The sequence below is a fragment of the Mycobacterium colombiense genome (genome assembly GCF_001953985.1).
Lineage (GTDB): Bacteria > Actinomycetota > Actinomycetes > Mycobacteriales > Mycobacteriaceae > Mycobacterium > Mycobacterium colombiense_B.
This window is the reverse complement of sequence record NZ_MBEI01000066.1, coordinates 115,343-173,013: the sequence shown is the minus strand read 5'-3', so window position 1 is coordinate 173,013 and position 57,671 is coordinate 115,343. Positions and strand designations below refer to the sequence as shown.

Below are 57,671 nucleotides of genomic sequence, written 5' to 3'. Positions count from 1 at the left end.
CTTTCTCCGCGACCAGCAGGTCGTGCAGATCCGCCGGCGAGGACGCGACAGATTCGGGCACGACCAGCAGCCGCCTACCGCGCAGCAGGGCGCCGAAGATCTCCCAGACCGAGAAGTCGAAGGCCGAGGAGTGGCATTGCGTCCACACGTTCCCCTCGGGCAGACCGGCGTCGAGCGACTCCATCAGCCACACGACGTTGAATTGAGGAATCGCAACGCCTTTGGGGGTTCCGGTGGTTCCGGAGGTGTAGATGATGTACGCGGTGTTCTCGGGAGCCGGCAGCGGCAGGGCGGTGTTGGGCTGGCTGTCGATGACCGGGTCGTGCACATCGATGACGAGGACGTCGTGGTCGTCCAGCCGAGAGCGCAGCTCCGCGGTGGTGATCACCGCACTGGGTGCCGCGTCTTCGAGCACGAAATCCATCCGCGACGACGCGTGCGCCGGATCGATCGGCACGTACGCCGCCCCGGTCTTGAGCACCGCCATCATCGAAACGATGGCGTCGGCGCACCTGGGGAACAGCACCGCCACGCAGTCCCCCGGGCCGACCCCGCGGTCGGCGAGCAGATGGCCCAACCGGTTGGAGGCCTCGTCGAGTTCCGCGTATGTCATGGAGCGGCCGTCGAATGTCACCGCGACCGCGTCGGGCGTGCTCTGCACGTGCTCGGCGAACGCCTGGGGAATCGACACGGGGGCGGGCACGGGCTCGTGCAGTGCCGGCCGGTTGCTCCACTCGTCCAGGAGGGCGGGCTCGTCGGGGGTCAGAAGTTCGATCGACGACAGCGGCCGCTCCGGGTCAGCGGTCATCTCTTCAAGGATCTGCTGCAACCGGCCCGCCAGGTCGGCGACGCCGAAGCTGGCGAACGGCTGGCCCGGGCCCGCGGTGCTGAGGTGCAGCTGGTCACCGGCGCCGAGGAAGAACAGGCCGAAGTGCCCGACCGGGCCGTGGTTCGTGTACGACGCGGTCGCCGGAGCGCCGGCGAGGTCCAGCGTCAGCCGGGACGGAATGAAGTTGATCCCGACGCGATTCGGCGCTTGCCGCAGCCCGTCGCCCTCGAGGGTGTGCACCGGAAAGCGCTGGTGGTGCAGGAGTTCACGGATCCGGATGTCGACGTGCTTGCAGAAATCGGCGACGGTCGATTGCGGCTCCGTCGCCAGGACCAGCGGCACGACGCCGGCGAGCATCGCGGGAAGCGTTTTCGACTCCGGACTCACCCGCCGGCTGACCGGGAAGTCGAGCGCCACCTCCGAGCCGCTACCGGACCAGCCGCGCACCAGCAGGGCGCACGCGGCGGTGGTGACCGAAAAACGGCGGATGGCAAGCTTTTTCGACAGCTCCTTGATCCGGTTGGCAACCGAGGGGTCCAACTGCACGGACGCGGAGGGCGAGTAATGGTCGCGCTCGCCGGCGGCGTCGGGCAGGCGATCAACCGGTCCGCTCTCCGGCGGCAGGTGCTCGCTCCAATAGGCCTTGTCTTCGGCGTAGTCCTCGGAGGCTTCGTACCCCGACTCCAGGTCCACCAAGTCCTGCGTCGAACCGAAGTAGGCGTCGGGAATCGGCTTTCCGGCCACCATCGCGGAGTAAATGGTTGCAACCCGTCGGCAAACAAGGGCCATGCCCAGACCGTCGATGGCGATGTGGTGGCAGCACCCAAACAAATAGAATTCCTCGTGCCCCGTTTGAAAAAGCACGAATTTGAACAGCTGGCCGTTCAACGCCATTGGCGTGCGCTGAATGGACGAAGCCCGTTCGCGGGCTTCCTGCACCGGGTCGGCGGCGCTCCTCAGGTCGTCGAACGTCAGCTCGACGAGCGGGTAGTCGACCGGCTTCTGCACGACCTGGCCGTCGACTTCGAAGAAGGAGACCCTGCCCGGCTCGGCCTCGGCGACCGCCTGGGTAATCGCCTGTTCGAGCGCATCACGATGGACGATGCCGTCGATTTTGACCAGGAGACCGAGCTGCCATTGCGTGCCGGCGAATCCGGCTTCTTGGGACAACCAAATGTCAAGCTGCCCGCGCGTTAGCGGAAGTGCCCGATCTTCCCTCTCCATCGACTCCCCCAAGTCTCCACCGCCACCCGCCCCGTACCCCGACTCGTTATTGGTCAAAACCCCGACCCGTTGCGAGCTTGTCGCGCAGGCTCTTCGGCCGAATGTCAGGCCAATGCTGCTCGATGTACTCCAAACACGCAGCTCGGTCGGCTTCCCCGTGGACCACTCGCCAGCCAGCTGGAACATCGGCGAAGGCTGGCCACAAGCTGTGTTGCTCCTCGTCGTTCACCAGGACGAAAAAGCTGCCGTTGTCGTCGTCGAATGGGTTGATGCTCACAATTCTCCAGGATGCATAGTGGACATGAGTGGAACAGGTCCAAACCATAGTTGAGCCCTAGATCGCTCGCCCGCGGTTTGGACAAAGTTCCTGGTGTGACCTAGAAGGCGTTGACGCCATCCCGTGATTGGTGTGCGACGGGCCCCGATGCCCCGAAATTCGCTGCAGTGACCTGCATCAATGGCGTTGACTGCGAAATATCGCTATTGGAGCAGGCACGTCCTTCAGGCCGATGAAGTTATTGTGCTTGTCGGCACACAGCCTAGCCGAAGCCATGGGGCCCGGGAAAATCACCCGGAGGCGAACCTGGCAGGCGAAACCTGGCCGGGTGCGGGCAAGACGGCGCGGGCTCGCCCACCCGGTGACACCGTGCACCCGCTGTGCTTAGGTGAGTAGGCGGCTTGCGAAGAAGAGAAGCGAACGAAGAACGTTCGGACGCTCAGCAAAACGCCGTTTATGCACGCGAGGGGCATTACGATCCCGTATCGCGTTGCCAAAGCACTGATACGGAAGCGACTGGCGTGGTTTACTCAACAAGACCTGGTCGCGCTCCCAGGGGGCGGAGCTCGCATGAGGTGTCCGAGGCACGACTGGTCTGCCACGTGCACCACATTCGCAGCGCCGCAGTCTGGCGTGTCGCGACAAGTGTGTAGTTGCATGTTCGAGCGGCGAGAACCGGCCGGGCATGAACAGGGCTGAAGGGGGTGCAGTGGTCGAATCGGATGTCCGGGCCCGGCCCGACAACACCATCGCGGAAGGACGAGACATTAGCCAACGTCGGTTCCTAGGCTTTGGTCGTCGATCTTCAACGGAACCCGTGCAGCAAAGCGGCCCCCGGACGACTCGCACCAAGAGGGGACCTGGGATTTTTGGCTTCCTGGGCAGGTTGTGGATTCCGCTGGTCATCGTGGCCGTCGTCGTCGCTGGAGGCATGACGGTCTCGCGGCTGCACGGTGTCTTCGGCTCCGAGAAGCGCCCGACCTATGCCGAATCCAGGCAACAGGACACCAAACCGTTCAACCCCAAGCACGTGAAGTATGAGGTCTTCGGCCCCGCCGGGTCGATGGCCGACATCAGCTACTTTGACGCCAACGGCGAGCCGAACCACATCAACGGTATCGAGCTGCCGTGGACGTTCGACATCTCGACGACGCTGCCATCGATCGTGGGAAATGTGGTCGCGCAGGGCAATAGCGATAGCCTCGGCTGCCGCATCGTGGTCGACGGTGTCGTCAAAGCCGAGAGGATCTCGCACGAAATGAACGCGTTCACCTACTGCGTGTTGACGGCCACATGAGTGCGCCGCCGCAACTGGAGACCATCCAGCCGGCCGCGCGACCACGTATCGCGCGGATCATCCATCGCCTGGCGGTTCCCATCATTTTGGGCTGGCTCGGGATCGCCGTCGTGCTCAGCGTCGCCGTCCCCTCGCTGGACAAGGTCGAGGCGGAGAATGCGGTCTCGCTGAGCCCGTTGGGCGCACCGTCCTTCAAGGCCATGGAGCGGCTTGGCCAGGACTTCCACGAGACCAACTCCGGCGCGTTGGCGATGATCCTGCTGGAGGGCCAGCAGCAACTCGGCGATGAGGCGCACAGGTATTACGACCGCTTGGTCCAGCGGCTGGAAGACGACCACGCGCACGTGCAGCACGTCCAGAACTTCTGGGGCGACCCGCTGACCCGCGGCGCCGCACAGAGCCAGGACGGTAAGGCCGCATATGTACAGGTGAACCTGAACGGTAACCAGGGCGCGGCCGCGGGTGACGCGTCCGTCGCGGCCGTTCGAAAGATCGTGCAGGAGGCCTCGCCCCCAGCGGGATTAAAGGTCTACGTGACCGGGCCCGCACCCATCATCGCGGACATGAACATCGCCGGTCAGCAGAGCATCATGCTGGTTACGCTGGTCAGCCTTGGCGTGATTTTCCTGACGTTGCTGCTCGTCTACCGGTCGATTGTCACGGTCATTCTTTTGTTGCTGATCGTCGGCCTTGAATTGCAGATCGCGCGCGGAATGGTCGCGCTGATCGGCCATCTCGGGTTGGTCGGCCTTACCACTTTTGCCGTCAACCTGTTGGTCGCCGCTGTTATCGCGACGGGCACCGACTACGGCATCTTCTTCGTCGGCCGATATCAAGAGGCGCGGTACGCGGGCGAAAGCCGAGAAGAGGCCTTTTACACCACGTTCAACGGCGTAGCCAAGGTTGTACTTGCATCGGGTCTGACGATCGCCGGTGCGGTGCTCTGCCTCAGTTTCACCCGACTTCCTTTTTTCCAGCCACTGGGTATCCCCTGCGCCGTCGGTATCTCCATCGCAGTCCTGGTCGCGATAACGCTGGGCCCGGCTCTTCTGGCCGCCGGAGCCCGGTTCGGTCTGTTCGACCCACGGCGCGCACTCTCGACCCGCAGGTGGCGACGGATCGGTACGGCCATCGTGCGGTGGCCGGCACCCATCCTCATCGCCTCGTTGGCCGTCTCGCTGATCGGGCTGTTGACGCTGCCGAATTACAAACCCAGTTACGACGACCAGAAATTCATTCCGGCGCGCATTCCCGCCAACGTCGGGTATGCCGCCGCGGCCCGGCACTTCCCCGGCCAGCGGATGTCGATGCCGGAAATTCTGTTGATCGAGACCGATCATGACTTGCGTAATCCGACGGACATGCTCGTCATCAATAAACTCGCCAAGGGCGTTCTGGCGGTGCCCGGAATCGCGACGGTGCAGACCGTAACCCGACCTGAGGGTACGCCGCTGCAGCACACGACAATTCCCTGGATCATCAGCATGGGTCAGGCCAGCCAGATGCAGAACATGGCTTTCCAAAAAGACCGCATGAACGACATGCTCACCCAAGCCAACGAGCTGGGGAAGATGATCGGCCTCATGCAGCACATGCTGGACCTGATGCGGGAACTCGTCGCCACCACGCACCACATGGTCGGGACAACGCATGAAATGCAGGACATCACTTCGGATTTGCGAGACAAGGTCTCGGATTTCGAGGACTTCTGGCGCCCGATCCGCAGCTACTTCTACTGGGAAAAGCACTGCTACGACATCCCGATCTGCTTCTCCCTGCGATCGATTTTCGACGCGATCGACGGCGTTGACGAGGTCACCGACAAATTGGGCGACCTGGTGAAGGACCTGGACCAGCTGGATGCGATCCTGCCGCAGCTGGTCATGCAGATCCCGCCCATGATCGAAACCATGTCGGGCATGCGCACCATGATGCTGACCATGCACAGCACCATGTCCGGCGTCATGGGCCAAATGGATTCGAGCGCAAAGGACCCCAGTGCGATGGGGCAGGCGTTCGATGCCTCCAAGAATGACGATTCCTTCTACCTGCCGCCCGGGATCATCAACGGGTCCGAGTCGTTCAAGCGGATCGAGAAGGTGTTCATGTCGCCGGACGGCAAGGACGTCCGTCTGCTGATCTCCCAGCGGGGCGACCCGTCGACGCCCGAAGGCCTCGCCCGGGTCGAACAGATCAAGACGGCGGCCGAGGAATCGCTCAAGGGCACTCCCCTGGAAAACGCCAAGATCTATTTGACGGGTACCGCGGCGATTACCAAAGATCTGGTGGACGGGTCCATGTTCGACCTTTTGATCGCCGGCGTATCCGCGATCTGCCTCATTTTCATCATCATGCTGATCATGACCCGAAGTTTCATTGCCGCCATGGTCATCGTCGGCACGGTTCTGCTTTCACTCGGCGCGTCCTTCGGGTTATCCGTGCTGGTCTGGCAGTACTTGCTGCACATGCAACTGCACTGGAGTGTGCTTTCCACCTCCGTGATCGTGCTGTTGGCGGTGGGCTCCGACTACAACTTGCTATTGGTCTCCCGAATGAAGGAGGAGTTGGCTGCCGGGATCCACACGGGCATCATCCGCGCCATGGCCGGTACCGGAAAGGTCGTGACGAACGCCGGCCTGGTGTTCGCCTTCACCATGGCCTCGATGGGGGTCAGCGAGCTGCGCAGCATCGGCCAGGTGGGAACGACGATCGGCATCGGCTTGATCTTCGACACGCTGATCGTGCGGGCGTTCATGACGCCGTCCGTCGCCGCATTGCTGGGACGCTGGTTCTGGTGGCCACAGTTGGTGCGCCCCCGTCCGGCCAGCACGATGCTGCGGCACACCGGCCCCCGTCCGTTGGTCCGTTCACTGCTCCTGAAGCAGCCGCAGTAAGTGGCGGCTTTCCGCTTCAAAATGGGGACAGCGACCTTGGGAAACACTGTGACACAGGGCAATAGCGTCGTCGGCCTGTCGAGGGCTTTATGACCACGCACGCACACCGACCGTCGCGCGTCGCGCGGTCCATCCGCCACCTTGCGGTGTTCATCATCATCGGGTGGGTGGCGCTGACCCTGCTGGTGACGTTTGGCGTGCCACGGCTCGAGATTGTGGGCCAACAGCATTCGGTGCCGCTCGCCCCTCAAGACGCACCTGCGGTGCAGGCCATGCAGCGCATGGGCCGGGACTTCAAGGAATCCGATTCGGACAGCTTCGCGATGCTGGTCATCGAGGGGCAGCAGCCGCTTGGCGACCAGGCACATGCTTACTACGACAAACTGGTTGCTGAATTAAAAAGCGACACAAAGCATATCGAGCATGTGCAGGACCTGTGGGGTGATCGCCTTACCGCGGCGGGCGCCCAGAGCCCGGACGGCAAGGCCGTCTATGTGCAGTTGAATCTGGCGGGCAACCAAGGCACGACCCTGGGCCAGGAATCCGTGGCCTCGGTCCGCGACGTGATCGCGCGGACACCACCGCCCGCCGGAGTCAAGGCCTACGTCACCGGTCCGTCGGCGTTGTTCTCCGACATGCAACTCGCCGGCGACCGATCCATTCTGAAAATGACGATGATCGGCGCCTTGATCATCTTCGTCGTGCTGCTCCTGGTGTACCGCTCGATCACGACCGTCATCTTGTTGTTGATCACCGTCGGGATCGAGGTCTTCGCCGCTCGCGGTGTCATCGCCTTTATCGCCAACAACAATTGGATGGCACTCTCCACGTTTGCCGTCAACCTGCTGGTGGCCCTGGCAATGGCCGCCGGCACGGACTACGCGATCTTCTTCTTCGGCCGCTATCAGGAGGCGCGCCAGGCCGGCGAAGACCGGCAAACGGCGTATTTCACCACCTATCGCAGCGTCGCCCCCGTTGTCTTGGGTTCCGGTCTGACGATCGCCGGCGCGATGTTGTGCCTGAGCTTTACCCGCATGCCCATCTTCCAGACCATGGGCATGCCCTGCTCCGTGGGCATGCTCATCTCCGTGCTGATCGCCCTGACGCTGGTTCCGGCGGTGCTGACCGTCGGGAGCGGCTTCGGGTTGTTCGATCCGAAGCGCGCGATCGGGTTCGGCCGGTGGCGGCGGATCGGTACGGCGATCGTTCGTTGGCCCGCGCCAATCCTGTGCGCGACGATCGCCATCGCCCTGGTGGGCCTGGTGACCTTGCCTGGCTACCAGACGAGCTACAACAACCGGCTCTACATGCCCGACAATGTTCCCGCCAACATCGGTTACGCGGCAGCAGACCGCCACTTCAATCAATCGCGCATGATGCCCGAGATTTTGATGATCGAATCCGATCACGACATGCGGAACTCGGCGGACTTTCTGTTGCTGCACCGACTTGCGAAGGCGATCTTCCAAGTTCACGGGATCTCTCGCGTGCAGGGCATAACGCGACCCGAGGGAACACCGATCCAGCACACCTCGATTCCCTTTCTGCTCAGCATGCAACAGTCGATAATGGGTCAAGACCTGAAGTACATGCGGGCGCGCATGGACGACATGCTTGTCCAAGCCGACATGATGGCCAAGCAGATCGAGATCATGAAGAACATCTACTCGCTGCAAAAGCGAATGACCGACATCACGCACGACTCAATCACGAAGACCAAAGAAATGGCCGTCGTCCTCGCTGAATTAAATGGCAAGATGGCCGATTTCGAGGATTTCTTTCGGCCGCTGCGCAGCTATTTCTACTGGGAAAAGCACTGCTACGACATCCCGATCTGCTGGTCATTGCGCAATATCTTTGAGACGCTCGACGGCGTCGATACGCTCAGCGACAAACTGACGGAACTGCTCAAAGATCTCGATCACATGGACAAGCTGATGCCCCAGCTGCTCGAGCAGTATCCGCCGATGATCGCGATGTCCGAGGACATGCGGAACATGATGCTGACGAACCACAGCACCATGGCCGGCATCTTCGGCCAGATGGACAGCAACAACAAGGACGCCACCGCCATGGGGCAGGCGTTCGACGATTCGAAGAACGACGACTCGTTCTATTTGCCGCCCGAGATTTTCGAAAACCCGGACTTCAAGAAAGCGATGGCCCAGTTCTTGTCGCCGGACGGGAAGGCCGCTCGCTTCATCATTTCGCACCGAGGCGACCCCGCGACGTCTGAAAGCGTCAACCGCATCGACAAGATCAGGCAGGCGGCCGAAGAGTCGCTCAAGAACACCCCGTTGGAAAACGCCAAGATTTACATCGCGGGTACCGCGTCGACGTTCAAGGACTTCCGGGACGGCTCCACGTACGACCTCTTCATCGCCGGCATTGGTGCGCTGTGCCTGATTTTCATCATCATGCTGATCCTGACCCGAAGTTTTGTGGCCGCCCTGGTCATCGTCGGCACGGTGACACTCTCGTTGGGCGCATCGTTCGGGATCTCGGTGCTGATCTGGCAGTACATCTTTGGCATCAAGTTGTACTGGATGGTGCTGCCGATGTCGGTGATCGTCTTGTTGGCAGTCGGTTCTGACTACAACCTGCTGCTGGTATCTCGAATGAAAGAGGAACTAGCCGGCGGGATCAATACGGGCATCATTCGCGCGATGGGCGGCACCGGTAAGGTCGTGACGAATGCCGGCCTGGTGTTCGCGTTCACCATGGCATCGATGGTGGTCAGCGACCTGCGGATCATCGGTCAGGTCGGTACCACGATCGGCTTGGGCCTGATGTTCGACACCTTGATTGTGCGCTCGTTCATGACGCCTACCATCGCTGCGCTGCTCGGGCGGTGGTTCTGGTGGCCGCAATTGGTTCGGCCAAGGCCGGCCAGTCTGCTGCTTCGCTCCGTGGGAACGCGTCACTCGGTACGCACCTTGCTGCACCACGACGAGGTCGACATGGACGCCCCCACCGCCGAGATCCCGATCGCCAGGCCGACCGTCTAGGTGGTTCTTGTCGTTTCGTTGCCCGGATAGCGAGGCGCTCAACGCCCTCCGTGACAAGCGCGACGAGAAAGATTGGACGCCAATGATTTTGCCCGGCACACTCGGAACTCCCCCGCCGCGAACAGGTTTGGCTCGCGTCAGTGAGGTCTGCGGCCACCGTCGAGGAAAGGCCCGGGCCATCTCCCCCATTGCTATCTACCTATACCGCCAGCACGCCACACCGCACCGTGAAATACTCCTACCGTGAGTCCACTTGCGATCGAGGTTGTAGGCCTCACAAAGACATTCGGGCGAAACACCCTCGCGTTGAACGGCATCGACTTCTCGGTTCCGGCCGGAACGGTGTGCGGGGTACTCGGCCATAACGGAGCCGGCAAGACCACCACGATCAACATTCTTTCCACGCTGATTCGCCCCAGCTCGGGACGCGCCAGCGTCGCCGGGTATGACATCATTCGCCAGCCGTCCGAGGTGCGTTCCAGCATCGGGATGGCCGGACAGTTCACCGGGATGGATCCCATGCTGACCGGCCGGGAGAACCTGGTCCTGTTCGGCAGGCTGCGCGGATTGAATCGCAAGCGCGCAAAGGCCCGCGCCGATGAACTGCTCGAACAGTTCGATCTCGTCGCCGCCGCCGATCGGCGGCTGTCGACCTATTCCGGAGGCATGTTCCGGCGCGTCGACTTGGCCAGCGCCCTGGTGGTGCCGCCGCAGGTGCTCTTCCTCGACGAGCCGACCACCGGGCTAGACCCACGCAGCCGCCGCGACGTGTGGGCCCTGGTGAGTTCGCTGACCGTGCAGGGCATCACCGTGCTGCTGACCACGCAGTACCTCGAAGAGGCCGACGTGCTCAGCGATTCGATCGTCGTCATCGATCACGGGCAGGTAATCGCCAGCGGCACTTCCGAGGAGCTCAAGCGCGCGGTGGGTACCAGCTACTGCCAGGTGACCCCCGCCAATCCCGCCGACCTTGCTCAGGTCGCGGCGGCGCTGAACGGACTCGAGGGCGTCGACATCGACGGCGACACCAATTCGGTGTCCGTCTTCGCACCCGATGGAGTGGCCACGCTCGTCGAGGTATTCCGGCGGGTCGACGCGCTCGGACTCGAGCTCGCCGACATCTCGCTGCGTAAGCCCTCGCTCGACGAGGCTTTCCTGCATCTGACCGAACGGACCGCCGCCCGGTCATGAGCGCCCTGTCCGCCCTCACCGAACGTTCGCTGATGTCGGCAGCCCGCGACGGCGAGATGATCTTTGAGATCCTTTCGCCCGCAGCCTATTTGGCGGGATTCAGTGTGGCTCTGCACGGCCTGATCGACACCGGCCACATCAGCTACACGCAATACTTCCTGCCCGCGGTGGTCGCGCAATCGATGATTTTCGTCGGACTGCTCACCGCAGACCGGGCGGCGCGTGACCACGTGTCCGGCTTCGGCGAGCGGATGCGAACGCTGCCCGTCGCCGCGGCAGCCACCGTGACCGCCCGCACGACAGCCACCCAGATGCGCGCGGTGCTCTCCCTGGTGGTCGCGCTGATTGCCGGATACGCCTTCGGTTTCCGGATCACCGGCGGACTGGGCTACGCGGCGGCCTTCTTGCTCATCTCCCTGCTCCTGTGCCTGGCCGTGGGGCTGGGCGCCGACGCGCTGGGATCGAGCGCCAAGACCGTTCAGGGCGCCAGCCACCTCTTGTTCGTCCCCCAGCTGCTGCTGTTCATGCTGTCCACCGGAATTGCGCCAGAAAAAACCTTCCCGGAGTGGTTGCGCCCGTACGTCCGCAACCAACCGGTGTCACAATTCGCCGAGACCCTGCGCGGGCTGGCCACCGGGCACGTGATCCTCAGCAATTTGGTGGCCACCCTGACTTGGTGCCTGGGCATGGTCCTGGTGTTCGGGGCAATCACGCTGCGGATGCAGAGGCGCGGCTAGTGACGCATCGCCTCGAGCCACAAAATTCGCTGTGGACCCAAAGCTGGGTGCAGGCCGGCCGCCTCCTGCTCCGCTGGCGGCGCGACCAAGCGGTGCTGATGGGGTCGCTGCTGCTACCCGTCTGCCTGCTGTTCATCTACAAAATCGTGCTGGGCGAGCAGGTGCAAAAGGTCACGGGTGTGGACAGCATCTACGGCATCGTTCCCATGTGCGCAGTAATCTCCGGACTGTTTGGGTCCCTGGGCAATTCGGTCGGCATCACCATGGACCGCGAGTCGCGCGTACTCAGCCGGATGTGGGTGCTACCGATTCACCGGGCGAGCGCGATCACCGGCTGGATCATTGCCGAGGTGGTGCGCACATTCCTCGGCACCATCCTGATCACCGCCCTGGGGCTGGCAATGGGGCTGCGATTCCATCAGGGTTGGCCCGCGGCACTGCTTTTCCTGCTGATTCCGTCGATCGTGGTCACCGGCTTCACCGCTCTGGTGATGGCGATGGCCATCCGCAACAACGGCCGCACCGCGATGACCTGGGTACTGGGCGTCACCTTTGCGCTCGCCTTCGTCAATCCCGGCGCCACTCCGATCAAGCTGTTCCCGGATTGGGCTCAGCCATTGATCCGCATACAACCGATTTCGCCGCCCATCGAGACGATGCGGTCCCTGGCCCACGGCGGCCCGATCATGTGGCCTCTTGTGACAACGTTGATTTGGGCGGTCACGTTACTCGCGGTGTTCATCCCGGTAGCCGTGCGCGGTTACCGGCTGGCCGCCGAGGCCAACGCGTGACTCACGCTGACCATGCACCGGCCAAACCCGTGGTCTCGGTGTGCGTGCCGATGTACAACAACGGCGCGACCATCGAGCGCTGCCTGCGCAGCGTCCTCGATCAGGATGGCGTCGAGTTCGAGATCCTCGTCGTCGATGACCAGTCGTCGGACGACTGCGCACGCATTGCCGCGTCGCTGCTGCGTGAGGGAGACCGCTTTATACGCAACGAGTCTCGACTCGGTCTGAACGGAAACCACAACAAGTGCCTAGAACTCGCGCGCGGCGAATACATCCAGTTCCTGCACGGCGATGACTGGTTGCTCCCGGAAGCCCTGCGGACGCTTGCAAGCTGTTTCGAGGATCCCGACGTCGGGCTGACCTTCGCTCCCAGGCGGGTGCAGACGGACGACCTCCCCTGGAGCGAGCGACGAAAAGCGCCGGGCAAGCTCCATGTCTACTTTGCGAAGCTGCGAGAGCACAACCGCGGGTCGTCACTGGTCCTGCAGTTGGTGGCCTTGTGGGGTGCGAGCGCCAATCTGATCGGCGAGCCGAGCTGCGTGATGTTCCGGCGCCGGCTGGCACTGCACGCGGGTGGCTTGCGCGACGACGTCTATCAAACCGTCGACTTGGATTTTTGGTTGCGCCTCATGCTGCGAGGCGCGGTTTGTTTTGTGCCACAGGAACTCTCGGTGCGGCATCACACCGCAACCACAGAGTCGGCGAATATCACGAAGGCCCACCGGCACTGGCTCGACCAGCTCCGCATTCTGACCTGGGTGATCGTGGATCCGGCGTCTACCGGTCTCGTCCGCGCTGCCGCGACACCATGGTGGTTGCTCGCCTGGCTGGGACTGCTCATCAAGGTGACTTTGTCTGGGCCCCAGCGGGCTTCGCGCCTGAAGACCTTGCTGGGAGCCCCCGTTAGTGAGTTCGCGCGGGCGAGACGCTTCCGTGCTGTGCTGGACTGAGGTTCCATCGCACGGGTGAGCACCACTGCCGACGTCCCCGATGACCCAAACTTGATCCGGGATCCCGCGGACCTTCTCGCTGTTCAGGCGTCAGTCGCCTGGAACGCGCCAAATTTTCCGGTTGTGGACACTGCCTGATCTTTGGGCGCTATGGTTTATGGGCCACCCTCAAGCGCGGCGCGGGCGGCCCAAAGTTCGATGTGCACACCCTAGATTGCCGAATCACGGAGAGGGACAATCAAATTGGCGGAATCGTTGGCAACGAACCGTCAGCGGCGGATTAGAGAACGTATCCGATCCCGAACCACTCCTTCGACAGTTTCGAACAACGACAGCAATATTTCCGATCCAGGGTCGCATCCGGAGCGCAGTGCATTTCGCCCCGATATCGAGGGGTTGCGTGGCATCGCGGTGCTGGCCGTGGTCCTCTTTCACTGCAGCGCGCCCGGGTTGGGTGGCGGATTCGTCGGTGTGGACGTTTTCTTCGTCATCTCGGGTTTCCTGATCACCGGGCTGCTCTGGCGTGAGGCGTCCGCGGCCGGAACCGTCCGGCTGGGCCGCTTCTACGGGGCGCGGGCGCGTCGCTTGCTTCCCGCGTCGGCTGCCGTAGGCGTCATCACCGCGATTGCCTCGGCCGCGCTGCTATCCCCGCTGGAGGCCAAGAACGTCATCCGTGACGGCATCGCCAGCGCGCTGTATGTCGGCAACTATCGATTCGCGCAACAAGGCGTCGACTACTTCCACATCAGCAAGATCACGATCTCGCCGTTCCAGCACTACTGGTCGCTGGGCGTCGAGGAACAGTTCTACCTGGTATGGCCGGCCCTGATCATCGGCACGGCGTGGCTCGTCCGGCGTGCACGTCGGCGCACCCGGGCCGACCATGCCGCCTCGACGGCGATCCCGTACTTGTTGGTCCTTGCGCTGGTCGCCGCCGTGTCGTTTGCCCTGTCGTGGGCGGCCACGCGCGCGGCGCCTCCCGTGGCGTTCTTCTCGTTGCACACCCGGGCATGGGAACTCGCCATCGGCGGGCTGGTGGCGCTCACGACCAACCAGTGGCGCCGACTACCGGCATTCGCGGCAGCGATCGTGGGTTGGGCGGGCCTGGCCTTGATTTTGCTGGCCTGCAACCAGTTGGACGCGACCACGCCCTTTCCGGGCATCGCCGCGCTGTTGCCGGTGGTCGGCTCGGCGCTGGTGATCGGTGCCGGCTGTGCAGCGGCTTCTCGCGGGTGCGGCCGCATTTTGGGGTTGCGGCCGATGCGAGCGGTCGGCCGGGTGTCGTACTCGTGGTACCTCTGGCACTGGCCGGTGCTGTTGCTCGCGACGCCTTTGCTGGGCCGGCCGCTGGGTCCGATAGACGGCGTGGCAGCGATTGTCGTCTCCTTCGGGCTGGCCGTGCTCACCCTGCGGCTCATAGAGAACCCCTTCCGGTACTCCGATTGGGTGCGCCGGTCGGCCGCCCGAAGCCTCGCGCTCGGCGGCGTCGCCACCGCTGTGGCGGTCTGTGTGGGCGTGGCGCTGCTGGTATTCGTGCCCACCCCGGTCGGCCGCGGCCCGGCGGCCCCGGCGCTGCGCCTCACCGCGGAGCCCCCGCCCACCGGGGCAGGCCTTCAGCTCTACGACGCGCGCGTGCACGATTTCTTCGCGCAGGTGCAGGCCGCGGTCGCGGCATCCGTCGACCTGAAGGCCGTGCCGTCAAACCTCGATCCGCCCCTGGTCGACGTGGGGCGCGAAAAGGCACCGGCTGGCCTGGCGGCTTGTCTTCGTAACCTCTTGGAGGTCGACCAGCCCGAGTGCGCGACGGGGGACACCGCGTCGAAAACCACGGTGGCCCTGGTTGGCGACTCGAATGCTTTCAGTTGGAGCCCGGCATTCCAGCAAGTCGCCTCCCAGCGGCGGTGGCGGCTGGAGGTTCTGACCAAAGGCGCCTGCCCGATGCTGGACCTGCCCCTCAAAGTTTTCGTGCAGCGCGACTACACCGAGTGCGGGCAGTGGCGCAGTCAAATCATTGCCCGATTGGAGAAGGAGCATCCCCGGCTGGTCGTGTTGGGCATGCTGCGGCACGACAGCGGCTCAGGCTCCCCGCCATACAGCCCGGCGTGGATCGACAGCCTGACCCGCCTGGTGCGTCAGCTACGGGGGACGGGCGCGGACGTGCTCGTGCTCGGTCCCACTCCGGACCTGCATTCGGCGGTGCCCGACTGCCTGTCTGAGCACCTCGACGACGCGACGGCCTGCTCGTCGGCGAGGTCGACTGCGGTCGACACGTCAGGGATCGCGGCGGAGAGCGCCGCCGCCAAATCCGGTGGCGGGCGCTACGACGACCTCACCGAGCTGTTCTGCGCGACCATTCGCTGCCCGGCCATTGTGGGCAACACCCTGGTCTACGGGGACGAATTCCATCTGACGCCCGAGTACGCCCGGTTGTTGACACCTGCAATCGGTGCGCTGGTCGATCGCGTCCTCGTCCCTGGCTGACATGCTGTGGGCTATACGCCACTGCCCCATAGATGCGGCGCAACGTGAAGTTGAGGGTGACGGTTCGGGTCTCGGCGAGCCCGGGCCTCAAGACCTTACTGGCCTACCCGATTAGTGAATTCGCCAGGGCCAGACGGTTTCATGCGGGGCTGCCCCGTTCATCACGGTAACTTCCGCGGAGGAGAACACGACTGCCCTCCCCCAATCACCCGAATTTGCGGTCCTTGTTGGCGTAGTAGCGGATGCACTGCTCCGGGTAGCCGCGCCTAGCCAACTCATCGACGAAGTAATCCACGTCGTAAGGGACCGACTCGAACTGGGTCTCGCCCGTCGCCGTGTCCAGGATCAGAAAATCCGCCGAGTCGATCCATTTGCGGTTTTGGCCAATGCTGCCGGGATTGACGATCGTGAATCCGCTGCGCTCGATTCGGTATTGGTGATGCGTGTGGCCGATCATGTAATGACGATCGATCTCGATGTCCGTATCCGGATAGACCCTTCGGTCATCGATGGTGTGCATACAGCGGTAGATGCCGAGGTCAACTTCCTCTAGGAGCTGAGTTAGAAAGTTTTCACGCGAGAAGAGCGGGCGAGAATGCTGATAAAAATCTTGAACTAGCGGGATCTCCTGGTTGATGGTGTCGTCACCACGGAACAGCCGTTCGTGATTGCCTTCGAGTACTTGGATGCCGGGCAGGCTCAACACCAAATCGATGCATTCGTCATTCCATGGGCCGTAATTGACCACATCGCCCAAACACAGGTAGGCGTCAGCACGCCTCGCTGTCGCCTCGACAAACTGTTGCAGCGCAACGAGATTGCCATGCACGTCGCTGAACACCGCGACTCTCATGCGATCACACCCTGCGCGAGCAAGTGGTCTCGATATTCGCGCAATCCGGTTGCGAGCGGACGCGGAGCGAATTGCCAGGTCTGGCGCGCCTTCTCGATCGAGAGCGGTGCAAACCCTGTAAAGGCGCCGGGCGCAACCGGTTCGATGTCCAGCGCCGCCCCTCCATCACCATGGAGTGCCACAATCTGCTGTGCGAGCTCTAGGACGCTGGTGTGCTCGCCGGACGCGATGTTGTAAATCCCGCCGGCCCCGCCGCCGATCGCGTTCAGCACGCTAGTGGCCACGTCGCCCACGTGGACGTAGCTGAAACGCGCGGTACCGCCGTTGACCATGCGCAGCGGTTTGCCCTCGGCCGCCATCCGCAGGAAGGTGGGAATCACCTTGTTGGCGGGTTCGCCTGGGCCGTACGGCGTCGCGACGCGCAGTATCAAGGCTTCCATGCCGGTGCGTTTGGCGATATTCGACAGGTACACCTCTGCTGCGAACTTGCTGACGAGGTATGCGGTGGCCAACTGCGCGGGAAATATCGCATCTGATTCGGTGCGTGGAACGTCCGACTGTGCGTACATATTGGCGCCAGAAATATAAACAAATCGCCGAACGCCGCACTCCGCCGCCTTCTCCGCGAAGTCCACCACCGCTAACGCGTTGATCTGGTTGCACAGGTCGGCCTCCCGGAGGTCGTCCATGCGCGAGGGGATGTAAGCCGACAGGTGACAGACCGCGCTCACCCCGTCCAGCGCTGCCTCACGAACGTGAGCTTCCCGGATGTCGCCGGAAGTGACCCGCTCGCAGAGCGCCGCCAGGTCCGCGGGCAACGGCGTCCGATGCTGCAATACCGCCAGGCGATAACCGGCATCGGCAAGGATGCGTAGCACGTGCCTGCCGGTGAACCCGGCGGCACCAGTCACCAGCACGATGCCGGTCGGCTGGGCATCGACGCCTGTCACAGGCGCGTTCCATCACCGCGCAGGAAGCCGTCCTGGCGCAGTTGGTCGATGTCGCTGTTGGGCACCAACAGTTCCTGCCAATAGCGAAGAATGGTCACCTCGTTGATCGAATACGTTGGCTCGACACCGTTGAGCAGATAGTCCGCGATGATCTGCGGCTCGTTGAAGCCCGCGAGCGCACGCGCGGCCGTCGTTCCCGAGCACCGTGCGTTGATCTCGAAAACGTAGGCCTGACCATCCCTTACACGAAGTTGAATGTTGCAGGCGCCGAATGGCTTCAGCGCCTCCACAATCGTCCGTACCGTCGCCTCCAGCGCCGGGTTGTGCTCGACGAACGCCTTGTAGGTATCGCCGTCGCGTAGGATGCGGCGCATCACGATGACGCCTAAACATTTGCCATCCAAAGTTACGCTGCCACAGGTGTATTCATCACCATCGATGTATTCCTGGGCGACGCAATTGTCCGGGTCGACGAGCTGGCGGTAGAGGTCGAGCTCGTTTTCCGTTTTCACGACGTAAGTGCCACGGGACCGCGCGCCGCCACGTTGTGGCTTCAAGACAATTGGACGTTCGAAAGCTCTGACGTCGCTGAGTTTCTTGGTCTCCGGCGCCGGTAGCCCCAGTGAGTTGAGAAATTCGGTGGTCGCGAGTTTGTCGTCGCATGAACGGATGATCTCCGGTGAACTGACAACAGGCACAATGCCGTGGGCTTTGAACATGTCCACGTTTCTCGAAAGGGGAAGCAGTTCAACGTCGTGGCCGGCGAAGATCAACCCACACTGCTCGCTGAGGCATATCTCCAGCAGGCGGTCGACGAATTGCGGATCCGACGCGTAGTGACCCAGGTACGCCTTGGGCGCGGCATGCAGACCAGCCGCCAGCGCTTCAGAGTCCGCGGCGACCACGCCGTAAGGCGTTTGTGCCAACGCCTTGAGCACGCTCTGTCCTACGCCACCGCCGACGCCGGTGACCAGAATGTTCTTCATTCGGTCGCTCCAGGCTGCCAATCAGACATCCCCCATACCGACATGAGCGGCATCGTACCTGCCAGACTATGGATCGATCTCGGCTTCCGCGGCACCCGTGGTCACCAACGGCCGAGGCCGACAAACGAACACTAGGTAGAGGCATCGCATCAAACGACCGGGCGCACCGGGGGCGCGACAAAAGCTCACGGATGTCGGGGACATGGGTCGAAAATACGAACCGAGCCCAAGGCGCGACTTACTGTGTCGGTCAGCACGAAGTCACGAAAGTAGGTGGGTTTTCGGAATGCACGGCACGATCGAGCATCCGTTTCGCACGAAGCGGCGCGATTTTGCGAGTCGTCAACTACGGCATAGGTGGCTTCATGCCTGCTGAGATCCCGTTTATCCGGCCGAGTTTTCCTGTGCCGGCCGAACTCGCCGAGGACTTCGAGGCGATTGTGCAGGCCAACTGGTACACAAACTTTGGGCCGAAAGAGCGGGAGTTTGCTGGCGCCCTTGGCAATTACCTCGGACCGGATGTGCACGTTGCCACCCTCGCCAACGGCACCTTAGCGCTCATCGCCGCACTGCAGGTCACGCTGGGCCCGGGCACGCGGGACCGCTACCTGCTAGTGCCCTCATTTACCTTCGTCGCCGTGGCACAGGCCGCCCAGTGGACCGGATATCGTCCGTGGTTCATCGATATCGACTCCGAGACGTGGCAGCCGAGCATCGCCTCTGCCAGCGCCGTCTTGGAAAGCTCCCGGGAGCACGTTGCCGGGATTTTGCTGCCCAATGTGTTCGGCGTCGGCAACCCGGACATCGACGCGTGGGAGAAGCTTGCCGCCGAATGGGAGCTACCGATCGTGATCGACTCCGCGGCCGGCTTCGGTTCGGCATACGCCGACGGCCGACCCGTCGGCGGGCGGGGGGCCTGTGAGATTTTTTCCTTCCACGCGACCAAGCCGTTCGCGGTTGGTGAGGGGGGTGCACTGGTCTCTCGCGACCCAGAACTCGTCGAGAAGACGCACCGGTTTCAGAACTTCGGCTTCGAAGCGTCACGGGATTGCACGCAGCTTGGGATGAACGGCAAGCTGCAGGAGATCAGCGCCGCGATCGGGCTGCGGCAGCTTGCCGGGCTCAACCGCCGCCTTGCAAGCCGCCGCAAGGTCTTCGACTGCTATCGCACCGAACTGGCTCAGCTTGGGCTGCAATTCCAGCCCAATGCCGAGGCTTCGTCGCTGTGCTTCGCCAGCGTCTGCTGCACATCTGCTGACCAAAAGGCCTCGGTGCTGGCCAGTCTCACCGAACACGCAATCCAGGCCCGCGACTACTACAACCCGCCGTTACACCGGCAGAAGTATTTCGTGTCAGACTCTGAGCTGCGGTCCGCCGAGCTGCCTGCTACGGAGGACATCTGCTCCCGGATCGTGTCGCTGCCAGTCCACGACGACATGGCCCCAGATGACGTCGCGCGGGTTCTGGCCGCCGTTCAGGAAGGGAGCGCACAGTGACCGAAGAGGCTGCCGGGAGTCGTCCGAAGGTCAGCGTTGTCACGATCAGCTACAACCACGAAGCCTTCATACGCGAGACCCTCGACGGCTTTGTCGCCCAGAAAACCGATTTCCCGATAGAGGTGATCGTCGGCGACGATGCCTCAACTGATGCAACACCAGCAATCATCAAAGAGTACGTCGAGCGGTACCCGCAACTTTTCCGGCCCATTCTGCGATCCGAAAATATCGGCCCCTATGCGAACCTGACCGATGTCCTTTCGGCCGCTCGCGGCGAGTACCTCGCCTTGTGCGACGGGGACGACTACTGGAGCGACCCGACGAAGCTCAGCAAGCAGGTGGCGTACCTTGACCAGCACGCGGAAAAGTCGGTGTGCTTCCACCCGGTGCGAGTGATCTGGGAAGACGGCCGTAGAGGCTCCGAGTTTCCTCCGTTAGGCTGGCGCCGCGACCTGAGTGTCGATGCGTTGATTCGACGAAACTTCATCCAGACCAACTCAGTCCTGTACCGCCGCCAGGAACGCTATGACGATATCCCGGCCGACGTCATGCCCATGGACTGGTACCTGCATGTCCGGCACGCGGCGAGAGGCGGTATCGGCATGCTTCCCGAGACGATGGCGGTCTATCGCCGCCATACACAAGGTCTTTGGTACAACGCAGACGCCGACCGGACGAAGTTTTGGGTGTCGCATGGGAACGGACATGTCGCCATGTTCGAGGCGATGCTCGACTTTTTCCCTGAAGACCCAATCCGCGAGGAGCTGATCGCTGACAGGCTCGACTGGATTTTGGGTGAGATCGCGAGGGTCCCGGGCCCCGAGGGTCGGGCAGCGCTTCTGGAAACCATTGCGCGCCACCCCCAGTCCGCAATGTTGGCACTGCAGCACCGGTGGGCATCGCCGAAACGTCGCCTCAAGGCCCTATGGCGGAAACTTCTGCCATAGGGCCGCGAGCTCATTGATATACGAGCTGCGGCATCTCGTCTCAGTAGTCGCTTCTAAGAATCAATTTCGGGCTTGCTTACGATATACAGCACAGACCCGAGATCGATGGCGTGCCGGTTAAACGTGTCTTCGCCGAATGTCTGCGAATCGAGTGCGGAAAGTTCAAACCCGCTCTTGCGGATCCGCGAGCACAACGTGGAGCGGTCGTAGAGCCGCACATGGTCACCCTGTGCGAAGCGGCGCCACCGCTCGCTTTCGTCGGTGACCGCGGGATCCTCATCGAAGCTGCCTTCGGGGGCCACCGGAGTCATGATGATGCCGCGGCCGCCCGGCGCCAGTATTCGGTACAACTCGCTTAGCGCGCGGGCGTCATCCGAAACGTGCTCGAGCACGTGGGAGCAGATGAAGAAATCGACCGCGCCGTCCCCATAGATCGGCATATCGGTGATGTCAACGACGTCGTCAACGCCGCTCATCATCAAATCGGCGCTGCGGTAACGGAAATCGTCGCGGCTCTTCAAGTAGCCGGACAGCGGTGGCGACGGCGCAAACTCCAGCACACTCCGCACGCCATCGGGCGGCAGAAACCTGTCGACATAGAGCTTGTAAAGGCGGTCCCGGTCGACCGAGCCACACACCGGACAGACGTACCTCCGATGGTTGATCGTCTCCATCTCGTCTAGGGAGTAGGGAAACCCGTACGTGGCGAGCTCGCCACCCAGCCTGCGCGTCACGCTCAGGAAGCGAATGCGGCTCCCGCATATGTTGCATTGACCTGGGCCCGCGTAACAGACGCGGCGGATAAGGCGGCCGGCACGTTGACCGGTGTCGGAGAGCGGCATGCGTCTCATTCAATAACAGCTGGGCTGACGACGACACCGATTGCGGTAGATGTCGCAGGCGTGATGAGTTCTGGCTGGTGAACGCATCATATTGAAGTTCGCTCGCCGCAGTCGGCCGACCGTGGGAGTGAACCTGGGCCGATGCCGCCGTGGCTTCGATCTGGTGGTGGCACAGTAGGACGACCTGAAGCCAAGCATTGCAGAGAGCCATTTGCAGGCCCTACCAAGCGGATCTCCGGGGCAAATTCATCGGTATCAAGACTCAAAAATTAGCCTTGACCAGGCCGCATATAGGGGGCGCGCCGAATTCTGACCACTGGCAATGCCGAAACGCCACTAGCCGCTTGAACAAATAGAGATAATGACCTCTGCGAATGCCCGGACAAGCGCGACCACCGAAAGGATTCGTCGTGAAATTCGCCCTGGCCAGCTATGGAACTCGCGGGGATGTCGAGCCCTGCACGGCTGTGGGTCGCGAACTGCAGCGCCGCGGGCACGAGGTCCGCATGGCCGTTCCGCCCAACCTAGTGCCCCTCGTCGAGTCGGCCGGCCTTTCGGCGGCAGGCTACGGGCCCGACCAGCAGGACGGCTTCTGGGATACCGACTTCCTCGGCAAGTTCTGGAATGTCCCCGAGGTGAGGAGGCGGTGGCGGGAAGCCCAGGACCTGCTTATCCAGTCCTGGGCGGAGATGAGCGCAACCCTGACATCGCTCTCCGACGGTGCCGACCTGGTGTTCACCGGCCCTGGCTTTCCGGGAATCGCGGCGAACGTGGCCGAGTACCTCGACGTGCCGTTGGCCACGATGCACTACTTCCCTATGCGGCCCAACGGGCAGCTCGCGCCTCATCTGCCGGCGCCGGCGGTGCGCACCGTGATGACGGCGCTGGACTGGACACAGTGGCGGGTGACGAAGAAGGCCGAGGATGCCCAGCGCCGCGAACTAGGCCTGCCGAAGGCGAAAGGCCCTGCGCCACAACGGATGGCCGCCCGCGGCGCACTGGAGATCCAGGCCTACGACGAGGTGTGCTTTCCCGGGTTGGCCGATGAATGGGCCAAATGGAACGACCGGCGCCCGTTTGTCGGCACGCTGACGATGGAGTTGACGACGGATTCCGACGTCGACGTCGCGTCGTGGATCGCCGCGGGAACGCCCCCGATCTGCTTCGGCTTCGGCAGCACATCGATTGAGTCTCCGGCCAATACAATCAGCATGATTGCTAATGCCTGCGCGCAGTTGGGCGAGCGGGCGCTGGTGTGCTCCGGCAAAACGGATTTCAGCGCTGCGCCACAGTTCGACCACGTCAAGGTCGTGGGCCCGGTGAATTACGCAGCGGTCTTTCCCGCCTGCCGCGCCGTGGTCCATCACAGCGGTGCGGGCACCACGGCGGCAGGACTGCGCGCGGGAGTCCCGACCTTGAGCCTTTGGAGTTTGAGCGATCAAAAGATCTGGGCCGGCCAGGTTCAACGACTGAAAGTTGGCCTGGCACGGCACTTTCCGAGCACCACGCTCGATTCGTTGGTCGCCGACCTGGGACAGATCCTCACTCCGGAGTACGCCATCCGCGCCCGCGCGATCGCGGCGCGAATGACCAAACCCGCCGAGAGTATCGCGATCACCGCCAACCTCTTGGAGAAATTTGCCGCCTGAGATGTCGTTGGTTGCCAGCTACACCAGCAAAGTGAAAATTTACCAGGTGTTTTCGGCGCTGAAATGCCGCCCAGGAATATTTGCTGCGTGCACCCCAACATCCCAAAGCGCGCGTTTACAGCCCGCTCGACAGGAAACCCCGGTTCCGCGCTGTCTATAATTGACCAAAGTGTCAGTAACCGTACTGTGTCGCGCCGACGGGCGCTCGGTACGCAACCGCTCTGGGGGAACGGCATCTTTTCGCAACTGCTTTGTTCACCGATCAATGACAGGGTGTTTCTCGACCGCGACGCAACCGGCGCGCAGACGAGAGGCTCGCAGTGACCGCCACAAGGAGAGCAGCGGACGCACCGAAGGTCAGCGTGGTGTCCACCACCCACAACCAGCAGGCCTACCTGCGCGACACGTTGGACGGCTTCCTCGCCCAGCAGGCCGACTTTCCGATGGAAATCATCGTCGCCGACGATGCCTCGACCGACGCCACACCCCGGATAATCCAGGAGTACGCCGACCGCCACCCGCACCTGTTCCGGCCGATCCTGCGGTCCAAGAACGTCGGCCTCAACGCGAACCTGACCGGCGCCCTGTGCGCCGCGCGTGGCGAATACATCGCGCTGTGCGAGGGCGACGACTACTGGGTCGACCCGTTGAAACTGAGCAAACAAGTCGCTTTTCTCGACCAGAACCCCGACACCGCAGTGTGTTTCCACCCGGTGCAGGTGGTCTGGACCCGCGACCGCGATGAGGACGAGAAACTAGTACACGCCCTATACCGCAAGTTTGAAGAGGTCTTCCTTCCGACGTTCCCACCACCCTTTCGGGCCGGCGACCTCAGCTTCGAGACCTTGATCTCGCGGAACTTCATCCAGACGAATTCGGTGATGTACCGCCGCCTCCCCCGCTATGACGACATCCCGGCCGACGTCATGCCTTTGGATTGGTACCTGCACGTGCGTCATGCCGCCGAAGGCGATATCGCGATGCTGCCGGAGACGATGGCCGTCTACCGCCGCCATCCGCGCGGCATGTGGTACAAGTCGATCACCGATCCCGCAACCTTCTGGCGTACGCAGGGTCCCGCGCATGCGGCGACGTTGGACGCCATGCTCGATGTCGTCTCCGGCGACCCTTTGCACGAATCGATCGTCGCCAAAAACGCCAACTGGGTACTCAGCGCGATCGCCAAACAGGTCCCAGATCCTGAGGGCCACGCACTCCTCGTGCAAACCACCGCCCAGCACCCGCGCATCGCGACGCTGGCGCTGCGGAACCGCTGGACCAAAACGCTCGGCGGGCGTGTGAAGAGGGTGCGGCGCAAGCTCATCCGCAACGCCGCTCAACCGGAGGAAGGTGCTGAAAACCGAGTCGACGAGCGGCTGAGCGCCTGAGGATGAACGAAACCGGCGACCCTACCGTCGCGTACCTGGGCTGGCATGGGCTGGGCAACCTTGGCGACGATGCGATTTACGACGCGGTTCGGGGCCAGTTGCGCGGGGCAACCTTTCTCGACCTGCCGCGCCTCCCGCACCAACTGATCTATGCAACCGTCACGGCGGCAGTGGGTTTGAACCGATCGCTGCGGCGCAGCAGCCAGGTCGTAGGTGGCGGCACGCTCGTCGGAAGGAGCCAGTGGCGGCTGTTGGTCAACCGGGGGTTGGCGCTCACCAAAGACAACGGAAGCTACGCGATTGGCGTCGGCGTCGAAGATCCGGTGTTCGGCGGACGCAATAGCGGCTCAGGCAAAGACGAGCTGAAACGCTGGGCACCAATACTTTCCAAGTTTCGTACCGTGTCCGTGCGAGGGCCGCGCAGCGCCGAACTTCTGGCCGACATCGGATTGGACGTCGAGGTATCCGGCGATCCGGCGCTGCTCCTCCCCCGGCCCGACGTCACTCCTGAAGACGGGCTGATCGGAGTGAATCTCGGCTTCGGCGACGACCTTTGGGGACACGACCCGCAGCAGCTGGCGGACGAGGTAGCCGGCGCCGTCAAACAACTGTCATCACACGGCTACCGCTTCGTCGGGGTACTGATGAATCCAGAAGACAGACGCTGGACCGAAGTGGCGCTCAGAGACATTCCGGAAGCAGAGATGGTGCTTCCGGCCGACCCCGATGCGGCGGCGCGGGAATTGGCCCGCTGTTCGGCCGCCATCGTCACCCGCCTGCACGCGAGCGTCCTGGCTTCGCTGTCCGATACCCCGGTCGTTTCGCTTGAGTACCAACCGAAATGCCGGGACTTCGCGCTCGCGATCGACGATGCCCGGTCGCTGGTTCGCACCGACCAGGTGAGCAGCGCCGCCGTTGTCGACAGGGTGCTCGACGCGATCGCGGACTCGTCAGACATCCGGAGCAGGAAGCGCACCGCCGTCGCACGCCTGAAACAGCGCCTCGAGGGCGAATACGCGGATCTGGCACGCCAGTTGGGTCTCGCCTCGTGATACGCCTGCGAAAACCATTGGAGCGCAAGTGGGTAAAGCGCGGCGGGCGCATCGCCGGCCTTCCCCGACGCTTGCCGCCCGCGGCGCGTAAAGCCGAGATCGAGTCTTCCGCACGGGCAACGCAGAAGCTCGGCGCGCTGCCCCTGGCTGAAGCCTACGGACAGCCTGGTGCGACCCGGAAACCCGAGCAGGTCCGGGCGGCGTCGTGGCAGGGCGACTTGTACGCCTATCTGGTGGACTGGCACGACCCCAGGATCGTCGTGGAGTTCGGATCGGCGTTCGGGGTGTCCGGGATGTACCTGTCCTCGGCGCTCCGGCAGGGCTGGATGTATTCGTTCGAGATCAACCCCTCCTGGGCTGACATCGCCGAGCGGAACATCAAATCCGTCACCGATCGCTACACCCTGACGCGGGGTGCCTTCGAAGACCACGTCGGCGACATCCCCGACTCGATCGATCTGGCCTTGGTGGACGGGATCCACACCCAAGAATTTGTGGCCCGGCAGTGGCAGATTTTGAAGCCTCGCATGGCCCCGGGTGCCTTGGTGCTGTTCGATGACATCGACTTCAACCGCGGGATGGGCGAAGCCTGGCGAGACATCTGCGCCGATCCCCACGTGGTGGGGGCGGTCGAGGTGTCCAAACGGCTGGGCCTTATCGAATTGGCGCCCTAGCTCCCTGGCCCCTGTCGGCCGGCTAGCGCACCGCACATGGCGATCCCCTGACGGCCGGTCCTTCGAACCGGCCATAATGGCCCCGACGTTGCCGACAGGCGGGACGACTCGGAAGGCAGGATGTGTCGTGAAGTTTGCCCTGGCGAGTTACGGAACTCGCGGCGACATCGAACCGTCCGCGGCCGTTGGCCTCGAACTGCTGCGCCGGGGCCACGAAGTGCGGATGGCCGTCCCTCCCGAACTTGTCAGCTTCGTCGAGTCGGTCGGGCTCGCTGCGGTTCCCTACGGGCCGAAAGTCCAGGAGTTCTTGGACGAGGAATTCCTTCGCAACATGTGGACCGACTTCTTCCGCAATCCGATCAGGCAGGTGCTCAAAGTCTGGGATCCCCTGATCAAGTACTGGCGCGACGTCAGCACGACGTTGAAGTCGCTGGCGGATGGCGCCGACCTGCTGGCCACCGGCCTGAATTTCGAGCAGGCCGCGGCCAACGTCGCCGAGCATTACGACATCCCCCTGGCCGCGCTGCACCACTTTCCCATGCGGGCCAACGGCCGGCTCATGCCGAGCGTGCCCGCGCCGCTGGTGCGCTCCACCATGACGACGATCGAATGGCTGTTTTGGCGCTCGACGAAGGACGTCGACAACGCGCAGCGCGGCGAACTCGGCCTGCCGAAGGCAATGCATCGCTCGCAGCGGCGAATCGCCGAACGCCGATCGCTGGAGGTTCAGGCCTACGACGACATCTTCTTTCCCGGCCTGGCCGCCGAATGGGCGCGCTGGGGCGACCGGCGCCCCTTTGTCGGGGCGCTGACGATGGAGTTGCCGACGGAGGCCGACGACGACGTCGCAGCCTGGATTGCGTCGGGAACACCACCGATATGCTTCGGTTCCGGCAGCATCGCGCTCGAATCTGCCGCCGACACAGTCAACATGATCGGCGCGGCGTGCGCGCAGTTGGGCGAGCGGGCGCTGATTTGCTTCGGCGGCACCGACTTCAGCGACGTACCGCACTTCGACCACGTCAAGGCTGTCGGTGTGGTGAATTACGCGACCATCTTTCCCGCCTGCCGAGTGATTGTTCACCACGGTGGCTCGGGCACCACGGCCGCAAGTCTGCGCGCGGGAATCCCCACCCTGGCCCTGTGGAGCTCCGCCGACCAACCGTATTGGGCCGCTGCGATCAAACGCCTGAAATTGGGTACGGCGCGGCGCTTTTCGGCCACGTCTCAAGAAACGCTGTTCGCGGACCTGCGCCAGATCCTCGCGCCGGAATACGCCACCCGGACCCGGGAGTTCGCCGCCCGCATGAGCACACCCGCCGCGAGCATCGAGCGCACCGCCGACCTGCTGGAAGCCGCTGCCCGCCGGAAAGGGATTGAGTAAGGCGGGTTTACGTTTACCAGCGGGCTCAGCGCGCCGGTTTGATGAGCAGGCCCTGGCCGGTGGGCAATGTGCAGATTTTCACACCCAGCTCGCCGGCGACCTCATCCATGGCGATGCGCTGTTCGTCGCGTCCCCGATTCGCGTAGTCGTCCAGCAGCACAAAGGCGCCGGGTGTGAGGCGCGGCCAAAAGTAACGCAGCGCAGCGACTTCCGGGGGCGCGCAGTTCATGTCGATGTGCAGGTAGGCCACCGACGTCGCCTCGACGTGCTCGAGTGTTTCCGGGACCGCGCCCACGATGATGCGGTGGTTCTTCCACTGCGCGAAATTGGCGCGGACGCTGTCAACCCCGTTGACGTACATCCCGTTGCGGAGGTGCCCCTCGCTGGTCTCCAGCGCCCCGGCCTGGCGTTCGTTGTCGGTGACGAACCGCGGGTCAAGCCCGGCGAACGTGTCGAGCAAGTAGAACGTCTTGCCCAGCCGATCCCAGTCCAGGTATTCCATGATGGCGCTGCTCAAAAAGCCGTAACTGACGCCACACTCGACGAAATCGCCCTCGAGCTGGCTGGCGCTCGCCGCAGCCCACAGCCCCACGTGCACGCGCCATTGCCACTGGTACCAGTCCTCGTTGCCGAGAGATTTCGCGCCGCGCTGGTAGGCGCGCTGGAAGTCGGGATCATCGAGGAACCCGTGGAAATTGTTGAACGTGATCAACGCGTCGTTGGCGTAGACGTCGGGCAGCAGCGTACGTGCGAGCCAGTACTCGGTGCGCACCCACCACATCCTGAGGCGGGTGCCAGTTGTCAGCCCTGTTGCCACGGCGGCAACCATAACATCGGCGCGCACGGCGTCCCGGGGGAACGCGGTGGGTGCGCCGTGATCGTGTTTCGACCATCCCTCGCTAGAGGGCAAACCGTTTCGTACACCTAGAGTTTCAGCTATCTCACTTGCGCCACAGCACGCCGGTGCCGTCGATCTCGATGATCTCGCCGGTCACGTTGTGCTGCGTGCGGTAGTCGGTCACGGCCTGCGCGCACGCCTTGATCGCGTGGTAGTCGTCGACGATGCAAAAGCCCCCGGGCGACAGCCGCGGGTAGAGCGCGTCGAGCGCCTGAATCGTCGACTCATAAAGGTCGCCGTCCAGCCGCAACACCGAAATGCGATCGATCGGTGCGTCCTGCAGGGAGTCCTTGAACCAGCCCGGAACAAAACGAACCTGATCATCGAGCAACCCGTACCGCTCGAAATTCGCCTTGACTTGATCCTGCGGCACGCCCAGGATGCGAGCGTGGCGGTGCAGCCTAATCCCTTTATCCGCCTTGTAATTGACGGTGTCCGGGGGCGGCACTCCGGCGAACGAATCGCACAGCCATACAGTTCGCTTCTCGTCCCCGTGGGCCGCCAGCACGGCACGCATCAGGATGGAGGCGCCACCGCGCCACACACCGCACTCGACCAGGTCGCCGGGCACATCCTCTTCCAGCACCGTCTCGACGCAGTTCTGCAAGCTGGTCAGCCGCGTCATGCCGATCATCGTCAAGGCATCCGCCGGCCAGTCCAGCCCGAGATCGCGCGCCTGCTTGTTGAACGGACGCTTCCGCACCAGCATCAAGTTGCGGGTACTGAAAAGGGGCCGACCCAGGCGGTACAACCCCACCGGCACCAACTCGTCGCTGCCGTATCGGGTGAGGTCACGCCGGAGCAGGTCGAGGTATGCCAACCGCGTGTCGTGATCAGTCACGGCCAAAGCTGCCCCTTAATCCGCAAGCCAGTAGTACCCGGTAGAGCCTAGACGCCACGTGGACGCCGATAACGCGTTTCGCAGTGTATCCGTTGCCCGCTCAGGGGCTTCGCTCCGCTGGAACGCCGGGAATGCAACGGCCCGAGCGGGCGAATTCTTCCAGCAGATCGACGGCGTGACCTGCGCTCTCGGCGGGTTTGCTCATCCGGGTGGCGAGCTCCCGCGCGCGAGTGAGGTACTCCGGCGCCAGGATCTTTCGCAGGTCGGCGACCAGGGATTCGGGCGTGGTGGCCGAGAACCGCCGGGACGTACCCACCTTCAGCTGCTTGACGTGCGCGCCCCACATCGGCTGATCGCCCGCCGTCCAGAGGATCAGCGTGGGAACGCCGGCGCGCAGACCCGCCGCCGTGGTGCCGGATCCACCGTGGTGCACGACCGCGCGGCAGGCGGGGAAGATCTTCGTGTAGTTGACCACGCCGACGACCTTGACGTGCTCCAACTGGGGGACGTCGCTGAAGTCGCTCCAGCCGGAACAGATCAACGCCCGCTCCCCCAGCTCCGCGCAGGCGGCGCCGATCATGCGGACCGTATCGGCGGGTGTTTCGGCGACCGGCATGCTGCCGAAGCCGAAACAGATCGGCGGCGTTCCCTGGGCAATCCACGACAGGGTCTCGTCATCGGAGTCCGTCGGCAGTTCCATGGTCAGCGAACCGACGAACGGCCGCTGAGTGCCCCATTTCTTCCATTCGTCGGCCAGCCCCGGGAAGCACACGTCGTCATAGGCCTGGATCTCCAGCGAACCGCGTTCGGCGATGCGTCGCGGGGAGGCGACCGTGGCGGTCGGCAGACCGAGCTCGCGGCGCTGCCGATCCTCGGCCTTCTTATTCATCCGCCAGCACATCCAGTCGTATATCGACATGCCGCTGCGGACCAGGGGCCCGGGCAGTTTCGGAAGGAGTTGGCCGTTGGGGCGCATCGGAATGTAATGCAGCGTGGCCATCGGAATGCCGTAGTAGTCGGCGACGTTGATGGCCAAATCCTGGTAAAGCTGGCCGGTGAACAGCAAATCGGCGCCCGCGCCCACCGACATCAGCGCCGAGCTCATTTCCTGCCAGTTCCGCAGCACCGGCTCCCAGGCTTCGCGCATCAGGCTGATCGGTCCCTTGAGGAAGTTCTTCCAGAAGTCCCGAATGAACTCGTCGCTCCAAAAGTCGTGCATATCGGGCCCATAACCGATCGCCGGAAGTCCGGCCGCTTCGGCCAGACCAACGAGATTGGGCGGGACGGCCATCCGAACCGAATGCCCCCGCCGCATCAGCTCACGGCCGATGGTGAGGCAAGGCTCTATATCCCCACGCGTTCCATAGCTTGCCACAGCAAATTTCATCGCGATTAATACCTTAATCAATCTCCGACGGCATGGGCAACTTTGACTGCGGCGTTTCCGCTCGGTAGCCTGCGGCCCGCCAGTGGCCCTGCGATGTGGTCAGAGACATTGGATGTAGTTGTTTCGCAACGGATTTGGCCGCCCGACGCCAGCCACGATCGTAAGAGCGCACCGGTGCAGTCGAGTGCGACAAACCCAACCCCATCGGCCTTTCCCCCCGACCGTAGAAGTGTGACGACCCTGGGACATTTGGCTGAACCCCAGGTGTCGCCGCCTGATGCTACGTAAGTCTGCCAGACGATCGACATCGTGTCTCAGGAAAATGGGAAGTCGGTCCGGATAGCTCCGCATGCCCCAATTCGATAGCCAAATCAGCTATTCGCCCTGCACATCGGCTAGGACGCGCTAGCTGGAGCGGGTACGACTGCGCGAGCTGACGAAATTCTCCACAACATCGGCGGCCTTGACCACGCTGTCGGCCGGCTTGGTCATCCGGGCAGCGATGTCGCGAGCGCGCGCAGCGTAGTCCGGGGCCAGGATTTGGCGCAGGTCGGCCACCAACGACTCCCGGTCGGTCGCCGAAAACCGCCGTGTGGTACCAACTTTCAGCCGTTTGAGCTGGGCTCCCCAGATTGTCTGATTGGCGTCCATCGACAGAATCAGCGTGGGCACTCCGGCACGCAGGCTCGCGGCGGTGGTGCCCGAACCGCCGTGGTGAACCACCGCGCGGCAGACGGGAAATATCGTCGCGTAGTTCACCGGGCCCACCACCTTGACGTGATCGGCAAGTGGGACGCCGCTGAAGTCGCTACGGCCGGCGGCGATCAACGCCCGCTGCCCCAGCTGCGCGGACGCCGAGCTGATCATTTCGACGGTGTCGGCAGGGGATTCGACCGGCATGCTGCCGAAGCCGAAACAGATCGGCGGGGTTCCGTTCCGGATCCAGGACATCACCTCATCGTCGGCTTCGGTGGTCAACTCCATCGTCAGCGTGCCGACGAAGGGCCGTAGGCCATCCCATTTCGCCCACTCGGCGGCCAGGCCCGGAAAGCAAACCTCGTCGTACGCCTGGATTTCCAGCGATTCACGGTCGGCGATGCGTCGCGGCGACGGTCCTTTCGCCTTGGGCAGCCCCAGTTCCCGGCGCTGGGTGTCCTCGACCTTTTTGTTCAGGCGCCAACAGAACCAGTCGAACGCCGTCATCGCCGAGCGGGCCAGCGGCGACGGCAGGATCGAGACGACCTGGCCGTTGGGCCGCATCGGGACGTGATGCAGGGTGGCCAGCGGAAGGTCGTAGTACTCCGCGACGTTGGCCGCCGGCTCCTGGTAACTCTGCCCCGCGAACACCAGGTCGGCTCCGTCCGCCAGCGACATCAGCGTGGTGTTCATCTGCGCCCAGCACTGGTCGCTGAGGTCCCACATCTCGCGCCACATGCCGCGCATTTCCTGGATCTTCCAGAAGCCGCGGAAGAACGATGTCCAGAAGTCGCGGTACACGTCGAGCCAGGCCTGCGATTCCAGCCCATACGGGACGGCCGTCAGCCCCGCGGCTTCGGTGAAGCTGACCGAGTCGGGTGGGACGGCCATGACCATGTCATGCCCGCGGCGTTGCAGTTCGCGCGCCACAACCAAGGAAGGCTCGATATCACCGCGCGTTCCATAACTGGCCAGCACACATTTCATTGCGAATCCACGCCCTTCGGTTGCGCCATCATTTGAAGCATCGCCATCACTGTAAATATCGACGAAACTTCACAGCACCGGTTTGCGCGACTGCATCGAGGACGAACTAAGCGCAGGTGGGCCTCATGGCTTGCGCCACAGCACGCCGGTTCCGTCGATCTCCTCGATCTCTGCGGTCACGCCATGTTGCGTACGGTAGTCGGTCACCGCCTGACGGCATGCAGCGATGGCGTGGTAGTCGTCGATGATGCAAAAGCCCCCGGACGACAGCCGCGGATAGAGCGCATCGAGCGCCTGAATCGTCGACTCGTAAAGATCGCCGTCCAGCCGCAACACCGAAATGCGTTCAATCGGGGCGTCCTGCAGGGTGTCCTTGAACCAGCCCGGAACAAAACGAACCTGATCGTCGAGCAACCCGTACCGCTCGAAATTCGCCTTGACCTGCTCCTGGGGTATCGCCAGCACACCGGCGGCGCGATGCAACTTGATGCCCTTGTCCGCCTCGTAGTGCTCGGTGTCGGGCGGCGGCACCCCTTCGAAGGAATCGCACAGCCACACCGAACGCTTCTCGTCGCCGTACGCCGACAGCACGGCACGCATCAAGATCGACGCACCACCCCGCCACACACCGCACTCGACGAGGTCACCGGGAACGTCGTCCTTCAGGACCGTCTCGACGCAGTTCTGCAAACTCGTCAGCCGCTGCATGCCGATCATCGTCAAGGCATCCGCCGGCCAGTCCAGCCCGAGATCACGCGCCTTCTTGTTGAACGGACGCTTGCGCACCAGCAGCAGATTGCGGGTGCTGAAGATGGGACGCCCTAGGTAATTCCAGCCGACCGGCACCAGCTCGTCGCTGCCGTAGCGGGTGAGGTTACGTCGCAGCAGTTCAAGGTATGCGGAACGGGTGTCTAGAAAGGGTGATCGCATGTCACGATCGGTAACGGTCAAAGCTGCCCCTCAGTTCAGATGAAGTCCGGAAATCACGCCCTCGACAAAGTCGAGCTCGTCAATGCGTGTCGCATTTGTCCACTAACGCGCCTGACCGGCCTCCTTGACGTACCCCCGCTGCTACCGGCTGACCCATCCCCTGCCCTACCGCGTAGTAGCAACCATCATAGGCTGGAGATCGGCATAGCCTGGACCGCTCGCCCCGACTGTTCGCCTTCCCGGCGCCTGCCACCCGCGCCGCGAACGGCGGAATCAAACGTGAAGCAATCAGCCCACTAGCGCAGCGGGGCAAGTTTGCCCAATCCGGTAATCTTGATGCTCACCGATTTTCGTGACCCGGCAGCGCCGAGCATGAAGGATATGTCCTCTTTCGGTGCATTCAACCAGAATCGCCAGAACGGCGCCGCGTAAAAAGCCCAGATATAACGACCGTCTCCAAAAAATAGATAGAGCAGGATCGCAGCAACAGAATATGACAGGCGCTTCCACCGCGATTTGACCATCACGACGTTCATTTCGATCATCTCGAGGCCCCAGGCGCGATATTCCCACTCCAGTTGATAGCGCTTCTGAAAATCGTAGAAAGCGCGCATTTCTCCATTGGTGACGAGGTATTCGTCAAAGACGAGGATGGAGCCGACGATGAAGTTATCCTTGCAGGTTTCCAAGGCGTGCAGGCAACTCTCGTAGGTATCCAAATCCATATGAAAGAGCCTGATAGGGGCAGTTGGCCGCTCCGCCAGGAACGGTGCCAACGTGTCATAGGTGCTGCCCTTGATGAAGTTCACATCGCGGCCCAGCGAAGTGGGCACGCCGCCGTCAATGCTCACTCCGGTATCCCGGATGAAACGTCGCGCGATTGGTTCGGACAGCGAAAAAGTTCCGCGCTTGATGATCTGGTCCTCGAGTTGCCAGTCCTCGACCAGCCCGCAAAAGGTGTCAAATCCGTATACCCTGCGCTGACACTCATCAAATATGAGCCGCGTCGACCAGCCAATCCAGACACCCAGGTCTAACAGTAGTTCGTCAGAATTCTCAGCACAGGGCGGTTCCAATTGCGATACTTCCCATAACAATGGGTGGCCGCGAATTTTGAGCCGGCGTAGATCCGTGAGCGTCCGGCGAACGAACGCACAATATTCTGTATCATAGGCCGTGATATCCCGGGCATATAGATTTGGAATGTAGCGATCCCGGTCCCGATTGGGGATACGCGCGCAGATCAGCAACAGCAAAAGCATGCCGAGCGCGATGAGAAGGGCCGGCCAGAAGTAACATGCGGTGGCCACGATGACCGCGATGCCAACCAGAACCGCTTTCCACAGCCGATGAATGGTCGTGCGATCCGACTTCGGCATACGGTCGAGGTTCGTCCGATCCATTGTCCGCCTATCGACAATGCCCACCGGTTCACCTCTTGTTCCGTAGCTACGCCGGCACGAATTCTTCCCGGACGATTCAGTAAATTACTCGATCGCGGGACATATCAATAGCTATCGCCCGAATGAAGGTCGCCGACGGATCTTGACCAGTGCGAAAGTTCCGCACGAATCACTCTCCGCTGGACGCGCGGGAGGCTTCCGGCCGGTTGCCGATCCATTCGAGCAGGGCGCGCAGTCCATCCTCGAGCGTCCACTTGGGATGCCAGCCGAGCTGGGCGGTTGCCGGCTCGACGTCGCAACTCGCGGCGCGCACGTCGCCGTCGCGGAATTTCGGGGTGACCACAGGTTCGGGCGCAGAACACATGGCGGCGATGTTGTTGGCCAGCTCATGGATGGTTGTCGCCTTGCCGGACCCGATGTCGAGGCAGCGCGGCTGGGTCGCCGGCAGCTGCACCGCCGCGAACAACGCGTCGACGACGTCATCGATGTAGACGAAGTCGCGCACGATCCGGCCGTCCTCGTAGACCTCCAGCGCAAGCCCCTGCCGCGCCAACCGCGCGAACAGCGCGACAATCCCGGTGTACGAATTGGTCAGCGACTGGCCGGGGCCGTAGACATTTTGCAGACGCAGCACGCTGAGGTTGGTGTCGTGCGCGGCCGTCCAGGCGGCCAATAGGTGCTCCTGGGCCAGCTTGGTCGCCGCATACACGTTGGTGGGGCGGGGCTCCGTTCGGTCGGCGCGGCTCGGCAACGGCACCGCCTGTTCGCCCGCCCGCTCCTGCGGATCCCAGTTGCCCGCCACCAACTGGGCGTGGCTGCGGGGTTTGGGGTAGAAAATCCGGTCGCCGGTTTGCCACGCGCCCTCGCCGTAGACAGCCCGCGACGACGCCAGGACCAGTTGCTCGGGCACGATTCCCGACCGGCTCAGGGCGTCAAGAAGCTGAGTGGTTCCAACGACATTCACCGAACCGTGGCGGGTCGCCTCGGACAGTGACTGTGCGGTTCCGGTCTCGGCCGCCAGATGGACGACCTGTGAAGGGCGGAACAACCGCAACACCGCGTCCCAGTCGGGTGCATGGGTGACGTCGCCGGTGAACAGCCGCACGGTTGGCGGCAGCTCGATCGGCCGGCCGCCGCCGTGCACCTGCGGATGCAAAACGTCCATCACCGCGACGTCGTATCCGGCCTCGACGAGACGGTGTGAGAGCGCCGACCCGATGAATCCTGCCCCACCACTGATGAGCACGGACGCTGACAAGAATCGACGCCTTTCTTTCGTGTACAGAGGAAATTACGCAACCGGCGCGCATCGCCGCGCGGCCCGGTCGATCATATCGGGGACTCCCCGCGGCATCACAGGATTGCGCGAAGCGGGCCGGCGGCACCCCGAATTCGCACGAAACGCGGCGAAAGGGGCTAGGCCCAAGTCCCCCGGTGCCGATGCGCCATTGCAAGGACCTCCATCACCGGGCGTGCGATGACCGGCCGGAAGATACGGAACAGCACGCTGTTCGATAATCCGTGAAAATCCTCGAACGCCTTGCGGAAATCCCGCTCACTTTCCCGGTAGCACACGAAAACGCGGTCCAAAGTTGACATGTCGAGCGGATCGTCCTGGGCGGCCTCGCGTAGCGCTTCGTAGACCAGCGAGATCCAATCCGCGCCGAAAAGGTCCGTTACCGGCCCGCAGTGCCGCTGGCGATGGAGACCGGGGGTGAGGAACTCCTCGATAGCGTCCTCGTCCTTGGCGTGCAGTTCGACCGGCAGCTCGGTGCAAATTCGCTTCATTTCCCCGCGCCAGTTATCGAGAAGATTCGCGTAGTCGACGAATACGCGGGGCACGCCGCGAGTGTTCCGCTCAGCGAGGATGTTGCATTTCAGCCACAAGGCACTCGCGAGCGCAGGAGAAACGTGCCAGGACTTCACAATCGACGAGATGACCTCCTGCGGATGCCGTACGGCGATGACCGATGCGACGTCGAATCCGGCCTGACGCGCCGCGTCGAACCACAGGTCAGACAGGGTGGTGATCCGGGGTTCCTTGATCACCACCAGCGGCGCCGCGGGCAGGGTGGACAGATACGCGGCGATCTTCGCGACGCAGGCTTGGCTCTCGCCGGGATCGACCGCGCCGTCGTCCAGAAACCGCAATGACGGGTCATACCAATTGGTCCCGAGCCGGCGCAGGATTGTCTCGTTCAGCGAAATGGCCGCCCGCGGTTCCCAGTAGCCAAGCGGATTGTTCGCGTCGGCACCCAACATCGCAGCCGGAAGCGTGCCGCCGCACAGCGAGAGCACCCGGGTAAGCGCCGAGGTACCGGACCGTTGCGGCCCGAGCACGAACAACACAACCGGACGGGTGCCGAAGGAATTGGAGGCGTCGTCGGCTGGTTTGTGCGTCCGGGGCAATCTCATCGCGAATCCAAACCTTTCACTTCTCGGGCGTGCTAGCCGACTTCGGGAATTCTGTTGTTATTCATGCCTTTCCGATCTGATGCGGGCCCGTTCGACGGGCGCGCAGCAATCACCGGAGCCAACCCGATTGCGCACATTACAAAGTCACGGGCCGGAATCTCGGCCCCCTCAACATCTTTGACAAAATGAGGAGATCCTTTACCGAACTCCTCATGCGGAGTCAGGCCTGACTTGCGACCGTCAACTTCGCCCCCCGGGTCAGCTTCATCGGATCATTGCGCCCGCCAAGGACTATAGCCGGGCAGGAAGGATCAGGACACCATTTTTACGAATCCGTTTTGTTTACTTAACTTTTGGATGACAACTGCGGATCGCCAGGACGGCATCGGTTGTTATGCCCGCTGCGAATTGGATCCGCGAGCCCGGTGAGCCATATCCGCAGACTTATGCGGCAGCCTTCGACAGATCGGCTGTGCATTCCCGCGAACGCAGCATGGTTACTCTAACAAACAACCTCAGCTGCCGTGCGCCAATCACGCCGGAGACCAAGTTTTTGGTGCGCTGACCAGCGCGACGCCGCCTAGGCCCAGGCTCCCCTGCGCCGATGCATCATCGCGGCGACCTCGAGGATCGGCCTGACGATGAACGGCCTGAACACCCGGCGGACCACACTGTTGGTTCGCGTGTGAAATTCCGTGAAGGCCATGCGGAAATCACGCTCGCTGGCCTGATACGACTCGAAAACACGGTCCAATGTCGACACGTGCAGGGGACCGTCCTGCGCGGCCCCGCGCAGCGCCTCGTAGACCGCCGAGATCCAGTCGCTGCCGAAATGGTCAGCCACCGGGCCGCAGTACCTCTGGCGACGAAGATCGGGAGTGAGGAACTCCTCGATCGCGCTCTCCTCCGCGGTGTCCAGGTCGATTGCGAGCGTCGTGGCAATGCGCTTCATCTCTCGGTGCCAGTCGTCCAGCAGGTTGGCGTAGTCGACGAACACCCGCGGCATCCCGCGGGTGTGCCGCTCGGCCAGCAGGTTGTATTTGAGCCACAGGGCGCTGGAGAGCTCCGGCGAGGTTTGGACATACTTCGCCGCCGACGCGACGACCTCTTGGGGGTGACGCAGCGCGATCACCGCGGCGACGTCGAACCCGACCTGGCGCGCCGCCTCGAACCAGAGTTCGGAGAGCGCGGTTATCCGCGGCTCCTTGATCACCACCAGGGGTGCCGCCGGCAGCGTGCCCAGGTAGGCGGCGATCTCCCCGATACACGAGGCTTTTTCCTCGGCGCCGAACGCGAGCTCCTCTTGCAGCCGCATCGTCGGGTCGTACCAGTTGCTGGCGTGGCGACGCAGGATCGTCTCGTTGAGCATGATGGCCGCGCGTGGCTCCCAATAACCGCGTGGGTTGTTCCCGTCGGCGCCGCACATCCCGGCCGGGAGGGTGCTCCCGCACAGCGACAGGACGCGGGTCAGCGCGGACGTCCCCGACCGGGCCATGCCCAGCACGAACAGCGCGACGGGACGGACAGTGGTTCCGGAGTGGGCGGGGTGCGCCGGCAGATCGGCATTTTCGAGGGTTTGGCTCGTCGGGGCAGGCGTCATCGCAGAACCCATACCTTTCAGTTCGCTCTGGCGGGCCCCCGGGATCTCGGGCCATTATGCATGACTTTGCAATTTCCCGGGCGGTGTTCAATTACTCGCTCGGCAACGCCACTGCCGGTCCAAAGTCGCACCCTCGGCAACGTCGATTACAGGCCAAAGATCGTGAATCCGGTGCTTTTCCCATGTCTCCGCATAAAGGTGAGATTGAGGGTTGTGCATTGTTTGCGGGATTACCGGATCCGCGGCAAAGGTGGGAGGCCGGCGCCCCTAGCACCGTCGCGGAGACCGCCCGGTGGGACGTCGAGCGGTGATGCGGCGCGGAACTTTCAGTGACCTACTCGGCCGTTACGGCTTCCACCGCCGGCGGTGCGCCGACGCCCGCGTCACCCCATCCGCGCGCTCGGCGCTTGAACCGCGACTTGAGCGACAGCGCGCGCTTTTCCACCAGGAACCAGCTGAGCGCCGCCAGCGGGAGGGTGGCGATGGCGGCGACGACCGCGAACGCCGGCGGTTGCAAGAAGGCCAGCCCGCAGATGACCAGCAACTGCTGCATCGGCCACGCGTAGATGTAGACGCCGTAGGAAAGGTCGGTGCGCAACCGCAGGCGCTTGTGGTGGATCAGTGCGCCTGAGACGACGACGGCGTAGGCCAGCGGAAGCGCGGCGAGTATCCGGTAGTTGGGCACCAGCAAACCGGCCACCACCACGATCACGGCGCTGATCGCCACCAGTGACCAGCGGGCGGGAATCTTGTCCTGAAACTGATGCAGCAGTGTTCCTGCCGCAAACACCAGTGCGAACCGCCCGATCATCTGGATGATTGTCTGCACCTCGACCGGATACGAAACCAGTGCCGAGATGACGAGAAGAAGCGTGAACACCACCACCGCCGGCCACCGACGTTTGAGCAGTCCGGCCACTCCGGCAACGGCAATGGCGACGTAGCACAACAATTCGAATATCAGGGTCCACAGGACGCCGTCCCACACACCGGGGAACGGAACATTCTTCGGCGTTCCATCGATTCCCGCGTGGTACACGTTCAGCACGGCGTTGTTCAGCACGTAGGTGATCGGCGCGGGAGACAGCAGCAACCTGACGGCCGACCCCCCTTGGATCGCTACCCCGATCGGGGCGATGACGAAGGCCACCACGGCCAGGCAGACCCACAGCCCCGGAAGGATGCGCAGAACGCGCGCGACGAAGTACTCGCGGAGCCGCGGGTTGCGCACCCAGCTCGCCGCGATGAGGAATCCCGAGATCGCGAAGAATCCGTCCACCCAAATCTGGGTGAACAGCTGGTCGTACGGGGGGTGCACCTTACGACCGGTAAGAGGCCAGGAGTGTTGCAGGATGACGCCGGAGGCCAGCACCAATCGCCAGGCGTTGAGCGCGTTATTCCGTGTGTCGAATACCTGCGCGAGCCTCGGACTTGACGTCCTCGGCCGCTTCAGCCGGCGGTTGGCTGTCGAGTCGGGGCCGGATACTTCTGCATGCGCGCTCATCTGGGGGTTCCGATGCGTTCAACCAGGCGAACTGAGTTTGCCGCTTTCCTGGATGCCAATATCGCCGCCCGGCCATCAGCGCGCCCCCACAGCGCAGACCACCACCCGGCATTCTGCGGCAACGCCGCGAGAATGCACGGAAATGGACGGGGCAAACATCCGGACAGAGTACATCGGCCGCAAATCACCCGCGCGAGGGCAACCAACTCGCCTATTCGAATCCGGTCACCGAATTAAGCATAGTGGTTATTTTACCGACCCCGGGGTCGAGACGGCGAGTGTGGGCGCCGCCCGCCGTCAGCCGGCGACGGCTCCCGGCTCGTAGAACGGCGCCCCGAACTCGGTGACCGGGCGGAACCCGCGCTTGCGTGCCCTCTCCGCGGCCCTGCGGATCAGCGCGTAGATGCCCACGAACGCCGCATGATCGGACATCACCAGGGGCGTCAGCAGCCGGTTGTGCACCAACGAGAACGCCACCCCCGAGGCGGGATCGGCCCAACCGACCGAACCTCCCATGCCGACGTGGCCGAAGCCCGGCATCACACTGCCGATAGGCAGCGTGTGATAACCCAGGTGAAAAGCCAACGGCACAAAGATGTTTCGGTCCGGCCGCAGACTGCGCTCACCGGTCAGGCCGGCGACCAGATCACGGGAGAGGAATCGGATGCCGTCGACCTCGCCGCCGTTGGCGATGGCGCCGTACATGCGCGCCAGCCCGCGCGCCGTGGCTACGCCGTTGGCGGACGGGATCTCCGCGTCCAGCAACGGAATGTCACCCTGGACGGCGCCGACCAAACCCTTGAAGTACATCGACCGGTATGCCCCGGACATCTCGTTGGCGACCTTGCGGGTCACATAGCCGACGACCGGGTTGCCGATCAGGTGCTGCGGGCAGATGATCTCGGCGACCCGCGTCGGCGCCTCCACCGGCGGCCGGCCGAGGTGCAGGCCGTCGGTGTCCAGCGGCTCGGCGAGCTCCTCGCGGATCAGCGTGCCCATGCCCTTACCGGTGACGGCCCGACCGAGACCCGACATCAGCCAGCCAAACGTCAGCGCGTGATACGCCGATTTGCCCATCAGCCGCCCCGGAGCCGCCGCGGCCAGCTTCTGCTCCATCACAACGTGATCGAGCAGTTCTTCCTTGGTGGCGCCGCGCAGGCCCGATAGGCCGGCCTGGTGCCGCATCACCTGCCGCACAGTCATGTCGGCCTTGCCGTTGGCCGCGAACTCGCGCCAGTACTCGGCGACGGGCGCCTCGTAGTCGATCAGCCCCCGGTCGACAAGGCGATGGATGACGGTGGCGGCCATTCCCTTGGTCGCCGAAAACACCATGGGCGCGGTGTTTTCCGTCCACGGCCGCTGACCAGCCCGGTCGGCCCAACCCGCCCAGACATCGACGACGGGCTGGCCGTCGACATAAACGGCCAGCGCCCCGCCGCCGAACCGGCGGGCCGGGAACATGCTGGCGAAACTACGAACGACGCAACCGAAGTGTGAGTCCGCCGCGCCGGACACACGGTGACCTGCGTCAAGGTCATCGTGGACACGGACCGCGCGGCGATCGACTCGGGTATCCACCGTCACACTTTGAATTTACTTCGATTACACGCCCCGCAGGAGCGAAATCTCGATTATTTACCTATCCGTTAGCCCGACGCGGCCGTCAATATTTGCTCGGCCGCCAGCGCGGGAGTTAGCTCCCCCGCCTTGACCTTTCGCTCCACGTCTGCGCGGATCTTGCGCACCGCCGGGCTGGACAACAGCCGGTCCAGCACCGTGTCGCGCACCATCTGCCATGTCCAGTCGACCAGCTGGGCCCGGCGACGCGCCTCGAGCTCCCCAGCCTCGCTGAGGATTTGCCGATGACGTTCGACGGTGTCCCACAATTCCTCGAGGCCAGTCCCTTCGGCCGCGCTCATCGTGAGAACGGGCGGCCGCCAGAGTGTTTCGCGCGGATGTATCAGCCGGATCGCACCGGACAGCTCGCGCGCGGCCGACCGAGCCTCGGCGAGATGATCACCGTCGGCCTTGTTCACCACGACGATGTCGGCCAGCTCCAGCACACCCTTTTTGATGCCCTGCAGCTGATCTCCCCCGCGGGCCAGGGTGAGCAGCACGAAAGTGTCGACCATGTTGGCCACCGTCACCTCGGACTGACCGACCCCGACCGTCTCGATCAGGATCACGTCGAAGCCGGCCGCCTCCAACAGCACCGCCGTTTCGCGGGTCGCCTTGGCCACCCCGCCGAGGGTGCCCGAGGTGGGTGAGGGCCGGATGTATGCATCCGGATGCATTGCCAGGCGGGCCATCCGGGTCTTGTCGCCCAGGATCGAGCCGCCGGTGCGCGTCGACGACGGGTCGACGGCCAGCACCGCCACCCGATGGCCCAGCTCGATCAGATGCATGCCGAGGGCCTCGATGCTGGTGGACTTCCCCACCCCCGGGATCCCGGTGATGCCGACCCGATACGCGTTACCCGAGTCCGGCGTCAGCTCCAGCAGCAGCCGCTGCGCCTTCTCGCGATGGTCGGCGCGGGTGGACTCCAGCAGCGTGATGGCCCGCGGCAACGCCGCGCGGTCGCCGTTGCGGACCGCCTGGGCCAAATCCTCGACGGAGTCGTTCCGTTGGGAAGCCATTTAGTCGAGCGTGTAACCCAGCCGCCCGGCGAGCTTGTGCAGCAAGCCGATTGCGGCGTCGGCGATCACCGTCCCGGGCGGGAAGATGGCGGCGGCCCCGGCTTCGTACAGCTCGTCGAAGTCGCCCGGCGGAATGACGCCGCCGACCACGATCATGATGTCGGGCCGCCCCACTTCAGCCATCGCCTCGCGCAGCGCGGGCACCAGTGTCAGGTGGCCGGCGGCCAGCGAGGACACCCCGACCACGTGCACGTCGTTGTCGGCGGCCTGGCGGGCCACCTCCTCGGGCGTGGAGAACAACGACCCGACGTCGACGTCGAATCCGATGTCGGCGAACGCCGTTGCGATCACCTTCTGCCCGCGGTCGTGGCCGTCCTGGCCCATCTTCGCGACCAAAATCCTGGGGCGGCGGCCGTCGGCTTCCGCGAACTTCTCGACGAGTTCGGTCGCGGTTGCCATGTTTCCGGCCTTTCCAGCTTCGTCGCGGTAGACCCCGGCGATAGTACGGATCTCCGCCTGGTGACGGCCATACACCTTCTCCAGCGCGTCGGAGATCTCGCCGACGGTGGCCTTGTGGCGGGCCGCGTCGATGGCCAGCGCGAGCAGGTTGTTGCCCAGCCCGTCCTCACCGGCGCGGCCGTGGGCGGCCGCGGCACGCGACAGTTCCGCCAGCGCCGCGTCCACCGCCGACTGGTCGCGGCTTTCCCGCAGCTCCTTCAGCTTGGCCAACTGCTCGGCGCGCACCCGGCTGTTCTCGACCTTGAGGACCTCGACCTCCTGGTCCTCTTCGACCTGGTACTTGTTGATCCCGATCACCGGCTGGATCCCGGAGTCGATGCGGGCCTGGGTACGTGCGGCGGCCTCCTCGATGCGCAGCTTGGGGATGCCGTCACTGATGGCCTGCGCCATGCCGCCGTGCTCGGCGACCTCGGCGATGTGCGCGCGGGCCTTTTGAGCGAGGTGGTGCGTCAGCCATTCGACGTAGTACGAGCCCGCCCACGGGTCGATCGGCCGCGTGGTGCCCGACTCCTGTTGCAGCACCAGCTGGGTGTTGCGGGCGATGCGAGCCGAGAAGTCAGTGGGCAATGCCAGCGCCTCGTCGAGCGCGTTGGTGTGCAGCGACTGCGTGTGCCCCTGCGTGGCGGCCATAGCCTCGATGCAGGTGCGCGCGACGTTGTTGAAGGCGTCCTGCGCCGTCAGCGACCAGCCGGACGTCTGCGAATGTGTGCGCAGCGACAGCGATTTGGCGTTCTTCGGTTTGAACTGGGAGACCAGCTCGCTCCATAACAGCCGGCCCGCCCGCAGCTTGGCGACCTCCATGAAGAAGTTCATCCCGATGCCCCAGAAGAAGGACAGCCGCGGCGCGAACTTGTCGATGTCCAGCTCGGCGTCCAGGCCGGCCTTGATGTAGTCGACCCCGTCGGCCAGCGTGTAGGCCAGCTCCAAATCGGCTGTGGCACCGGCTTCCTGGATGTGATAGCCGGAGATCGAGATGGAGTTGAACTTCGGCATCTTCGCGCTGGTGTAGGCGAAGATGTCGGAGATGATGCGCATCGACGGCTTGGGCGGATAGATGTAGGTGTTGCGCACCATGAACTCTTTGAGGATGTCGTTCTGAATGGTGCCGGCCAGCTTCTCCGGCGGAACGCCCTGCTCCTCGGCGGCGACCACGTACAGCGCCAGGATCGGCAGCACCGCGCCGTTCATCGTCATCGACACCGAGACCGTCGACAGGTCGATGCCGTCGAACAGTTGGCGCATGTCGAGGATGGAGTCGATTGCCACACCGGCCATTCCGACGTCGCCCTGCACGCGTGGGTGATCGGAGTCGTAGCCGCGGTGGGTGGCCAGGTCGAAGGCCACCGACAGTCCCTTCTGGCCCGCGGCCAGGTTGCGCCGATAGAAGGCGTTGGACTCCGCGGCGGTGGAGAAGCCGGCGTACTGCCGAATGGTCCACGGCTGGTTGACATACATCGTCGGGTAGGGCCCGCGCACGAACGGCGGTTCGCCGGGGAAACTGTGCAGCGGGTATCCGTCTGCTTCGACGGCCGCGCGATCCGCACCGATGTAGACCGGTTTGACGTCGATGTCTTCCGGTGTCTGCCATTGCAATTGGTCGGGTGTGTACAGGTGCGCGGCCGCGGCCGCGGCCACGTGTTCGTCGACGGCGGCTTCGGTCGCCGGCGCAATGGTCCGCTCGCTGTGCAGCGGCACATCGGCGAAACTGCCGACAGCGGGTGCAGTGGTCGTCATCGTGTCTATGCCCCCAGCCTCGTGAGGAGATCCGATAAAGCTTCGACCGCATTGATTTTCGCGGTCAGGAATTGGTCCGGTTGGTGCTCGGCGTCGGCCACGGCCTTGTCGGGGCCGGCCAGATAGACCCGCGCGATTCCGGCGTCGCGGGCCGCCTGCACGACGCCCGACGCCTCATCCTGGTAGCGCTTGTCGGTGCCGCAGATGACCGCCGCCGACGGTGACCCCGCGTCGGCCACCGCCGACGCGATGCCGTCGGCGTCGACCGTTCCGGGGTTGATCGCCTCGATGCCGCCGGACGCCAGCAGGTTCGAGGCGAACGTGGCACGGATGTTGTTCTCGGCCAACGGCCCCAGCGGCAGCAACAGCACCTGCGGACGGGAGCCGGTGCGGGCCAGGTAGGCGTCCGACCGGTCCCGCAGCGCCTCGAACTCCGCGGCGTACCGAACCAGTTTCCCGGCGGCGAGCGGCGAATACGTCGAGTCGCTTTGCGGCAGCAACGCTTCGGTGAGGTTCGGGAATTCGTTGACCCCGGTGATCGCGGTTTTGCGGTGCGCGATGTCGTCGGTGCGGCGGGCGGCCACCTCGGCGATCTGCCCGGCGATGAAGTCGCGGGCTTGTGTGAATCCGCCGTGCTTCTCGATGGCCTGGAACTGTTCCCAGGCCTGCTCGGCCAGGCGGTGGGTGAGATCTTCGACGAACCACGAGCCACCGGCCGGGTCCAACACGCGGCCCACGTGCGACTCTTCGAGAAGCAGCAGCTGCGTGTTGCGGGCGATGCGGCGGGCGAAACTCGTTGCGATGTCCGGGAATCCGCCCCGGATCGCGACGTCGAACGGGAACACCAGCAGGGAATCGGCGCCACCGACGCCGGCGCCGAAGGCGGCCAGCGTGCAGCGCAGCATGTTCACCCACGGGTCGCGCTGGGTCATCATCGGCAGCGACGTCTCGGCATGGATCACCGCCGCGCCGGCATCCGGGTCGCCGACGACCTCGGCGACCCGCGCCCACAGGTTGCGCGCCGCACGGAACTTGGCGATCGTCATGAACTGGTCGTCGTCGGCGGCGAACCGGAAACTGATCTGCCGCAACGCCTGGCCGATCGGCAACCCCGATTCGGTGAGCACCCGCAGGTAACTCACCGCGGCCGCGACGCTGGCCGTCAGCTCCCACGTCGCGTTGGCACCGAGGTTGTGGAACGCGGGCCCGTCGACGGTGATCGCGCGCACGCCCGTGCGCCCGGCGGCCCGCTTGGCCGCCGCGACCACGTCCTCGATCTTCGGCGCGGGCCGCTCGCTCAGCGCCGCGCTCAGCGGGTCGCCGCCCAGGTCGATCGACAGCGTGGCGCGCTGGTCGGGTTCCACGCCGTCCGCCACCGCCAGCACCGCGTCGCTGGCCGCCGGGTAATCGGCACCAGCCTCGAGGATCAGCGGCGCCATGCTCAGGTAGACGCCCTCGAGCGTGTCCGCGAGCTGGTCGGGCGCCACGCCCGACTCCCCGATCCGCAGGACCACCGCGCTGGCCCCGTTGCCCAGCGCGTCCAGCACCGCGGAATTGACGTCCTTGGCCGCAACACCGGGCACCGGGGTGGACGGGAAGGCCTCGGCGACCTTCCAGCCGGACTTGACGTCGCGCAGCGCGTCGCCGCCGCGCACAAAAGGCCACTCGCCCGGCAGCGGCGGTTCCGGCAGTTCGTCGAGCGCGGTGTAGAGCGCGCGGACCGCAATCCCGTCATACGTCGGGGTTTCCAGCAGCCGCTCGGGCGCGTCGCCCAACTGCTCGGGGTCCTTCCGGGTGCTTTTAGCCAGCACTCCGGCGACCGCACTGCGCCAACGCCCGCGAACCTGTTCTAGGTCGTCGAGCTCGGGTACATCAATGGACACCGATTGCTCCCTTTTCCCAGCATTTGGGCTACAGCTCTGGGGATACCACTTAGCTATTGAGGCTAATTGATGACCGCTCGTCGCTAAAAACCGCCAGGTGCGGCGAGCGGGCCCGATTCCCGATGAAACGCCAGCCTCGGGAAACGGCTAATTCATCTGCGCCCCGTACCCTAGGAAGACGTGACGGGTTCCGCCACCAGCAAAATCACCGAGACGCTCCGCGATCTCGGCTGCGCCATCGGCGTCGCCGCGCGAGGCGTGTCCCGGTCGCGGATCGTCTGGACAGTGGTGGGCATCACAGCGCTGGCGGTCCTGGCGTCGTGGCTGCCGCTGCCCTCACCGGTGCAGATGCGCGACTGGGCGCAGTCCGTCGGGCCGTGGTTTCCGCTGGCGTTCTTGGTCGCCCACATCGTCGTGACGGTGGTGCCCATTCCGCGCACGGCGTTCACACTGGCGGCCGGACTGCTGTTCGGCCCGCTGCTGGGCGTCGCCATCGCGGTGGTCGCCAGCACCGCGAGCGCCATGATCGCCATGCTGTTGGTGCGCGCGGCCGGGTGGCGGCTGAACCGCCTGGTGCGCCACCGATCCATCGACACCGTGGAAGAGCGCCTGCGACAACGGGGCTGGCTGGCCATCGTCTCGCTGCGGCTGATTCCCGCGGTGCCGTTCTCCGCGCTCAACTACGCCGCGGGCGCGTCGAGCGTGCGGGTGCTGCCCTACGGGGTGGCGACGCTGGTCGGGTTGCTGCCCGGCACCACCGCCGTGGTGGTTCTCGGCGATGCGCTCGCCGGTCACATCAGCGCGCTGCTGTACCTGGTGTCGGCGGTCACGAGCGCGCTGGGACTGACGGGGCTGATCATCGAGATCCATCACTTCCGTCGGCACCACCGCCGCAAGCACCGTCACCCCGACGACGAGCACTCCCCCGAACCGGCCGCCATCAGCTGATCACCAACTTCGTTCAGACCGCCGCGCGGTGCGCCAAACCCCGGTCTAATGGAGAGGTGTACGCGATGGAGGTCGCGAGCTGGGGGACGCCGTACTCGCCAGCTCGTGCCTTCGCGCTGCCGCTGAGCGCCCTGGCGTTGGCGGTGCTCGCCGTGATGGGCTTCCTGTCGGGTCCGGGCGAGCGGCGTCGCAAGCCGAAGTGGAACCTGTTCGCCCGCTTGGCCGTGCAGCCACGCCGCGCCAAGATCCACACCTCGTTGCTCAGCCTTGCGGTGGTGTGCAGCATCGCCGCCCTGGTGACGGCCATCTGCTTGTTCCCCGAGACCGCCACTCCGGCGCAGCAACCGGCGCCGCCGCCGCGGGTCGTGGCACCGATCGATCTGCCCTTCGCCAGCGCCGCGGGCCCGGGCGCCGGGATCTATGTCGATTACGCTGACGGTTCCGGCGGAATGGGCTGTACCGCAGGGTTTTTGGTGCACACCAGCAGCGGCAGGACCGGGATCCTCACCGCCGGGCACTGCAACCGCCCCGGGGAACGCAGCAAGGTGACGATGAACCTGGGCGGTGTTTTGCCCTACGCGACGCTGGGCACGTTCAGCGAGACGGTCAGCGAGGGAGTCCACGACGAACAGCACGACATCGGCCTGATCACGCTGGACGGCGACAACGTTCCCCAGTCCTCGGCGATCGCCTCGTCGTTGCCGGTCAGCGGTGTCGCCAGCAACCTGGGGCTCGGCCAGCAGCTGTGCAAGTTCGGCATGGGCTCCGGCGCGGATGCCTGCGGACAGATCGTGCAGATCACCGGCAGCAAGGTCGTGTTCCTGGCGAGCGGCCAGTGCGGTGATTCGGGTGGCCCGGTGTATCTGTACGAAAAGGACGGCACCGTCAGCGCCGTCGGCATCCTCATCCGCGGCGGCGACCCCTACACCCCCAAAGCCGGGTGCGCGGCGCGGGCGAAATTCTCCGTCGCCGAGTTGGTGCGGCCCTGGCTGGACAAGTGGCACCTGACGGCCGTGACCGCGCCGGCTTCCCCGCGCTGACGGGCTCTCACTAAGGGGCTCCCTGCATCTTCAGGTCGGCTTCAGGCTGACTTCCTACCGTCGCGGCATCGCCCCGGCTCACCTTGGGGCGGCGTGACCGGTAAACGCGGTGCGAGCAGCACGATTTCGCGCCGACCGGATGAAGAAACCGTCGACAGAGAGGATGGATGGGCCCAGTGAAGATCAAGCAACTAATCGCTGGTTCGTTGATCGCGGGTAGCCTCGGGGTGGCCGCGGCCGGATTTGGCTCCGCGGTGGCCAGCGCGGATCCGCCGCCACCACCGCCGGGACCAGGGCAACCCTGGGGACCAGGGCCGGGCGGACCGGGCGGGCCAGGCGGACCGCCCCCGCCGCCGGGCGGACCGCTCGCACCGCCACCGCCCGGCGGTCCCGGTGGACCGTTCCGTCCGCCACCGCCGGGGTTCTGATGCCGGCCGTGCGCTAGCCGTGCCTAGCGGTGGCCGCCCCAGAAGGGCGGCCACCGCGAGGCCTCATGCGCGCAGCGGCAGCGTGAGCCGGAATTGTGCGCCGCCCTGGTGCGGCAGGCACGCCAGTTCGCCGCCGTGGGCACGGGCCAGCGCCCGCGCGATCGCCAGCCCCAGCCCGGCGCCGCCGTGATCACGGGCGCGGCCGGCGTCCAGGCGCACCAACCGCTCGAAGATGTTGTCCCGCTGGTCATCCGGGATGCCCGGACCGGTGTCCGTGATGGTGATCTCCGCCAGGCCCTCGGGAGCCTGAAGGTCGACGGCGATGGCTCCGCCGGCCGGCGTGTACCGGCGGGCGTTGTCGAGCAGGTTGGACACGATCTGCGACAGACGGGTCGCGTCGGCGTCGAGATGCAGTGTGCTTAAACCGGTGCGGGTGACGCTAACCTGTGGTGCCAGCATCGCAGCTCTGTCGACCTCGCCGTCGAGCACGGCGGCCACGTCCACGTCGTGCAGCTCGAGCGCGAGCCCGGCGTCGATGCGGCTCAGGTCCAGCATGTCGGAGACGAGTCGTCCGGCGCGGCGAGCGTCGGAGAGCAACAGGCTCGCCCGGCGGTATTGCCCGTCGTCACGGTGTTCGGAGGCGCTGTGCGCGACCTGCTCGGCGGCGACCTGAATGCCGGCGATCGGGGTGCGCAACTCGTGGGCGGCGTCGACGAGAAACCGCCGGGTCGCCGTCTCCGCGCGCTGCGCTGTGTCGGCGGCGTGCCGGGCGCGGTGCTCGGACAGTTCCAGTGCATCCAGCATGCCGTCGAAAGCGCTTGCGGCGCGGCCGAGTTCGGTGTCCGTACGATCCGGGCGAAGCCGCCGGCCGCGGTCCCCGGTGGTGATGGCGTTGGCCAGCGCCGTGAGCCGATCCAGCGGACGCAGCGCCGCCCGGCTGACCGCGATGAGCAGCAGCGCCGCGAGCAGCAGGGTCACCAGACCCGCCCCGATCATCAAGCCGCGCAACTGATGCGCCACCTGCGTGGTCTGCGTGGTGTCGGCGACGAGGATCACCCGGCCGCCATCCGGCAGCGGGTGCACGATGGCCGTCGCGGTGGCATTCGGCGGAGGGCCGGGCGGCGGCGGAAGTGGGTACGGCGGTGGCGGATACGGCGGAGGTGGCGGTGGTGGATAAGGCGGCGGTGGGTATGGGGGCGGCGGCGGGTAGAACGGTGGCGGTTCGACCTGCCCGTCGCTCAGCTCGGGACTGATCCCGCGGTCGCCGTACGCGGTACCGTCGGCCGTGATCACGAGCGCCCGGATGCCGCCGCCGTTGAGCTCGGCGGCGAGCAGATCGGGTGAGGTATGCGCGGCGCTCAACGCGTCGGCGCGCGAGGTCGCGGCCAGCAGCCGATCGTGCAGATTGCGGTGGGCGAGAACACCCATCGTGATGTCGATGGTGACTCCGAGCACCACCAGCAGCACGGCCAGCAGCGCCAGCACCACCAGCGTCACGCGACGTTGCAGCGACGGCGTCGGCGTCGTCGACGCGGCCGTCATGACCGCGCGGCCTGCAGGCGGTAGCCGATGCCGCGCACGGTGTGCAGGATCCGCGGCCCGTGCGCCTCGAGCTTGCGCCGCAGCCCGCTGACATGGACCTGCACCAGGTTGGGGTCGTAGGCGTCGTAGCCCCACACCCCGTTCAGGATCTGGCCCGCGCTGACGATCCGGCCGCGCTGCTCAACCAGGAAAGCCAGCACGCGCAGCTCGGTCGCGGTCAGATCCAGCCGGTGTCCGCCGCGCGCGGCCACGCCGGCGCCCAGGTCCAGGGTGACGTCGCCCACCTGAATCACCTCCGACAGCCGGCCGCGACGGCGCAGCACCGCGCCGACGCGCGACACCAGTTCGGCCAGCTCGAACGGCTTGATGACGTAGTCGTCGGCGCCGCCGTCGAGCCCGCGCAACCGATCGGGCAGCCCATCGCGCGCCGTGATCAGGACGATCCCCGTATCGCCCCATTCGCGGATGACGTCGATCAGCTCGAACCCGTCGCGCCCGGGCAGCATCACGTCGAGCACCACCAGGTCGGGCCGCATCCCGTCGAGGGCCTCTTCCAGGCCGTCGCCGTCGCAGCGGGCGTCGGTGTGATAGCCGACATCGGCGAGCGCCTCGCTGACCATCTCCCGGATGGTCTCGGAGTCTTCGACGACCAGCACCCGAGGCGTGCCGACGCTGAAGTCGCCGCCGGCACGTGGGCAATCCGTCATACCCCCATTGTCAGCACCGGTTCTGAGATGAACCTGAAGCGGGCGGGTCCCAGACGTCATCCCCGCGTTGTCGCTCGAAGGCGGGCAAAAGGTGTGTTTGCCTCCGCCGGTGACCACCGTGACGGATGAGGTCCGTCCGCCGGGTAGCCGATTCTTCAGATCCACTTCAGACCCGGCTCTTAACGTCCGTGACATGACCACGAACGACGACATCAACACCAATCAACCCGCGCCGGCGCCGGTCGCCTACCAAGCGCCCGAGCGCCGCCGTCACCCCACCGGCGTGGTGATCGGCGCCGGAGTGGCGGGCGTGCTGCTCGGCGCGGTCGGCACCGTCGCGGCGATCGCCTTCGCCTGGATCGTCAGCGTCGGGCCGCCCCCGCCGCCGCCTCCCGGGCCGCCGCCGGGGTTCGCGGCGGCGCCGTTCCACGGTCCCCCGCCGCCTCCGATGGGCGGGCCGATGCCGGGCGGTTTCGGATTCGCGCCGCCGCCCGGGCCGCCGGGGCCTCAGCGTGGCTTCTGGCCGCCGCCCCCGGGCGAGGGAATCCCGACACCACCCGCGCCGACACCGGCGTCCCCCACGCCGCATCCCTGACAACCGAGCCTGTCGCCGTCACGATTTCAGGGATCGTGACGGCGACAGGCGTCGGCCCAGTACCGTCGCGGATACCCCGACGACCGTGGAGGGCCGCATGACATCGGACAACAGCGGAGCCCGCCGGTTTCCCACCGGCGTCGCCAACCTGGCCGCACGACTGCTGCGGTCGCGCCGCCTCATGCGCGCGCCGATCTGGATCTACAAAGCCCGCGCGGGCGCGCTGTTCGGCTCGCGCGTCCTGTTGCTCGAGCACGTCGGCCGCAAGTCGGGACTGCCGCGCTACGCGGCGCTGGAAGTCGTCGACCACTCAGCGCCCGACGCCTACGTCGTCGCGTCGGGCTTCGGCCGAAAAGCCCAGTGGTTCCGCAACATTGAAGCCAACCCCCGGGTGCGGGTCTACGCCGGCAGCCACGCGCCCAGAACCGCCGTCGCAAAGGTGCTGACCACACCGGAAGCCGATCGCACCCTGGCCGCCTACCGAACCCGTCACCCCAAGGCGTGGGAGCGGATGCGACCGGTGCTGGAGCAGACGCTCGGCGTCCCGATCACCGACACCGATACCCCGCTGCCGCTGGTCGAGTTGCGCCTGGACTAGTCCTGGTCCGGTCCCTTGACCGTCATCGCGGCGACCAGCGCCAAAAACAACGCGGCCGGAAGGCCGTTGACGACCTTGTCGCGCACCCGAACGTGCGCGCCGACCGCCAGCACGAAGTACAACGTCAGCATCGCCGTCGTCACCCGCGCCAGCGCCGGAATGCGGTGGACCGACAGCAAACCGAGCGCGGCGGCCGCCTTCACCGCTGGCAGCACGGGCCGGATGTTCTCCGGGACGCCCACGTCATCGAGGACCTTCTTGATCGGGGCCACCTGGACGCCGCACGCCACCGCGTCGACGGCGTGGAAGACGCCGAGCGCCGTGTAGGTCCTCGGGGAAGTCAACACACTCATGCACCAATCCTAGGGAGTCAGCTCCCCCGCCGGGCCGTCCGCAGGCTGGCGGGCGATCGCCTCCGCCTTGGCCACCGCCTGCGCGATGACGGGGTCGGTTTCGGTGGAGAACCAGTCGGCGACGTCGGCATCGTCGTCGGCGCTGTGCTTGGGCGCGTCGTCGACGGGTGAGGGCTGGAAGCGGAACACGCCGTCCTGGCCCGGGGTTCCCAACAGCTTGGTGAATCCCTGCAACGCCGCGTTGAAGTCGCTGGGCACCACCCACACCTTGTTGGCGTCGCCGCGCGCCATCTCCGGCAGCGTCTGCAGATACTGGTAGGCCAGCATTTCGGGGGTGGGCCGGCCGGCCTTGATGGCGGCGAACGTCTTCTCGATCGCCTTGGCCTGGCCCTGCGCCTGCAGGTACGCCGCGGCGCGTTCACCCTGGGCGCGCAGCATCCGGGACTGCCGGTCGGCCTCGGCGGCCAGGATCGCGGCCTGCTTGGCGCCCTCGGCGGCCAGGATCTGCGCCTGCTTCTGGCCCTCCGCCTCCTTGATCGCCGCCTCGCGCATACCTTCGGCGGTCAGGATCATCGCCCGCTTCTCGCGGTCGGCCTTCATCTGCTTCTCCATCGATGCCTGGATCGACGGCGGCGGGTCGATGCTGCGCAATTCGACCCGGGCCACCCGCAACCCCCAGCGGCCGGTCGCCTCGTCGAGCACGCCGCGCAGCTGCCCGTTGATCTGGTCGCGCGACGTCAGCGTCTGCTCGAGCGTCATGCCGCCGACGACGTTGCGCAGCGTGGTGGTGGTGAGCTGCTCCACGCCGACGATGTAGTTGCTGATCTCGTAGACGGCCGCCTGAGGCACGGTGACCTGGAAGTAGACCACCGTGTCGATGTTGAGGGTCAGGTTATCCTCGGTGATCACCGGCTGCGGCGGGAACGACACCACCCGCTCGCGCAGATCCACCCGGGCGCGAACCCGATCGATGAACGGCACCAACAGCGTCAGCTGCCCGCTGACCGTTCGGCTATACCGTCCCAGCCGTTCGATCACCGCCGCCTCTGCCTGAGGTATCAGCGCCACCGACTTCGCCACCACGACCATGGCGAAGATCACCAAGACGGCCAGCAGCACCAAACCAGCAACCGCACCTTGCATCGGACTTCCTTTCCTTCGCAGCGGTTCTCGCCGCCGCTACAGACTGCTCCTGAAAACCACCGCGGTGGCACCGTCGATCTGCATGACGGTGACCGGCTCGCCGGGTTCGTAGACCTCGCCGTCGTTGAGCGGGCGCGCCGTCCATACCTGGCCGTCGAGTTTCACCTGGCCCTCGTCGCGTGCGACCCGCTCGAGCACCAGCGCGGTTTTGCCCTGCAGCGCCTCGATTCCCAAGCGCGGCAGCCCGGCTGGCGTCAGCCGTCGCTTCAGCGGCGGGCGAACCAGCACCAGCAGCAGCACCGAGACGACCAGGAACACCGCGCCGTTCGCCCACACCGGCCAGTCGGTCAGCCAACTGGTTAGCGAGGCGGCCAGTGCGCCCCCACCGAGCATCACCAAAAACAAATGGCCGGTGAGTGCCTCCGAACCGGCCAGCACCAGCGCGAATATTAGCCAAAGCAGCGCGGCGTGCATGCGGCAAGAATACGCGTGATCCGTCTTTGCCCGGGCAAAACAACTACACTGCGTGATCGTGTGGTGTCCCAGTGTTTCGCTCTCCCTGTGGGCCAATGCCTGGCTCGCCGGAAAGGCCGCGCCCGACGACGTCCTGGACGCGTTATCCGTTTGGGCGCCAAAGCAATCGGTGACCGCGTATGATGCCGTCGCCGCGGGCCACACCGGGCTGCCCTGGCCCGACGTGCACGACGCCGGCACGGTCACGTTGCTGCAGACATTGCGTGCCGCGATCGGCCGGCCGACGTCGACGCCGGATGCGCTCGGGTTGATGCGTGGCACGATCAACGTGGTTTTGCCGGTGCCCGGCGACGTGCGCGGGCTGGCCCCCGGAACGCAGTTCGAGCGGGACGCCCTGGCCGCCGGCGAGGCGGTCATCATCGCAAATCCCCGCAACCCCGCCGCCGCCGTCGGCCTGGTGCCCGAATTCTCCTACGAGGACGACGAGGACGCGCCCGACGACTACGAGACACGGCTGGCGGAGCTGTGCGCGCTGACGTGGACGGTGTACTCGCTGCCCGGCGCGCCCGTGCTCGACCATTACGAACTCGGCGACGCCGAGTACACGCTGCGGTCGGCCGTGCGCTCGGCCGCCGACGCGCTGGGCGCGATCGGGCTGGGAGCCGCGGCCTCCGACGTGGACGACCCACGTGGGATGGTCGAGCAGCTACTGGAATCCGCACGGCAACACCGCATTCCCGACCACGCGCCGACGCGCGCACTGCGGGTGCTGGAGAACGCCGCGCACGTCGACGCCATCATCGCGGTCAGCGCGGGGCTGAGCCGGTCCGACTCTCCGGACCGTTTCACCGCTCCCGTCGCCGCGGGCCCGGAACCGCTGGGAACGCAGTCATCGTCTGAGGCGCGCATCGCCAGCGATGCGTTGCGACCGCTGACCGCCGTGGTGCGTTCGGCGCGGATGGCGGCCGTGACCGCGATCCTGCATTCCGCCTGGGGCGACTAAAACCCTGGGCCGGTGCCGGCCGCGCAGTGCGGCGGGCGACACGGCGCTCCGTTGACGCTGGCCAGGCAGCCCGGCACCGGGTCCGGCCCGGCCACCCTCTCGGGTGTCCGGCCATAGCGCAGTTCGTCGATCAGGTCGGCGGCCAGTTGCGCGAATCGCGGGTGGGCGTTGGGCGTCGAGGCCCGGACCATGGCCACGCCCGCCGCCTCCGCCTGGGCCGCCAACTCGTTGTCGAGGTCCCACACCACCTCGATGTGGTCGGCCACAAACCCGATCGGGCAGACGATGACGGCCTCGGTACCGCCCTGCGCCAGGGCAGTTAGGTGGTCGGCGACGTCGGGCTCCAGCCACGGAACCTGGGGTGGCCCCGACCGGGACTGCCACGCCAGGTCGTACTCGGAATATCCGGCGGCGGCCGCCACAAGGCTTGCGGCATAGGCGACTTGGCGGCTGTAGAGCTGCGGGCCCAGCCGGTCGTCGGCGGCCACCGGGATGGAATGCGCGGTGAACACCAGACGCGCGCCGGCCTGTTGTTCGGCGGTCAGCGCTCCCGACGCCGCACCGATGGTGTCGGCGAAGATCTGCACGAACCGCGGGTGATCGAAATAGGGCCGCAGCTTGACCAATTCGGGCGCATCCGGCCCGGCCGCCTCGCGCGCCCGCGCGATGTCCTCGACGTACTGCGTGCAGCTGGAATAGCCGCTCCATGCCGATGTGGTGAATACCGCGGCCCGACGAATCCCGTTGTCCCGCATCGTCGCGACGGTGTCTTCGACGTAGGGTTCCCAGTTGCGGTTGCCGAAGTAGACCGGCAGGCGAAGGCCGCGGCCTTCGAGCTCGGCGCGCAACTGCTCGATCAGCGCCAGGTTGATCCGGTTGATCGGCGACACCCCGCCGAAGTGCATGTAATGCTCGGCGACGTGGTCGAGACGCTCCGGGGGCACGTTGCGGCCCCGGGTGACGTTCTCCAAGAACGGCCGAACCTGCTCGGGGCCTTCCGGCCCACCGAAGGACAGCAGCAGGACGGCGTCGAATTCCATTATGCGTTAGAGCAATTGCGTGCTTGCGCCACCGTCGGCGTAGATGATGGTCCCCGTCGTCGCCGGCAGCCAGTCCGAGAGCAACGCGCACACCGTCTTGGCGACCGGCGTCGGGTCCTTCATGTTCCAGCCGATGGGAGCGCGCTGGTCCCAGCCCTCTTCGAGCAGCTGCATCTGCGCGCCGGCCTCTTCGCCGTGCGCGCCGCCGACGATGGCGCTCATGGCCAGCGTCCGGATGGGGCCCGCGGCAACGAGATTGGAGCGCACACCGGACTTGCCCGCCTCGCGCGCCACGAATCGGTTGACCGATTCGAGCGCGCTCTTGGCCACCGTCATCCAGTTGTAGGCCGGCATCGCCCGGCTGGGGTCGAAGTCCATGCCCACGATGGAGCCGCCGGGGTTCATGATCGGCAGCGTCGCCTTGGCCAGCGAGGCGTACGAATACGCCGAGATGTGAATGCCTTTGG

The 57,671-nt window shown here is 64.9% G+C and carries 46 protein-coding genes and 1 pseudogene (2 of these 47 running past the window's edge); 20 read left to right on the top strand and 27 right to left on the bottom strand.

The annotated features are described in order from the left end of the window. Both A5732_RS21625 and A5732_RS21620 read right to left on the bottom strand, forming a co-directional pair. Positions 1–2,053, bottom strand: partial view of a non-ribosomal peptide synthetase gene (locus A5732_RS21625; protein ID WP_076103258.1) — the 5' end (the start) only. 8,189 nt of this gene lie to the left of the window's left edge; 2,053 of the gene's 10,242 nt are visible here — the first part of the coding sequence; it begins with the start codon at positions 2,051–2,053; the stop codon falls past the left edge of the window. Positions 2,054–2,099: 46 nt separating this feature from the next. Further along, positions 2,100–2,330: an MbtH family protein gene (locus tag A5732_RS21620; protein WP_003877688.1), complete on the bottom strand. Its 231-nt coding sequence runs from the start codon at positions 2,328–2,330 to the stop codon at positions 2,100–2,102. A gap of 877 nt (positions 2,331–3,207) precedes the next feature. Here A5732_RS21620 and A5732_RS21615 point away from each other — a divergent pair. From A5732_RS21615 to A5732_RS21580, 8 genes are all read left to right on the top strand, one after another. After that, positions 3,208–3,627 (top strand): MmpS family protein, encoded by a 420-nt coding sequence (locus tag A5732_RS21615; protein WP_065056161.1) that lies wholly within the window; start codon positions 3,208–3,210, stop codon positions 3,625–3,627. After that, positions 3,624–6,521 (top strand): RND family transporter, encoded by a 2,898-nt coding sequence (locus A5732_RS21610; RefSeq protein ID WP_076050950.1) that lies wholly within the window; start codon positions 3,624–3,626, stop codon positions 6,519–6,521. Before A5732_RS21615 ends, A5732_RS21610 begins: the two co-directional genes overlap by 4 nt. 89 nt (positions 6,522–6,610) lie before the next feature. Next, the gene (locus tag A5732_RS21605) at positions 6,611–9,529 is read left to right on the top strand and encodes an RND family transporter (protein WP_076103257.1); all 2,919 of its coding nucleotides are present in this window, start codon (positions 6,611–6,613) and stop codon (positions 9,527–9,529) included. A gap of 243 nt (positions 9,530–9,772) precedes the next feature. Beyond that, complete coding sequence (locus A5732_RS21600) at positions 9,773–10,720, top strand: ATP-binding cassette domain-containing protein (RefSeq protein ID WP_076103256.1); 948 nt, start codon at positions 9,773–9,775, stop codon at positions 10,718–10,720. Then, a complete protein-coding gene (locus tag A5732_RS21595) occupies positions 10,717–11,457 on the top strand; it encodes an ABC transporter permease (RefSeq protein WP_076103255.1) in 741 nt (246 codons plus the stop codon). The genes A5732_RS21600 and A5732_RS21595 overlap by 4 nt, the downstream gene beginning before the upstream one ends. Continuing rightward, positions 11,457–12,248 carry an ABC transporter permease gene (locus A5732_RS21590; protein WP_076103254.1) on the top strand — a complete coding sequence of 264 codons (792 nt, stop codon included), beginning with the start codon at positions 11,457–11,459 and terminating at the stop codon, positions 12,246–12,248. Before A5732_RS21595 ends, A5732_RS21590 begins: the two co-directional genes overlap by 1 nt. Continuing rightward, complete coding sequence (locus A5732_RS21585; RefSeq protein ID WP_076103253.1) at positions 12,245–13,198, top strand: glycosyltransferase family 2 protein; 954 nt, start codon at positions 12,245–12,247, stop codon at positions 13,196–13,198. Before A5732_RS21590 ends, A5732_RS21585 begins: the two co-directional genes overlap by 4 nt. Positions 13,199–13,537: 339 nt before the next feature. Next, the gene (locus A5732_RS21580; protein WP_076103270.1) at positions 13,538–15,679 is read left to right on the top strand and encodes an acyltransferase family protein; all 2,142 of its coding nucleotides are present in this window, start codon (positions 13,538–13,540) and stop codon (positions 15,677–15,679) included. A gap of 205 nt (positions 15,680–15,884) precedes the next feature. Here A5732_RS21580 and A5732_RS21575 read toward each other — a convergent pair whose 3' ends face one another. The 3 genes from A5732_RS21575 to A5732_RS21565 are packed head-to-tail and all read right to left on the bottom strand — an operon-like array spanning position 15,885 to position 18,468. Then, positions 15,885–16,532 (bottom strand): metallophosphoesterase family protein, encoded by a 648-nt coding sequence (locus tag A5732_RS21575; protein ID WP_076103252.1) that lies wholly within the window; start codon positions 16,530–16,532, stop codon positions 15,885–15,887. Next, the gene (locus A5732_RS21570) at positions 16,529–17,482 is read right to left on the bottom strand and encodes an NAD-dependent epimerase/dehydratase family protein (protein ID WP_076103251.1); all 954 of its coding nucleotides are present in this window, start codon (positions 17,480–17,482) and stop codon (positions 16,529–16,531) included. The genes A5732_RS21575 and A5732_RS21570 overlap by 4 nt, the downstream gene beginning before the upstream one ends. Further along, on the bottom strand, positions 17,479–18,468 hold the full coding sequence (locus A5732_RS21565) for an ATP-grasp domain-containing protein (RefSeq protein WP_076103250.1): 990 nt from the start codon (positions 18,466–18,468) through the stop codon (positions 17,479–17,481). Before A5732_RS21565 ends, A5732_RS21570 begins: the two co-directional genes overlap by 4 nt. Before the next feature lie 365 nt (positions 18,469–18,833). On the opposite strand from A5732_RS21565, the gene A5732_RS21560 reads away from it, so the two are divergent. Both A5732_RS21560 and A5732_RS21555 read left to right on the top strand, forming a co-directional pair. Further along, on the top strand, positions 18,834–19,964 hold the full coding sequence (locus A5732_RS21560) for a DegT/DnrJ/EryC1/StrS family aminotransferase (protein WP_142256650.1): 1,131 nt from the start codon (positions 18,834–18,836) through the stop codon (positions 19,962–19,964). Next, a complete protein-coding gene (locus A5732_RS21555; RefSeq protein ID WP_076103249.1) occupies positions 19,961–20,911 on the top strand; it encodes a glycosyltransferase in 951 nt (316 codons plus the stop codon). Before A5732_RS21560 ends, A5732_RS21555 begins: the two co-directional genes overlap by 4 nt. 53 nt (positions 20,912–20,964) lie before the next feature. On the opposite strand, the gene A5732_RS21550 is transcribed toward A5732_RS21555, so the two are convergent. After that, positions 20,965–21,753 carry a class I SAM-dependent methyltransferase gene (locus A5732_RS21550; protein WP_171975067.1) on the bottom strand — a complete coding sequence of 263 codons (789 nt, stop codon included), beginning with the start codon at positions 21,751–21,753 and terminating at the stop codon, positions 20,965–20,967. A 410-nt stretch (positions 21,754–22,163) separates the two neighbouring features. Here A5732_RS21550 and A5732_RS21545 point away from each other — a divergent pair, with 410 nt between their 5' ends. The 5 genes from A5732_RS21545 (at position 22,164) to A5732_RS21525 (ending at position 27,900) form a co-directional block, all read left to right on the top strand. Then, a complete protein-coding gene (locus A5732_RS21545) occupies positions 22,164–23,402 on the top strand; it encodes a glycosyltransferase (RefSeq protein ID WP_076103248.1) in 1,239 nt (412 codons plus the stop codon). 320 nt (positions 23,403–23,722) lie between these two features. Next, on the top strand, positions 23,723–24,790 hold the full coding sequence (locus tag A5732_RS21540; RefSeq protein ID WP_076103247.1) for a glycosyltransferase: 1,068 nt from the start codon (positions 23,723–23,725) through the stop codon (positions 24,788–24,790). Positions 24,791–24,792: 2 nt separating this feature from the next. After that, positions 24,793–25,842, top strand: a complete 1,050-nt coding sequence (locus tag A5732_RS21535) for a polysaccharide pyruvyl transferase family protein (protein WP_076103246.1) — start codon at positions 24,793–24,795, stop codon at positions 25,840–25,842. 17 nt (positions 25,843–25,859) lie between these two features. Next, the gene (locus A5732_RS21530) at positions 25,860–26,516 is read left to right on the top strand and encodes an O-methyltransferase (RefSeq protein WP_076103245.1); all 657 of its coding nucleotides are present in this window, start codon (positions 25,860–25,862) and stop codon (positions 26,514–26,516) included. A gap of 127 nt (positions 26,517–26,643) precedes the next feature. Beyond that, positions 26,644–27,900 (top strand): glycosyltransferase, encoded by a 1,257-nt coding sequence (locus tag A5732_RS21525; RefSeq protein WP_076103244.1) that lies wholly within the window; start codon positions 26,644–26,646, stop codon positions 27,898–27,900. 25 nt (positions 27,901–27,925) lie between these two features. Here the strand turns inward: A5732_RS21525 and A5732_RS21520 are convergent, their stop codons facing one another. The 14 genes and pseudogenes from A5732_RS21520 to mutA form a co-directional block, all read right to left on the bottom strand. After that, complete coding sequence (locus A5732_RS21520) at positions 27,926–28,729, bottom strand: TylF/MycF/NovP-related O-methyltransferase (RefSeq protein WP_076103243.1); 804 nt, start codon at positions 28,727–28,729, stop codon at positions 27,926–27,928. Between the two features lie 112 nt (positions 28,730–28,841). Continuing rightward, a complete protein-coding gene (locus tag A5732_RS21515) occupies positions 28,842–29,645 on the bottom strand; it encodes a TylF/MycF/NovP-related O-methyltransferase (protein ID WP_076103242.1) in 804 nt (267 codons plus the stop codon). Between the two features lie 94 nt (positions 29,646–29,739). Continuing rightward, complete coding sequence (locus tag A5732_RS21510) at positions 29,740–31,026, bottom strand: glycosyltransferase (protein WP_076103241.1); 1,287 nt, start codon at positions 31,024–31,026, stop codon at positions 29,740–29,742. A 405-nt stretch (positions 31,027–31,431) separates the two neighbouring features. Continuing rightward, on the bottom strand, positions 31,432–32,709 hold the full coding sequence (locus tag A5732_RS21505; protein WP_075234438.1) for a glycosyltransferase: 1,278 nt from the start codon (positions 32,707–32,709) through the stop codon (positions 31,432–31,434). A gap of 123 nt (positions 32,710–32,832) precedes the next feature. Beyond that, the gene (locus A5732_RS21500; protein WP_076103240.1) at positions 32,833–33,639 is read right to left on the bottom strand and encodes a TylF/MycF/NovP-related O-methyltransferase; all 807 of its coding nucleotides are present in this window, start codon (positions 33,637–33,639) and stop codon (positions 32,833–32,835) included. Between the two features lie 296 nt (positions 33,640–33,935). Continuing rightward, entirely contained in the window at positions 33,936–35,042 is a 1,107-nt protein-coding gene (locus tag A5732_RS21495) for a class I SAM-dependent methyltransferase (RefSeq protein WP_076103239.1), read from the bottom strand. 169 nt (positions 35,043–35,211) lie between these two features. After that, positions 35,212–36,288 carry an NAD-dependent epimerase/dehydratase family protein gene (locus A5732_RS21490; protein WP_076051618.1) on the bottom strand — a complete coding sequence of 359 codons (1,077 nt, stop codon included), beginning with the start codon at positions 36,286–36,288 and terminating at the stop codon, positions 35,212–35,214. A gap of 170 nt (positions 36,289–36,458) precedes the next feature. Then, positions 36,459–37,457, bottom strand: coding sequence for a sulfotransferase family protein (locus tag A5732_RS21485; protein WP_076103238.1), 999 nt, complete (start codon positions 37,455–37,457; stop codon positions 36,459–36,461). 580 nt (positions 37,458–38,037) lie between these two features. Further along, positions 38,038–38,952, bottom strand: a complete 915-nt coding sequence (locus tag A5732_RS21480) for a sulfotransferase family protein (RefSeq protein WP_076051627.1) — start codon at positions 38,950–38,952, stop codon at positions 38,038–38,040. 439 nt (positions 38,953–39,391) lie between these two features. Then, positions 39,392–40,561 carry an acyltransferase family protein gene (locus A5732_RS21475; RefSeq protein ID WP_076103237.1) on the bottom strand — a complete coding sequence of 390 codons (1,170 nt, stop codon included), beginning with the start codon at positions 40,559–40,561 and terminating at the stop codon, positions 39,392–39,394. 297 nt (positions 40,562–40,858) lie between these two features. Continuing rightward, complete coding sequence (locus A5732_RS21470) at positions 40,859–42,145, bottom strand: serine hydrolase domain-containing protein (protein ID WP_076103236.1); 1,287 nt, start codon at positions 42,143–42,145, stop codon at positions 40,859–40,861. 51 nt (positions 42,146–42,196) lie between these two features. Further along, a pseudogene (meaB, locus tag A5732_RS21465) lies at positions 42,197–43,197 on the bottom strand (methylmalonyl Co-A mutase-associated GTPase MeaB). After that, positions 43,198–45,450 (bottom strand): methylmalonyl-CoA mutase, encoded by a 2,253-nt coding sequence (gene scpA, locus A5732_RS21460; RefSeq protein ID WP_076103235.1) that lies wholly within the window; start codon positions 45,448–45,450, stop codon positions 43,198–43,200. Positions 45,451–45,455: 5 nt separating this feature from the next. Further along, positions 45,456–47,333 carry a methylmalonyl-CoA mutase small subunit gene (gene mutA, locus A5732_RS21455; protein ID WP_076103234.1) on the bottom strand — a complete coding sequence of 626 codons (1,878 nt, stop codon included), beginning with the start codon at positions 47,331–47,333 and terminating at the stop codon, positions 45,456–45,458. 180 nt (positions 47,334–47,513) lie between these two features. Between mutA and A5732_RS21450 the strand changes: the two genes are divergently transcribed. Both A5732_RS21450 and A5732_RS21445 read left to right on the top strand, forming a co-directional pair. Continuing rightward, positions 47,514–48,281 (top strand): TVP38/TMEM64 family protein, encoded by a 768-nt coding sequence (locus tag A5732_RS21450; protein WP_076051624.1) that lies wholly within the window; start codon positions 47,514–47,516, stop codon positions 48,279–48,281. Between the two features lie 65 nt (positions 48,282–48,346). Further along, complete coding sequence (locus A5732_RS21445) at positions 48,347–49,321, top strand: endopeptidase (RefSeq protein WP_076103267.1); 975 nt, start codon at positions 48,347–48,349, stop codon at positions 49,319–49,321. 491 nt (positions 49,322–49,812) lie between these two features. On the opposite strand, the gene A5732_RS21435 is transcribed toward A5732_RS21445, so the two are convergent. Beyond that, on the bottom strand, positions 49,813–51,291 hold the full coding sequence (locus tag A5732_RS21435) for a sensor histidine kinase (protein ID WP_076103232.1): 1,479 nt from the start codon (positions 51,289–51,291) through the stop codon (positions 49,813–49,815). Then, a complete protein-coding gene (locus A5732_RS21430; RefSeq protein WP_076103231.1) occupies positions 51,288–51,998 on the bottom strand; it encodes a response regulator transcription factor in 711 nt (236 codons plus the stop codon). The genes A5732_RS21435 and A5732_RS21430 overlap by 4 nt, the downstream gene beginning before the upstream one ends. A gap of 193 nt (positions 51,999–52,191) precedes the next feature. On the opposite strand from A5732_RS21430, the gene A5732_RS21425 reads away from it, so the two are divergent. Next, the gene (locus tag A5732_RS21425; RefSeq protein ID WP_076103230.1) at positions 52,192–52,593 is read left to right on the top strand and encodes a hypothetical protein; all 402 of its coding nucleotides are present in this window, start codon (positions 52,192–52,194) and stop codon (positions 52,591–52,593) included. Between the two features lie 181 nt (positions 52,594–52,774). Continuing rightward, positions 52,775–53,191, top strand: coding sequence for a nitroreductase family deazaflavin-dependent oxidoreductase (locus A5732_RS21420; RefSeq protein WP_142256654.1), 417 nt, complete (start codon positions 52,775–52,777; stop codon positions 53,189–53,191). On the opposite strand, the gene A5732_RS21415 is transcribed toward A5732_RS21420, so the two are convergent. From A5732_RS21415 to A5732_RS21405, 3 genes are read right to left on the bottom strand one after another with little or no spacing between them, the layout of a single operon-like run. Further along, positions 53,188–53,544 carry a DoxX family protein gene (locus A5732_RS21415; protein ID WP_076103229.1) on the bottom strand — a complete coding sequence of 119 codons (357 nt, stop codon included), beginning with the start codon at positions 53,542–53,544 and terminating at the stop codon, positions 53,188–53,190. The two genes, A5732_RS21420 and A5732_RS21415, sit on opposite strands and share 4 nt — an antisense overlap. Positions 53,545–53,553: 9 nt before the next feature. Next, the gene (locus tag A5732_RS21410; protein ID WP_064950158.1) at positions 53,554–54,687 is read right to left on the bottom strand and encodes an SPFH domain-containing protein; all 1,134 of its coding nucleotides are present in this window, start codon (positions 54,685–54,687) and stop codon (positions 53,554–53,556) included. A 36-nt stretch (positions 54,688–54,723) separates the two neighbouring features. Beyond that, positions 54,724–55,161, bottom strand: a complete 438-nt coding sequence (locus A5732_RS21405; protein WP_064950159.1) for an NfeD family protein — start codon at positions 55,159–55,161, stop codon at positions 54,724–54,726. Positions 55,162–55,219: 58 nt separating this feature from the next. On the opposite strand from A5732_RS21405, the gene A5732_RS21400 reads away from it, so the two are divergent. Beyond that, positions 55,220–56,164 (top strand): hypothetical protein, encoded by a 945-nt coding sequence (locus A5732_RS21400; RefSeq protein WP_076103265.1) that lies wholly within the window; start codon positions 55,220–55,222, stop codon positions 56,162–56,164. On the opposite strand, the gene A5732_RS21395 is transcribed toward A5732_RS21400, so the two are convergent. Further along, positions 56,161–57,204, bottom strand: a complete 1,044-nt coding sequence (locus tag A5732_RS21395) for a ferrochelatase (protein ID WP_076103228.1) — start codon at positions 57,202–57,204, stop codon at positions 56,161–56,163. The two genes, A5732_RS21400 and A5732_RS21395, sit on opposite strands and share 4 nt — an antisense overlap. A 6-nt stretch (positions 57,205–57,210) precedes the next feature. Further along, a protein-coding gene (inhA, locus tag A5732_RS21390; protein ID WP_076103227.1) for an NADH-dependent enoyl-ACP reductase InhA crosses the window boundary here: on the bottom strand, positions 57,211–57,671 show its 3' portion. It continues 349 nt past the right edge of the window; 461 of the gene's 810 nt are visible here — the last part of the coding sequence; its start codon lies beyond the right edge, outside the window; its stop codon occupies positions 57,211–57,213.

Excerpts from the sequence above, each read along its gene's own strand:
- A5732_RS21610 (WP_076050950.1), top strand. The coding sequence starts at position 3,624 with ATGAGTGCGCCGCCGCAACTGGAGACCATCCAGCCGGCCGCGCGACCA.
- A5732_RS21605 (WP_076103257.1), top strand. The coding sequence starts at position 6,611 with ATGACCACGCACGCACACCGACCGTCGCGCGTCGCGCGGTCCATCCGC.
- A5732_RS21595 (WP_076103255.1), top strand. The coding sequence starts at position 10,717 with ATGAGCGCCCTGTCCGCCCTCACCGAACGTTCGCTGATGTCGGCAGCC.
- A5732_RS21575 (WP_076103252.1), bottom strand. The coding sequence starts at position 16,532 with ATGAGAGTCGCGGTGTTCAGCGACGTGCATGGCAATCTCGTTGCGCTG.
- A5732_RS21565 (WP_076103250.1), bottom strand. The coding sequence starts at position 18,468 with ATGAAGAACATTCTGGTCACCGGCGTCGGCGGTGGCGTAGGACAGAGC.
- A5732_RS21560 (WP_142256650.1), top strand. The coding sequence starts at position 18,834 with ATGCCTGCTGAGATCCCGTTTATCCGGCCGAGTTTTCCTGTGCCGGCC.
- A5732_RS21550 (WP_171975067.1), bottom strand. The coding sequence starts at position 21,753 with ATGCCGCTCTCCGACACCGGTCAACGTGCCGGCCGCCTTATCCGCCGC.
- A5732_RS21535 (WP_076103246.1), top strand. The coding sequence starts at position 24,793 with ATGAACGAAACCGGCGACCCTACCGTCGCGTACCTGGGCTGGCATGGG.
- A5732_RS21520 (WP_076103243.1), bottom strand. The coding sequence starts at position 28,729 with ATGGTTGCCGCCGTGGCAACAGGGCTGACAACTGGCACCCGCCTCAGG.
- A5732_RS21510 (WP_076103241.1), bottom strand. The coding sequence starts at position 31,026 with ATGAAATTTGCTGTGGCAAGCTATGGAACGCGTGGGGATATAGAGCCT.
- A5732_RS21505 (WP_075234438.1), bottom strand. The coding sequence starts at position 32,709 with ATGAAATGTGTGCTGGCCAGTTATGGAACGCGCGGTGATATCGAGCCT.
- A5732_RS21500 (WP_076103240.1), bottom strand. The coding sequence starts at position 33,639 with ATGCGATCACCCTTTCTAGACACCCGTTCCGCATACCTTGAACTGCTG.
- A5732_RS21495 (WP_076103239.1), bottom strand. The coding sequence starts at position 35,042 with ATGGATCGGACGAACCTCGACCGTATGCCGAAGTCGGATCGCACGACC.
- A5732_RS21485 (WP_076103238.1), bottom strand. The coding sequence starts at position 37,457 with ATGAGATTGCCCCGGACGCACAAACCAGCCGACGACGCCTCCAATTCC.
- A5732_RS21480 (WP_076051627.1), bottom strand. The coding sequence starts at position 38,952 with ATGGCCCGGTCGGGGACGTCCGCGCTGACCCGCGTCCTGTCGCTGTGC.
- A5732_RS21475 (WP_076103237.1), bottom strand. The coding sequence starts at position 40,561 with ATGAGCGCGCATGCAGAAGTATCCGGCCCCGACTCGACAGCCAACCGC.
- scpA (WP_076103235.1), bottom strand. The coding sequence starts at position 45,450 with ATGACGACCACTGCACCCGCTGTCGGCAGTTTCGCCGATGTGCCGCTG.
- A5732_RS21445 (WP_076103267.1), top strand. The coding sequence starts at position 48,347 with ATGGAGGTCGCGAGCTGGGGGACGCCGTACTCGCCAGCTCGTGCCTTC.
- A5732_RS21435 (WP_076103232.1), bottom strand. The coding sequence starts at position 51,291 with ATGACGGCCGCGTCGACGACGCCGACGCCGTCGCTGCAACGTCGCGTG.
- A5732_RS21430 (WP_076103231.1), bottom strand. The coding sequence starts at position 51,998 with ATGACGGATTGCCCACGTGCCGGCGGCGACTTCAGCGTCGGCACGCCT.
- A5732_RS21425 (WP_076103230.1), top strand. The coding sequence starts at position 52,192 with ATGACCACGAACGACGACATCAACACCAATCAACCCGCGCCGGCGCCG.
- A5732_RS21420 (WP_142256654.1), top strand. The coding sequence starts at position 52,775 with ATGCGCGCGCCGATCTGGATCTACAAAGCCCGCGCGGGCGCGCTGTTC.
- A5732_RS21415 (WP_076103229.1), bottom strand. The coding sequence starts at position 53,544 with ATGAGTGTGTTGACTTCCCCGAGGACCTACACGGCGCTCGGCGTCTTC.
- A5732_RS21410 (WP_064950158.1), bottom strand. The coding sequence starts at position 54,687 with ATGCAAGGTGCGGTTGCTGGTTTGGTGCTGCTGGCCGTCTTGGTGATC.
- A5732_RS21405 (WP_064950159.1), bottom strand. The coding sequence starts at position 55,161 with ATGCACGCCGCGCTGCTTTGGCTAATATTCGCGCTGGTGCTGGCCGGT.
- A5732_RS21395 (WP_076103228.1), bottom strand. The coding sequence starts at position 57,204 with ATGGAATTCGACGCCGTCCTGCTGCTGTCCTTCGGTGGGCCGGAAGGC.